The organism is Paraburkholderia sp. UCT2 (assembly GCF_014397665.1).
Lineage (GTDB): Bacteria > Pseudomonadota > Gammaproteobacteria > Burkholderiales > Burkholderiaceae > Paraburkholderia > Paraburkholderia tuberum.
Genome location: NZ_VZQO01000023.1, coordinates 1 through 57448 on the forward strand (window position 1 = coordinate 1; position 57448 = coordinate 57448).

Here is a 57448-nt window from a genome sequence, read left to right on the forward strand (position 1 = left end):
GCCGCCAGAAGGGCCGATCGCCGCGTCATGCTCCTTGCGAATACGTCGAGTATTCGTTGCGTCGCAATCCTTGCGCTCGGCCCTTCTGGCGGCCAGCGCAAGCCCGTTATTAGCGTGAACAGGCCCTGGGAACGAGGCGGTAACGACGGCGTATGTAAACGCAAAAGGCCGGTTCGACAGAACCGGCCTTTTTTATTGTGCGCATCCTCAGCGGTTACGCGCGCATCAAACCTGGGCGCCCGCGTTCGGATCGTCCGGATCGACGCGTTCCTTCTTGTCCTTGATCAGGTCTTCGCGCTTGACGCCGAACCACATGGCAAGAGCCGCGGCGACGAACACCGACGAGTAGATACCGAACAGAATACCGACCGTCAGCGCGAGCGCGAAGTAGTGCAGCGTCGGGCCGCCGAACAGGAACATCGACAGCACCATCATCTGCGTACAGCCGTGCGTGATGACGGTTCGCGACATCGTGCTGGTGATTGCGTGGTTGATCACTTCGATCACGGTCATCTTGCGTTCGCGGCGGAAGGTTTCGCGAATCCGGTCGAAGATAACGACCGACTCGTTGACCGAATAGCCGAGCACCGCGAGCACCGCGGCCAGCACCGACAGCGAGAACTCCCACTGGAAGAACGCGAAGAAGCCGAGAATGATGACGACGTCGTGCAGGTTGGCGATCACGCCGGCGATCGCGTACTTCCATTCGAAGCGGAACGACAGGTAGATCACGATGCCGGCCACCACGCAGGCGAGCGCGAGCAGACCGTCGGTGGCGAGCTCCTTGCCGACCTGTGGACCGACGAACTCGACGCGCTGCAACTGCACTTCCGGCGTGTCGGCCTTCAGCGCGCCCATCACCTGGTCGCTCTGCTGCGCGGACGTGTAGCCCGTCTTCAGCGGCAGACGGATCAGTACGTCGCGCGAGGTGCCGAAGTTCTGCACCTGCGCGTCGGCATAGCCGAGCTTGCCGAGCGTGTTACGCACCGGGTCGAGCGGCACCGCGCCCGGATACTGCACCTCGATCACGGTACCGCCGGTGAATTCCACCGACAGATGCAGCCCGCGATGCACGAGGAAGAACACGGCGGCGAGGAAGGTGATCAGCGAGATCGCGTTGAAGATCAACGCGCGCTGCATGAACGGAATGTCTTTACGGAAACGGAAAAATTCCATGGTCTTGTTCTCCGGGACTCAGCGGGATGAACCCGGTTTTTGCCGCGTCGAGTCATTCGACGTCGGCGTGCCCGGCGCATTGCGGCGACGCACGGTCGGCTTCGAGCGACCCTGCGCGCCGGCCGCGGCCGGTGCCTTCGAGCTTGCCTTCGCTTTCGCCTTCGCCGTGGCGATGGCCTGCGCGGTGTCAGTCGCGGCGTCGCTGCCGCCGAGGGTGTTGCCGGCATACGCGGCCGAGCCTGCCGCCGCCGCTTGCGGACGCCACACCTGGCCGATGGACAGCGACTTCAGCTTCTTCTTGCCGCCGTACCAGAAGTTGACCAGGCCGCGCGAGAAGAACACCGCCGAGAACATCGACGTCAGAATGCCGATACAGTGGACGATCGCGAAGCCGCGCACCGGACCGGAGCCGAACGCGAGCAGCGCGAGGCCGGCGATCAGCGTGGTCACGTTCGAGTCGAGAATCGTCGCCCATGCATGCGCGTAGCCGTTCTGGATGGCCAGTTGCGGCGGCGCGCCGTGGCGCAGTTCCTCGCGCACGCGCTCGTTGATCAGCACGTTAGAGTCGATCGCCATACCGAGCGCGAGCGCGATAGCGGCGATACCCGGCAGCGTGAGCGTGGCCTGCAGCATCGACAGCACCGCGACCAGCAGCAGCAGGTTCACGGACAGGCCGATCACTGAGATCACGCCGAACAGCATGTAGTACGCGCTCATGAACACGGCGATCGCCGCGAAGCCCCACACGACCGAGTGGAAGCCCTTCTTGATATTGTCGGCGCCGAGGCTCGGGCCGATCGTGCGTTCCTCGATGATTTCCATCGGCGCGGCGAGCGAACCGGCGCGCAGCAGCAGCGCGAGGTCGGCGGCCGCTTGCGGGGTCGGCTGGCCGGTGATCTGGAAGCGGTCGCCCAGTTCCGACTGAATCGTTGCGACGGTCAGCACTTCGCCCTTGCCGTGCTCGAACAGCACCATCGCCATTGGCTTGCCGATGTTGTCACGCGATACCGCGCGCACCGCGCGGCCGCCGGCCGAGTCGAGACGGATATTGACCGACGGACGCTGATGCTCGTCGAAGCCCGCCGACGCGTCGATGATGCGGTCGCCGGTGAAGATCACCTGCTTGCGCAGCAGCACCGGCGTCTGGTTGCCTTGCGTGAAGAGTTCATCGCCCGGCGGCACCGGGTCGTTCGGGTTCGGATGCGTGTTGACCGGGTCGGCGAGGCGCGCTTCGAGCGTCGCCGTACGGCCGATGATGTCCTTCGCCTTCGCGGTGTCCTGCACGCCCGGCAGCTCGACCACGATGCGGTCCGTGCCCTGTTGCTGGATCACCGGCTCGGCCACGCCGAGTTCGTTCACGCGGTTATGCAGCGTCGTGATGTTCTGCTTGAGCGCGGCGTCCTGCACCTCGCGCTGCACGGCCGGCGTAAAGGTGCCGACGAGCTGCACGCCGCCGTCCGCGCCGGTGTTCGGCTGCGACGCCCACTGCAGTTCGCTGACGCTGCGGCCGAGCAGCTTGAGTGCCGCGTCCGCCGTGGCCTGGTCGGCCAGATTCACCACCACCGACTGGTTCACGCGATTCACGCCGCCGTCGCGCACGTTGTTGTCGCGCAGCAGCGTGCGCACGTCCGAGGCGTCCGAGTCGAGCTTCTTGTTCAGCGCGCCGGCCATGTCGACCTGCAGCAGGAAGTGCACACCGCCGCGCAGGTCGAGACCGAGGTACATCGGCAGCGCGCGCAGCGCGGTCATCCAGGTCGGCGACGCGCTTTGCAGGTTCAGTGCGACGACGTACTGCGGATCGTTCGGGTCGCTATTGAGCGACTTCTGCAGCAGGTCTTTCACGCGCAACTGCGTGTCCGTGTTCGTCAGGCGCACGCGGATGTTCGCGTTGTTCTGCGAGTTGTCGAACGTGATTGCGGTCGGCTTGATGTGATTGGCCGCGAGCGCGGCTTCGATCGACGCTAGCGTGGCGGCGTCGAGTCTGACCGTGGCTTTGCCGCTCGACACCTGCACCGCCGGCGCTTCGCCGTACAGATTGGGCAGCGTGTACACGAGGCCGATGACCAGAGCCACCAGCATCACGGCGTATTTCCAGAGGGGGTAGCGATTCATGAGTGGTCCAACGGGAAGGTTGGCTTGGATGCGATGCGTCCGGCGATGAGCGCGGGCCGTTCAGCGAACTGCCTGAACCGCCGGCGAGGCCGCACCGGACGCGGGGAGTGCAGGCCTTACAGCGACTTGATCGTGCCCTTCGGGAGAATTGTCGTGACCGACGCCTTTTGCACGGTGACTTCCGTGCCTTCCGAGATTTCGATGCCGACGTAGGCTTCGCCCACCTTCGTCACCTTGCCGACGATGCCGCCGTTCGTCACGACTTCATCGCCCCTGGCCATCGCTGCGAGCATGTTGCGATGTTCCTTCTGACGCTTCATTTGCGGGCGAATCATGATGAAGTACAGCACGCCGAACATCAGGATCAGCGGCAGGAAGCTCATCAGGTTCGATTCGATACCACCTGCTGCTGCGCCTTGCGCGAAGGCATTGGAAATGAACGACACGTTGGTCTCTCCGTTATCAGTCAAACGATCAAAAAAATCAGCCGATTATTCTACCACCGGCCACACGCGCGCCGGCGCGGCGAATCGGCTTTGGGATCAACCGTTTAAAGGTCCGATTCGGGGCAAATTCAGCGGCCGGCGAAAGTCAATTGTAAGTTGTCCGCGTGCGGCATGCGCAATCCATGTGGCGGGCCGTCAGGACGACGGTTCGACGCCGCGCGCGCGGTCTTCGTGGAAACGCTTGCGGAACGCGTCGAACAGTTTCGCCTCGATCGCATCGCGCATTTCCTGCATCAGTTCCAGGTAGTAATGCAGGTTGTGGATCGTGTTCAGCTGCGCGCCGAGAATTTCGCCGACGCGATGCAGGTGGTGCAGATAGCCGCGCGTGAAGTTGCGGCAGGTGTAGCAGCCGCATTGCTCGTCGAGCGGGCGCAGCGAGTTCCTGTGCGTCGCGTTGCGGATCTTGATGTCGCCGAAACGCGTGAAGAGCCAGCCGTTGCGCGCGTTGCGCGTGGGCATCACGCAGTCGAACATGTCGACGCCGGCCGCGACGCCGGCCACCAGGTCTTCCGGCGTGCCGACGCCCATCAGGTAGTGCGGCTTGTCGGCCGGCAGCTTGGGGCCGATGTGGTTCAGGATCCGCATCATGTCTTCCTTCGGCTCGCCGACCGACAGACCGCCGATCGCGAGGCCGTGGAAGTTCTTCTCCGCGAGGCCGGCGAGCGACTCGTCGCGCAGATCCTCGAACATGCCGCCCTGCACGATGCCGAATAGTGCATTCGGATTGCCGAGGCGCTCGAATTCGTCGATCGAGCGTTGCGCCCAGCGCATCGACATGCGCATCGATTCGGCGGCTTCCTTGTGCGAGGTCGGGATGTTGTTGGTCGCGTACGGCGTGCATTCGTCGAACTGCATCACGATGTCCGAGTTCAGCACCTTCTGGATCTGCATCGACACTTCCGGCGACAGGAACAGCCGGTCGCCGTTGATCGGCGACGCGAACGTGACGCCGTCCTCGGTGATCTTGCGCAGATCGCCGAGCGAGAACACCTGGAAGCCGCCCGAGTCGGTCAGGATCGGCTTCTTCCAGCCCATGAAGCCGTGCAGGCCGCCGTGCGCCTCGATGGATTCGAGGCCGGGTCGCAGCCACAGGTGAAACGTATTGCCGAGGATGATCTGCGCGCGCATTTCGTCGAGCTCGCGCGGCTGGACCGCCTTCACGGTGCCGTAGGTGCCGACCGGCATGAAGATCGGCGTCTCCACCACGCCGTGATTGAGCGTGACGCGGCCGCGGCGCGCGAGGCCGTCGGTGCCGAGCAGTTCGAATTTGAGGCCGTTCTCGGGGCGCTCGTGGGCAGGCTGTTGCGAGGGATGACCAAGGGTCATGGGGATCACTCCTAGGCGACCGGAAAACAGTCCGGCGCAATCAATGAAAACCGCCACGAGGGATCGCGGCGGCTAGGAAAACTGCCAATACGCTGAAGCAGTGCTCGAACCGGCTCATGCATCGCGCCGTGTGAGCAGCATCGCGTCACCGTAGCTGAAAAAACGATAGCGCTCGTCGATCGCATGACGGTACGCGGCGCGAATCGTCTCGACGCCCGCGAACGCCGACACCAGCATCAGCAGCGTAGATTTCGGCAAATGGAAGTTCGTGACCAGCCGGTCGACCACGCGGAACCGGTAGCCCGGCGTGATGAAGATGTCGGTTTCCGCGCTCGCCGCGCCGAGCGGATGGCCGGCGGCTTCGGCGTCGCGCGCGGCGGCTTCGAGCGCGCGCATTGAGGTCGTGCCGACCGCGATCACGCGGTTGCCGCGCGCTTTGGTCGCGGCGATCTTGTCCGCGAGCGCTTGCGGCAGGTGATACCACTCGCTGTGCATCTTGTGCTCGGCGATGTTTTCGACGCGCACCGGCTGAAACGTGCCCGCGCCGACGTGCAGCGTCAGCGTCGCGCGGTCGATGCCGAGGGCGTCGAGGCGGGCGAGCAGCGTGTCGTCGAAGTGCAGGCCGGCGGTCGGCGCGGCGACCGCGCCCGGGTTCTGCGCGAATACGGTCTGATAGCGGGTTTCGTCGGTCGCGTCGGGGTCGTGCTCGATGTACGGCGGCAGCGGCAGACGGCCGTACTGCTCGATCAGCGTCAGGCAGTCGTCGGGGAAATGCAGCGTGTAGAACTGATCGACGCGCTCGCCGACGGTGACGTCGAACGCATCCGCGAGACGGATCGTCGTGCCCGCCTGCGGGCTCTTGCTCGCCCGGATCTGCGCGAGCGCGCTGCGCTCGCCAGTCAGGCGCTCGACCAGCACTTCGATCTTGCCGCCGCTCGACTTCTGGCCGAAGAAGCGCGCCTTCAGCACTTTGGTATCGTTGAAGACGAGCAGATCGCCCGGCGCGAGGCACTCGGGCAGTTCGGTGAAGCGGCGGTCGATCAGGCGCGCGGCGCCGTCGGCGGCGCCTGCGGCGTCCACGTCGAGCAGACGGCTTGCGCTGCGCTCGGGCAGCGCGACTTGCGCGATCAGCTCGGGCGGCAGATCGAAATCGAAATCGGAAAGCGTAAACATGCGAACGACTGGAAGCAGGTTGGGACTGATTTGGGACTGAATTGAGCCGAAGCCGGAGCCGGGCGGCTATGATGGCGGGACGCCGAAGCGGCCCGCGCGCTTTGTGCCGCATCCTGCCTACGCTGGACGCGCGAAGGGCGGCACGACTTCTTTTCGACAGCACCCGATATTGTACTTGCGAAGCAGCCTATGCCTTTGTCCGACCGCCGATCGTCCGTTGCCACCCTCGAAGCGGGCGCCGAACCGCGGCGCCGCGGTGCGCGGGCGGAGGCGGGGGAGCGGGATGCGGCGCAAGCGGGCGCACAAGGCGGCATGATGGCCGCTGGCCACGATGCCGGGCGCGACGGCGACAAGCCCGGCGGCCACGCGGGCGACCCGCCGGATCAATTCGCCGCCGACCACGCGAGCGACGACAAACCCGCCGCCAAAACCAAAGGCGCGGCAAAAGCCGCCGCCAAAGCCCCGGTCAAAACCGCCGACAAGCTCGCCAAACTCGGCCTCACACGCGACATCGACCTCGTGCTGCATCTGCCGATGCGCTACGAAGACGAAACCTCGCTGACGCCGATCGGTCACTTGCTGCCCGGCGGCATCGCGCAAACCGAAGGCATGGTGTTCGACAATGAGATCGCCTATCGCCCGCGCCGGCAGCTGCTCGTGAAGCTGCGCGACGCCGACGGCGACGAACTCGTGCTGCGCTTTCTGAATTTCTACGGCTCGCAGGTCAAGCAGATGGCGCCCGGCGCGCGCCTGCGCGTGCGCGGCGACGTGCGGGGCGGCTTCTTCGGCATGGAGATGGTGCATCCGACCGTGCGCGTCGTCGATGAAGACACGCCGCTGCCGCAGGCGCTGACGCCGGTCTATCCGAGCACGGCGGGCGTGTCGCAGGCGTATCTGCGCAAGGCGATCGACAACGCGCTCGCGCGCACGTCGCTGCCGGAGTTGCTGCCCGCGCCGGTCGCGCGCGCGTTTCTCGAACCGCTCGGCGTGCCGGCGCTGATGGACGCGGTGCGCACGCTGCATCATCCGGGCCCGCAGTCGGACGAAACGGCGCTGATCGACGGCACGCATCCGGCCTGGGTGCGCATCAAGTTCGAGGAGCTGCTCGCGCAGCAGATGTCGCTGAAGCGCGCGCACGACGAGCGGCGCACGCGCGCCGCGCCGGCCATGCCGCGCCGCAAGCTCGGCGACGAGTCGGCGCTGGTCGCGCGGCTGCTGAAGGCGCTGCCGTTTTCGCTGACGGCCGCGCAGCAGCGCGTCGGCGGCGAGATCGCGCTCGATCTGACTCAGCCGCATCCGATGCAGCGGCTGTTGCAGGGCGACGTCGGCAGCGGCAAGACGATCGTCGCGGCGCTGGCCGCCGCGCAGGCGATCGACGCCGGCTACCAGGCCGCGCTGATGGCGCCGACCGAAATTCTCACCGAGCAGCACGCGCGCAAATTGCGCGGCTGGCTCGAGCCGCTCGGCGTGAATGTCGCGTGGCTCGCGGGCAGTCTGAAGACGAAGGAGAAGCGCGCCGCGATCGAAGCGGCCGCGCTCGGCACCGCGCAGCTCGTGATCGGCACGCACGCGATCATCCAGGACGCGGTCGAGTTCGCGCGCCTCGGACTCGTGATCGTCGACGAGCAGCATCGCTTCGGCGTCGCGCAACGGCTCGCGTTGCGCGCGAAGGCGCAGGGCGCCGCCGACGGCGCGGCCGACTTCCAGCCGCATCAACTCATGATGTCCGCGACGCCGATTCCGCGCACACTCGCCATGACCTACTACGCGGACCTCGACGTCTCCACGATCGACGAACTGCCGCCCGGCCGCACCCCGATCCTCACGAAGCTCGTGTCCGACGCGCGCCGCGAAGAGGTGATCGGCCGCGTGCGCGAGGCGGCGTTGACGGGGCGCCAGGTGTACTGGGTGTGTCCGCTGATCGAGGAAAGCGAGACCCTGCAGTTGCAAACCGCGGTCGAGACCTACGAGACGCTGGTGGCCGCGCTGCCCGAGCTGAAGGTCGGGCTGGTGCACGGGCGCCTCGCGCCCGCCGAAAAGGCCACGGTGATGGACGCGTTCTCGCGCAACGAGATCCAGCTGCTGGTCGCGACCACGGTGATCGAAGTCGGCGTCGACGTGCCGAACGCATCGTTGATGGTGATCGAGCATGCGGAGCGCTTCGGTCTCGCGCAGCTGCATCAGTTGCGCGGACGCGTGGGGCGCGGCAGCGCCGCGTCGGTCTGCGTGCTGCTCTACACCGGACCGCTGTCGATGACCGCCCGCGCGCGCCTGCAAACGATGCGCGAAACCACCGACGGCTTCGAGATCGCCCGCCGCGACCTCGAAATCCGCGGGCCTGGCGAGTTCCTCGGCGCGCGCCAGTCAGGCGCCGCGATGCTGCGTTTCGCCGACCTGCAGAACGATCAGCACCTGATCGAGCCGGCGCGCGAAGCCGCCGCGACGCTGCTCGACCAATATCCGGACGTGGTCATTCAGCATCTGGCGCGCTGGCTCGGCGCGCGCGAGCAGTATCTGAAGGCCTGAGCGCCGTCCCCGCCGCAAGCACAACGGCTAAAAAGTTGGCGAACCGACCCTATAGGTGTATAACTAGAACCTATCGAATCCATCAGACTGATTGATCCCCGAATGACGCTCACCGAATTGAAATATATCGTGGCGGTGGCCCGCGAGCGGCACTTCGGCCGTGCCGCCGAAGCGTGTTTCGTCAGCCAGCCCACGCTGTCCGTCGCCATCAAGAAGCTCGAAGACGAGCTGAACGTGCAGATTTTCGAGCGCGGCACCAGCGAGGTCAGCGTGACGCCGATCGGCGAACAGATCGTTACGCAGGCGCAACGCGTGCTCGAGCAGACGCTCGCGATCAAGGAAATCGCCAAGCAGGGCAAGGACCCGCTGCTGGGTCCGCTGCGCCTCGGCGTGATCTACACGATCGGGCCGTACCTGCTGCCGACGCTCGTGAAGCAGATGATCCAGCGCGTGCCGCAAATGCCGCTGATGCTGCAGGAAAACTACACGCTGAAGCTGATCGAGCTGCTCAAGCAGGGCGAAATCGACGTGGCGATCATGGCGCTGCCGTTTCCCGAAACCGGGCTGATGCTGCGTCCGCTGTACGACGAGCCGTTCGTGGTCGCGCTGCCGTCCGGCCACGCATGGGAAAGCCGCCCGAAGATCGACCCCGACGACCTGAAGCAGGAAACCATGCTGCTGCTCGGCAGCGGCCACTGCTTCCGCGATCACGTGCTCGGCGTGTGTCCTGAACTGATGCGCTTTTCGCAGAACGCCGACGGCATCCAGAAGACCTTCGAGGGCTCGTCGCTCGAAACGATTCGTCATATGGTCGCAAGCGGCGTCGGCATTACCGTGCTGCCGCGCATGTCGGTGCACGAGGTCAAGCCACATGCGGGCGGTATCGACGCGGGCCTGCTCAGCTATGTCGCGTTCGACGAGCCGGTGCCCGATCGCCGCGTCGTGCTGGCATGGCGCAAGAGCTTCACGCGCATGCCCGCGATCGACGCGATCTGCGACGCAGTCGCCGCGTGCGACCTGCCGGGCGTCAAAAAGCTCGATCTGCCCGCCGCCGTCAACTGACTCGCCATCATCCGCAGCCGCGCCGGACACCGGTGCGGCCTGCCGCAAAAAGGGCGCAAGCCCTATCGAATAGATTAAATTAATCAAATACGAATATTCGATAGATGTTGCTATAGTTTCCTCCACGGATCGCCCGATCCCCTTATTCGATAAGGCTCAGCGCCCAGACTCCGAGTCGGGGCGCGAGACAAGCCAGGAGGAAAACACCATGCAAGCGCCTTCACAGCCCATCCACGCTTTTCCCGCGCAACCGGCCACGACGGCCGCCGCGCCGAGTATCCGTACGGTCGCCGTGTCGTTGCTGGCCGACCGGGTGCTGGCCGCCTGACGTGCCTACCCGTGACGGCGTCCGTCGCGCACGGATGCCGCATGCTTTCCCCCCGATTCGATAGAAACCACGCAGGAGTGCCCATGTCCGAACGTAAGCTCACCAATGCCGCCGGCGCGCCCGTCGCCGATAACCAGAACTCGATGACCGCCGGCCCGCGTGGCCCCGTGGTGCTGCAGGACGTCTGGCTGCTCGAAAAGCTCGCGCACTTCGATCGCGAAGTGATTCCCGAGCGGCGCGTTCACGCGAAGGGCTCGGGCGCGTTCGGCACGCTGACGGTGACGCACGACATTTCGCGCTACACGAAGGCGAAGGTGTTCGCGCAGGTCGGCCAGGAAACGCCGCTTTTCATGCGCTTTTCGACGGTGGCCGGCGAGCGTGGCGCGGCCGACGCCGAGCGCGACGTGCGCGGCTTCTCGATCAAGTTCTACACCGAGGAAGGCAACTGGGACGTGGTCGGCAACAACACGCCGGTGTTCTTCATTCGCGATCCGCTCAAGTTTCCGGACTTCATTCATACGCAGAAGCGTGATCCGTACACGAATCTGCGCAGCAACGTCGCCGCGTGGGACTTCTGGTCGAGTCATCCGGAGTCGCTGCATCAGGTGACGATTCTGATGAGCGATCGCGGCATTCCGAAGAACTACCGGCAGATGCACGGCTTCGGCTCGCACACGTACTCGTTCATTAACGCGAGCAACGAGCGTTTCTGGGTCAAGTTCCATTTCAAGTCGCTGCAAGGCATCGAGAACTTCACCGACGCCGATGCCGCGCAGGTAGTCGCCAATGACCGCGAAAGCGCGCAGCGCGATCTGGTGAACAGCATCGACGCGGGCAACTTTCCGAAGTGGCGCTTCGCAATTCAGGTGATGCCGGAAGCGGATGCGGCGAACTACCGCTTCAATCCGTTCGACATCACGAAGGTGTGGTCGCAGAAGGACTATCCGTTGATCGACGTCGGCACGCTCGAACTGAATCGCAACGCGGCGAACTATTTCGCGGACGTCGAGCAGGCGGCGTTCACGCCGGCGAACGTGGTGCCGGGCATCGGATTTTCGCCGGACCGTCTGTTGCAGGGGCGACTGTTCTCGTACGGCGATACGCAGCGTTACCGGCTCGGCATCAATCATCACCAGATTCCGGTGAATGCGCCGCGCGTGCCGAACCCGCATTCGTTTCATCGCGATGGCGCGATGCGCACCGACGGCAATCGCGGCGGCAACGTGAATTACGAGCCGAATCGCTTCGGCGACTTCGTGCAGGACGCGAACGCGTCCGAGCCGCCGCTCGCGGCGGGCGCGGTCGCGCGTTACGAGCATCGCGAGGACGACGACTACTACACGCAGCCGCGCATGCTGTTCGCGCTGTTCGACGACGCGCAACGTGAGCGTCTGTTCGGCAATATCGCGCGACATATCGACGGCGTGCCGCAGGAGATCGTCGCGCGTCAGATCGAGCATTTCCGCCGCGCCGATCCGGCTTACGCGGAAGGTGTGATCGCGGCGCTCGCCGCGTTGCGGGAAGGCAGGAACCGCTAGGCGTCATAGACGCGGCGGATGGCGAAGCAGTGGCAAAGCAATCGACGGCGCGGCGCATTGCTGCGGTCCGTCACGAGACGAACCCGGAGTACGATCATGATTCGGATGATGATGGCGAGCATTGGCGGTCGGGCCGCCGCGCCGAGCATGCAGGCGCAATGGCAGGCGTTGATATTTCGCAAGGCGCTGGGCTTTGCGATCGTCGCGAGCGGCTTTGCGGTAATCGCCGCGCAGGCGTTGCAACACGCGCTGGGAGGCTGAGCGCAGTACCGCCAGAATGGCTGCGCAGCAAGGCTCTCGGGCACGCGTTGCGCAAACCTTGCGGCATCCACGCTACACTGTCGTACGTTTTATTCGTGTTTTCGCTGACCGTCATCTGCCGACCGGTTCGTATCACTCTTCAAAGGAGTCATCATGGCCAAGAAAGAAGCCGCCGCAGCAGTACAGCACGTCAACATCGGGATCAGCGACAAGGATCGCAAGAAGATCGCCGAAGGGCTGTCGCGTCTGCTCGCCGACACCTACACGCTGTACCTGAAGACCCACAACTTCCACTGGAACGTCACGGGTCCGATGTTCAATACGCTGCACCTGATGTTCGAAACGCAGTACAACGAACTCGCGCTCGCGGTCGACTCGATCGCCGAACGCATCCGTGCATTGGGTGTGCATGCGCCGGGCAGCTACAAGGATTTCGCGAAGCTGTCGTCGATCCCCGAAGCGGACGGCGTGCCGGCCGCGGAAGACATGATCCGTCAGCTGGTCGAAGGTCAGGAAGCCGTGGTGCGCACCGCGCGCGCGATTTTCCCGTCGACGGAAGCCGCCAACGACGAGCCGACCGCCGACCTGCTCACGCAACGCATGCAGACACACGAAAAGACCGCATGGATGCTGCGCTCGCTGCTCGCCTGATTTGGCGCAGCTGAGCCGGTCGAGTCAAGTCCGATGCCGGCGCCGGCATCGCGCGCGCCGTGTAAAGAGCGCACAAGCCTCCCTGCACGGGAGGCTTTGTTTTTTGCGCCGCTGCCGCACGACGCACAGATTCGAGCGCGTGGCACTTCGATACGCGGCCGCGCGAATCCTGGGCCGCCGTGCGCTTCCCGTAAAATAGGCGCATCGTGTTCGCACTTCACCGAATTCGTCCCATGTTCGCCCGACTTCCCCTGTACCTGCGCCTCGTGCGCATGGACAAGCCGATCGGCAGCCTGCTGCTGCTGTGGCCGACGCTCAACGCACTGTGGATCGCGTCCGGCGGTCATCCGTCGTGGCAATTGCTGGTGATCTTCACGCTCGGCACGGTGCTGATGCGCTCGGCCGGCTGCGCGATCAACGACTACGCGGACCGCGATTTCGACCGTCACGTGAAGCGCACCGAGAACCGGCCGATCACGTCCGGCAAGATCAATGCGTGGGAAGCGGTCGGGCTGGCAACCGTGCTGTCGCTGGTCGCGTTTCTACTGATTCAGCCGCTCAATGCATTGACCAAGGAGTTGTCAGTGGTCGCGCTGTTCGTCGCCGGCACGTATCCGTTCATGAAGCGCTTCTTCGCGATTCCGCAGGCGTATCTGGGCATCGCGTTCGGCTTCGGTATTCCGATGGCGTTCGCCGCTGTGCAGGATCACGTGCCGCTGCTCGCGTGGGTGATGCTGGTCGCGAATATCTTCTGGGCCGTTGCGTACGACACCGAATACGCGATGGTCGATCGCGACGACGACATCAAGATCGGCATCCGGACGTCGGCGCTGACGTTCGGCCGTTTCGACGTGGCCGCGGTCATGCTGTGCTATGCGGTGACGCTCGGGATTTACGTCGGCATCGGCGTGACGCTCGGGTTTGGTCCGCTGTACTGGATCGGCTGGGCGGTCGCGGTGGGTTGCGCGATCTATCACTACACGCTGATCCGCCATCGCGAGCGCATGCCGTGCTTTGCCGCGTTCCGTCACAACAACTGGCTCGGCGGCGCGTTGTTCGCGGGGATCGCCGCGCATTACGTGGTGGCTTCGTTTTAATTCGCGTCAGCGCTTTTCTGGCTTCAGACCGCTGCGTTTCTACACGCCGTAGGCGCCTGTCCTGATGAGAAGAAGGACAGTCGCGCTACGGCGTGTCTGTTTCCGCTGCTTCTTTTCGACGCCGGTTCGCGTTACTGCTTGCCGAACTCGTCGCCCATCTCGCGCGCCCGCGCGTCGGCGGCCAGTGCGCCGCGCACGATCGCGTCCTTGATGCCGCTCGCTTCGAACGAGGCGAGCGCTGCCGCGGTCGTGCCGCCTTTGGATGTCACGCGCTCGCGCAGCACGCTCGGCGGCTCGTCGGAATTGGCCGCGAGTTGCGCGGCGCCCGTAAAGGTCGCGACCGCCAGCGCGCGGCCCTGCGCTTCGTCCATACCGAGCTGGCGCGCGGCTTCCTGCAGCGCTTCGATGAAATAGAAGACGTAGGCCGGCCCGCTGCCCGAGATCGCGGTGACCGCGTCGATCTTCGCTTCGTCGTCGAACCAGACGGTTTCGCCGACCGCGCCGAGCACCTGCGACGCGAGCGCGCGGCCCGCTTCGTCGACGCCGCCGCTGGCGACGAGACCCGTGACGCCCCTGCCGATCAGCGCCGGCGTATTCGGCATCACGCGCACGATGCGATTGTGGCCAGCGAGCCAGCGCGACATGTCGCCGATCCGAATGCCCGCGACGATGCTGACGACGAGTTGCGACGCGCGCAGATGCGGCGCCAGCGTCCCGGCGACGCTCTTCAGGATCTGCGGCTTCACCGCGAGCACGACCGCGTCGTAGTCGGCGAGCGTGACGTCGGCGGCCGCGCCGGTGCGGATGCCGAATTGCTGCTCGTTGCGCTGGCGCGCGTCTTCGTTCGGATCGACCGCGTACAGGTCCGCGGGCGCGACGCCCCGCTTGATGAGGCCGCCGATCAACGCCGCGGCCATGTTGCCGCCGCCGATAAACGCAATTTTCATGATGGTCCGGGTAGGTTCAGATGAGATGCGGTGAGGGCTTCGCGCAGCCAGGATCGCGCAAGGCCCGTGGAAATGCTCAGCGCGAATAATCGCGTGCGCCGAAGATCGCGGTGCCGACGCGCACGATCGTCGCGCCTTCGAGCACGGCTGCTTCGAGATCGGCCGACATGCCCATCGACAGCGTATCGAGCGCGAGCCCGTCGTTACGCAAGCGCTCGAGCAGCTCGCGCAATTGGCGATGCGGCGCGCGTTGTTCTGCGAGATCGCCGCCCGGTTCGGGAATCGACATCAATCCGCGCAGCTTCAGCTTCGGCAGCGCGGCGATCTGCTGCGCGATAGCGGCCGCCTCGGCGATGGTGACGCCACTCTTCGACGCTTCACCGCTGGCGTTGACCTGCAGGCACACGTTGAGCGGCGGCAGGTTGTCCGGGCGCTGCTCCGACAGCCGCTGCGCGATCTTCAGCCGATCGACCGAATGTACCCAGTCGAAATGTTCGGCGACGGGCCGCGTCTTGTTCGATTGCAGCGGCCCGATGAAATGCCATTCGAGCGACGCGCGCAGATCGGCAAGTGTCTGGATCTTGTCGAGCGCTTCCTGCACGTAATTCTCGCCGAATGCGCGCTGACCGGCCGCATGAGCGGCGCGCACGGCATCGGCGGGAAACGTCTTGGAGACCGCGAGCAGCACCACGGACTGCGCGTCGCGGTGGGCCGCTTGCGCGGCCCTGGCGATGCGCTCGTGCACGTCGGCGAGATTGTGAGGCAGATCGGACATGGAACGAACCGGTGTTCAGCGAAGACGATGCCCCGATTATACGGACAGCATGTGCTCGACCAATTCGATCCAGTGCGCGACGGGCGTCGACGTACCGCTTTGCAGATGCGCGATGCAACCGACGTTCGCCGACACGATCACCTGCGGCTCCTGCGCCTGCAAACGCTCGAGCTTCTGGTCGCGCAACGCGTACGACAGGCGCGGCTGCAGCAGCGAGTAGGTGCCGGCCGAGCCGCAGCACAGATGGCTGTCGGCGGGCAGGCGCACTTCGACGCCGAGCGCGCCAAGCAGTTGCTCGACCTTGCCGCGGATCTGCTGGCCATGCTGCAGCGTGCAGGGTGGATGAAATGCGACCGTGTGTACCGAGCGGCGGCGCGTGATGGCGACGAGCTGTTCTTCGAACTCGGGCAGGATCTCGGAGACGTCGCGCGTCAATTCGACGATGCGGCGCGCCTTCTCGGCATAGTTCGGATCGAGGCGCAGCAGGTGCGCGTATTCCTTGACCGTCGCGCCGCAGCCCGACGCGTTCATCACGATCGCTTCAACGCCCTGTTCGACGTAGGGCCACCATGCGTCGATATTCGCGCGCAGGTCGTCGAGCGCTTCGTCGTGGTAGCCGAGGTGCAGGCGGATCGCGCCGCAGCAGCCGGCGTCGGGCGCGATCAGCGTTTCGATGCCGAGCGCATCGAACACGCGCGCGGTCGCGATGTTGACGTTCGGCATCATCGACGGTTGCACGCAGCCCGCGAGCATCAGCACCTTGCGTTCGTGTTTTGCGCTCGGCCATTCGAGCGGGTGCTGGCGCGCGGGCACCTTGTCGCGCAGCTTCTTCGGCAGCAGGCCGCGCACGTGCTGACCCAGCCGCATCGCCGGCGTGAAGATCGCGCTGTTCGGCAGCACGCTCGCGAGCAGGCGCCGCATCAGCCGCTGATTGAGCGGACGCGTGACTTTCTCTTCGGTGAGCTTGCGGCCGATTTCGACGAGCCGCCCATATTGCACGCCCGACGGGCAGGTCGATTCGCAATTGCGGCAGGTCAGGCAGCGGTCGAGGTGAACCTGCGTGCTGCGCGTGACCGGCGCGCCTTCGACCATCTGCTTGATCAGATAGATGCGCCCGCGCGGGCCGTCGAGCTCGTCGCCAAGCAGCTGGTAGGTCGGGCAGGTGGCGGTGCAAAAACCGCAATGCACGCATTTGCGCAGGATGGCGTCCGCTTCGTTGCCATCGGGCGTATTACGAATGAAGTCCGCGAGGTTGGTTTGCATCGCGTCGCTCAGAAGTCGGAGTAGAGACGGCCGCGGTTGAAGATGCGGGCCGGGTCGAATGCATGTTTGAGGCCGCGATGGATTTTCATCAGCGGCGCGGGCAGCGGTGTGAAAACGCCGGCGCTGCGGTCGTAGCCGTGGCCGCTGCGGAAGATGGTCGCGTGGCCGCCGGCCTGTTTCGCGCTGATGCGCACGGTTTGCGCGTCGGTGTCGGTGATCCACCAGCGCTGGCCGCCGCCCCATTCCATCAGTTGCGCGCCGGGCAGTTGCAGCGGCTCGGTGATCGACGGTAGCGCGAGACGCCACAGCGCGGCCTTCGGCGGAATGCCCGCGAAAAACGAATCGGTCTGTTCGCGCAGGCCGGCCCAGAAGCGTTCAGCTTCGACCGCATCGACGACTTCGCCGCCGAGCCCGGTGCGCGCTGCCTTGACCGCGGCTTCCGCGCCGCCCAGGCGCACCGCGAGCGTGCCGTTGCGCCATGCGCTCGCGGTGATCGGCAGGGGCCGGCCGCCCCATTCGTTGAGCTTGCGTACCGCGTCGGTGCCGTTCATGTCGAACTTCAGCGTGGCTTCGACCTGCGGCCGCGGCAGCACTTTGACCGACAGCTCGAGGATCAGCCCGAGCGTGCCGAGCGAGCCCGCGAGCAGCCGCGACACGTCGTAACCCGCGACGTTCTTGACGACCTGGCCGCCGAAGTGCAGCACCTGCCCCTGGCCGTTCATCACGACGGCGCCGAGCACGAAGTCGCGCGCGGCGCCGACGGCCGGCCTGCGCGGCCCCGAAATGCCAGCGGCAATGCAGCCGCCGAAGGTGGCCTGCGGCCCGAAGTGCGGCGGCTCGAACGGCAGCATCTGGTTGTGCTCGGCGAGCGCGGCTTCGATTTCCAGCAGCGGTGTCCCCGCGCGCGCGGTGATCACGAGCTCGGCCGGATCGTACGCGATGATGCCGCGATAAGCGCGCGTGTCGAGGATCTCACCTTCCAGCGTCTGGCCATACCAGTCTTTGGTGCCGCCGCCGCGGATGCGCACCGCGCGTCCCTCGGCGCTGGCCGACCGCACGCGTTCGGACCATACGGCGACGATGTCGTCCTCTTCCATGGTGGCCTGCTCGTTGTGTTTGGTTTGATTGTACCGGGCGGCGGCTCGCTGGCAAGCCGGAGCGCACCCGCATGACGGGGCGCGGCATCGGTCTGGAGGAGAGGGCGCAAAGCGCCGCGCAAGCCGCGCCAGCATCGGCGCGGGCGCGGCGAACGGTGGATGCGCGCTGCAAACGCCAGCCGCTAGAAGCGCGGCAGCTCGGGATGAGGCAGCAGCCCGCCGCGCACGTGCATCTTGCCGTATTCGGCACAGCGCGCCCGCGTCGGGATGCCCTTGTCGGGGTTCAACAGGCCGGGCGCGTCGAATGCTCGCTTGACCGCGTGGAACGTGTCGCGCTCTTCGGGCGAGAACTGCACGCACATCGAATTGATCTTCTCGATGCCGACCCCATGCTCGCCCGTCACCGTGCCGCCCAGCTCGACGCAAGCTTCGAGGATGTCGCAACCGAACAACTCGGCGCGATGCCACTCGTCCTGGTCGTTGCCGTTGAACAGGATCAGCGGGTGCATGTTGCCGTCGCCGGCATGGAATACGTTGATGCAGCGCAACTGGTAGGTCTTCTCCATCTCCTCGATGCGCGCGAGCAGCGGCCCGATACTGCGGCGCGGCACGGTACCGTCCATGCAGTAGTAGTCCGGCGAAATGCGGCCGGCGGCCGGAAACGCGTTCTTGCGCCCGGACCAGAAGCGCAGGCGCTCGGCTTCCGTGCGTGAAATCTGGATACGGGTCGCGCCGTGCTCGCGCAGCACCGCGGTCATGCGCACGATCTCGGCCGCGACTTCCTCGGGCGTGCCGTCCGATTCGCACAGCAGGATCGCCGCCGCGTCGAGGTCGTAGCCGGCGTTGACGAACTCCTCGACCGCGCGCGTGGCGGGCTTGTCCATCATCTCGAGGCCGGCCGGAATGATGCCCGCCGCGATGATGCCCGCAACGGCGTCGCCGCCTTTGACGACGTCGTCGAAGCTGGCCATGATGACCTGCGCGGTTTGCGGCTTCGGGATCAGCTTGACGGTGACCTCGGTGACGATCGCGAACATGCCCTCGCTGCCAATCAGCACCGCGAGCAGATCGAGCCCCGGCGCGTCGGGCGCGAGCGAGCCGAATTCGACGATCTCGCCTTCCATCGTGACCGCGCGCACGCGCAGCACGTTGTGCACGGTGAGGCCGTACTTCAGGCAATGCACGCCGCCCGAATTCTCCGACACGTTGCCACCGATCGTGCAGGCAATCTGCGACGACGGATCCGGCGCATAGTAAAGACCATACGGCGCCGCGGCTTCGGAGATCGCCAGATTGCGCACGCCCGGCTGCACGGTCGCGATGCGCGCGTACGAGTCGACTTCGACGATCTTGCGAAAGCGCGCGAGCGATACCACCACGCCGTGCCGAATCGGCATCGCGCCGCCGGACAGCCCGGTGCCCGCGCCACGCGGCACGATGGGCACCTCGAGGCGATGGCAGATCTGCACGATGCGCTGCACCTGCGATTCGGTTTCCGGCAACACGACCGCGAGCGGCAAACGCCGGTACGCGGCGAGTCCGTCGCATTCGTACGCGACGGTGTCTTCTTCGCGATACAGCAGACAGTGGGTCGGCAACACGGCCATCAGCGCCTGCACGACTGCGCGCTGACGCTGCGCGAGGACTTCGGCCGACAGTTCAGCGGGTGCGTTCATGTGAGTTGTCTCCTCGTGGCTTGCGCCGGTCCGGCTTGCTGGTTCGAGCCGGCTGTTTCGTGCTGCCTGCTTCGCATCACTTGCGTGTTCAGCTTGGCGCGGTTGCCGCCGGGCGCGTCAGCGGTTTGCCGCGGCCGGCATGCGCAGTGTCGATCAGGCCGCCGCCCAGGAGAAAATCTTGCCCGGGTTCATCAGATTGCGAGGGTCTAGCGCGTGCTTGATGGAGCGCATCGTGTCGACCGCGACGTCGCCGTGCTCCTCGAGCAGAAAGCCCATCTTGTGCAGGCCGATGCCATGCTCGCCGGTGCAGGTGCCGTCCATCCGCAGCGCGCGCTGCACGATGCGATGGTTCAGGCGCTCGGCTTCCTCGAGTTCTTCGGGCTTGTCCGGGTCGATCAGGATCGCGACGTGGAAGTTTCCGTCGCCGACATGGCCGACGATCGGGCAGGGCAGCGGCGACGCCAACAGATCCTGCTCCGTTTCGACCACACACTCCGCGAGACGCGAGATCGGCACGCAGACGTCGGTGGTGACCGCGCGCGAGCCGGGCTTCAGTTGCAGCATCGCGAAATACGCGTTGTGACGCGCGTTCCACAGACGGCTGCGGTCTTCGGGGCGCGTCGCCCATTCGAAGCCTTCACCGGCATTCTGTGCGGCGATTTCCTGCACGAGTTCGGCCTGTTCCTTGACGCCGGCCTCGGTGCCGTGAAATTCGAAGAACAATGTGGGCGCCTCGCGCAGTGTCAGATTCGAATGGCGATTGATCGAGCGGATCGCAAGTGAATCGACGAACTCGACACGCGCGATCGGCACGCCGATCTGGATCGTCTCGATGACCGCGCGCACCGCATCGCCCATCGACGGGAACCTGCACACCGCGGCCGACACCGCCTCCGGCTGCGGATAGAGGCGCAGCGTGATTTCCGTTATCACGCCGAGCGTGCCTTCCGAGCCGACGAACAGGCGCGTGAGGTCGTACCCCGCCGACGATTTGCGCGCGCGCGAGCCGGTCTTGATCACGCGGCCATCGGCGAGCACGACCGTCAGGCCGAGCACGTTCTCGCGCATCGTGCCGTAGCGCACGGCGTTGGTACCCGACGCGCGGGTTGCCGACATCCCGCCGATGCTCGCGTCCGCGCCGGGGTCGATCGGGAAGAACAGACCGGTGTCGCGCAGCGCTTCGTTCAGTTGCTTGCGCGAGATGCCGGGCTCGACGGTGACGGTCAGGTCTTCGGCGTTGATCGACAACACCCGGTTCATTTCCGACAGATCGATCGACACGCCGCCTTGCACGGCAAGCAGATGTCCTTCGAGCGACGAGCCATTGCCGTACGGAATGATCGGCACGTCGTACTGGCCGCACAGCTTGACGGCGGTTTGCACGTCTTCGCTTGTACGCGCGAACACGACGGCGTCAGGCAGTTGCGGATCGAACGGTGATTCGTCGCGGCCGTGATGCGCACGCACGGCTTCGGCAACGGAAACCCGATCGCCGAAAGCGGCTTTGAGCTGGTTCAGCAATTCGGCGGGAAACGGCCGGCGTAGCGGCGCCGGCGGCACGGGATGGTTCACGCATGTCTCCTGTGTCGACCGGAGTTAGCGCTACGGCGCTTGCTCCGGTCCCATGAAAGTTTCTTTAGATAACGGTCTGTTTGCAGCAAGTGTTTCATTTTACGCCGTTCGCCCGCCGGGCAGCGCTGGGCCGGCTTCCGCTCATATAATGGCGGCGATTTCGCGATGCGTGCAATATGGACAAACCAGTTCGCAGCATCGTCACTAATACATGGGAGACGTCATGGGCAATCGCCTCAGCAAGATCGCCACTCGCACCGGCGACGACGGCACCACCGGTCTCGGCGACGGCCGCCGCGTGCGCAAGGACAGCGCGCGTATCGCCGCGATTGGCGACGTCGACGAACTCAATTCGAATCTCGGCGTGCTGTTGTGCGAGAACCTGCCCGAGAACGTACGCGCGGCGCTGGTCGCAATCCAGCACGACCTGTTCGATCTGGGCGGCGAGCTGTGCATTCCCGGTCACACGATGATTACCGAACAGCATCTCGCGCAGCTCGACGGCTGGCTCGCCGACTACAACGCCACGCTGCCGCCGCTGAAGGAATTCATTCTGCCGGGCGGTTCGCGCGCGGCCGCGCTCGCGCATGTGTGCCGTACCGTTTGCCGCCGCGCGGAGCGGGCGATCGTCGCGCTTGGCGAACACGAGGCGCTGAACGCGGCGCCACGTCAGTACGTGAACCGGCTGTCCGATCTGCTGTTCGTACTGGCGCGCGTGCTCAATCGCGCGGACGGCGGCACCGACGTGCTGTGGCAGCACGATCGCGGCGCGCCTTGAATGGCGACGCACATGTGCGCATGGACACGCACGGTGCTTCGCACGAGCCGAGGCTCAACCGACGGCGAGCGTGACCGGCTTGCCGATGCGGCTCAGCATTTCCACGAGCGTGTCGATCGTGAACTTGGTGGTTTTCTTGTTGACGACGTCGGACACGCGCGGGCGCGACACCATCAGGATTTCGGCCGCCTCGGCCTGCTTCAGATGATGCTGTTCGATCCACGTGGACAGCTCGGTCATCAGCTGTTCCTTGAGCAGCCGCGTGTCGTTGATCTGCTTTTGCGACGCCGCGTGAAGGCGCTTCGCTTCATCGGCGGAAAAACCGAGTTCGAGGAACACGTTCGCGCCGGCTCGCGTTACGTGACGAATGTTGGTGTCGATCGTCATGGCTGGGTGGTCCTGTAATGGGTGATGGCGCGGTAGCGCGTTTCGGCAATTCTTCTGTCGTGCGGTCCGAGCCTCTGCGTTTTCTTCTGAAAGCAATGCAGCACGTACAGCGCTTCGGCGTATTTGGTGACGTACATCACGCGAAAAATGCCGTCCTCGTCTCTGATGCGAATTTCGCGCGTTCCCGCGCCGATAGACTCGAACGGTTTCCAGTCGTCAGGGTCGAGTCCTGACTGAATCTTGTGAAGCTGAAACCCTGCGAGACGACGCGCTTCGTTGGGAAAAGCGAGCAAATCACGGTAGCTGGAGCCTAACCAGCGAATCTCTTTTTCCTGCTCCATCGCCACCTCATGTATAAAATCTTATACGCATTCTCCAGCCTGGTCAAGCGTGTAATCGACCAGGCAACGAGCTATGACGATATCGAGGCAGCAGGCTGAGTACCATTCGTCCGAATGGCCAATAAAAAACCCCGGTTCGAAATTGAACCGAGGTTTTTTCTACGGACGGCTGACAAGCCCCCGCCGTGGTGGCGGGGCAGGCGTTCAGTTGCCGCTGCCGCGCGCGACGCGCCGTTGCCTGACCGCTTCGGCAAGGCCTTCGAGCACCGCGACGCTCTCGTCCCAGCCGATACACGCATCGGTAATGCTCTGGCCGTATGTGAGCTCGCAGCCTTCCTGCAGATCCTGGCGACCCGCGACGAGGTGCGACTCCACCATCACGCCGACGATCCGCTCGTCACCCGCGGCGATCTGACGGCCGATGTCCGCGCACACCGGAATCTGGTTTTCGTGCTTCTTCGAACTGTTCGCGTGGCTCGCATCGATCATCAGACGCGCGGCGAGACCCGCCTTGCCGATGTCCGCGCAGGCCGCGTTGACGTTGTCGGCGTCGTAGTTCGGCGTTTTGCCGCCGCGCAGAATCACGTGGCAGTCCTCGTTGCCCGCGGTCGATACGATCGCCGAGTGGCCGCCCTTCGTGACCGACAGGAAATGGTGCGGCTGCGAGGCGGCCTTGATCGCGTCGACGGCGATCTTCACGTTGCCGTCCGTGCCGTTCTTGAAGCCGACCGGGCACGACAGTCCCGAAGCCAGCTCCCGGTGCACCTGCGATTCGGTCGTGCGCGCGCCGATGGCACCCCAGGAGATCAGATCCGCGATGTACTGCGGGCTGATCATGTCGAGGTACTCGGTGCCGGCCGGCAGGCCGAGTTCGTTGATGCGCAGAAGCAGCTCGCGCGCGGTGCGCAGACCTTCGTTGATCTTGAAGCTGTTGTCCATATGCGGGTCGTTGATGAGACCCTTCCAACCCACCGTCGTACGTGGCTTTTCGAAGTACACGCGCATCACGACTTCGAGTTCGCCGGCAAAGCGCTTGCGCTGCTCGATCAGACGCCCCGCGTATTCGATCGCGGCCTTCGGATCGTGAATCGAGCACGGGCCGATCACGACGATCAGACGATCGTCCATGCCGTGCAGAATGCGATGCATCGCGGTGCGCGAGTCGTAGATCACGTTGGAAACCGTCTCGTCGCAGGCAAATTCGCGGATCAGGTGAGCGGGCGGCGTGAGTTCCTTCAATTCGCGGATGCGGACATCATCGGTATTGTGCGGGGGCATGTTGTTCTCCTGAATCGGTTCGTAGCGTGTTCGCGCGGGCAACGGGGGCGATCAGTCAGTGATCAAACAGCGAGGCCAGAGCGGACGACGATCAAAAAATGGTCAACGACAAAATGTCAGTCAGGTATCGAAAAGCGTGAGACGAAAAAAAACCGCCAGGCTAGCTGGCGGTTTTTCGGGAATTCTCGGTGTCCTGCGTGCACTAACACCCCTCTCGATCCGCCAGCGGTCTGAGATACCAAAAAAAGTAAAAATAAAACTTGGCGGACATGGCGAAGTGAATGCGTCGCTGGTCAAAAAGGGTGAGTGAGTTTATAACCCGGTACAGGCTCGGCTGACAAGCTGGGGCGTCGAAAAATGCGGAAAACCCGCACACTTCGCGCCTTGCGTGCGCGAAGTGTGCATCCGTGACGAAATCAGGCTGTGCCGCCGACCGTCATCCGCTCGATGCGCAGCGTCGGTTGACCGACGCCCACCGGCACGCTCTGGCCTTCCTTGCCACACACGCCCACGCCCGAATCGAGCTTCATGTCGTTGCCGATCATCGTGACGTACTTCAGCGATTCCGGTCCGCTGCCGATCAGCGTCGCTCCCTTGACCGGATACGTGATCTTGCCGTTCTCGATCATGTACGCCTCGGAGGCCGAGAACACGAATTTGCCGTTCGTGATGTCGACCTGACCGCCGCCGAAGTTCACCGCATACAGGCCGTTCTTCACGGACGCGAGGATTTCTTGCGGGTCCTTGTCGCCGTTCAGCATGTACGTGTTGGTCATGCGCGGCATCGGCAGCGCCGCGTACGATTCGCGCCGTGCGTTGCCGGTGACCGGCATCTTCATCAGACGCGCGTTCAGCGTGTCCTGGATGTAGCCCTTCAGGATGCCGTCCTCGATCAGCGTCGTGCACTGGGTCGGATTACCTTCGTCGTCGATATTGAGCGAGCCGCGACGATTCGGCAGCGTGCCGTCGTCGACCACGGTGACGCCCTTCGCGGCGACCTGCTCGCCGATGCGTCCCGCGAATGCCGACGACCCTTTGCGGTTGAAGTCGCCCTCGAGCCCGTGGCCGATCGCCTCGTGCAGCAGCACGCCGGGCCAGCCCGGCCCGAGCACGACGGTCATCGCGCCGGCCGGCGCCGGACGCGCGTCGAGATTGACGAGAGCGGCGTGCACCGCGTCGTCGACATAGCGCGACAGCACTTCATCGGTGAAATAGCCGTAGTCGAAACGCCCGCCGCCGCCGCCGCTGCCGATTTCGCGGCGGCCGTTCTGCTCGGCGATCACCGTCACCGAGACACGCACGAGCGGCCGGATGTCGGCCGCGAAGCCGCCGTCGCTGCGCGCGACCAGCACCACGTCGTATTCGCCGGCGAGGCCCGCCATCACCTGCTGGATGCGCGGGTCGCGGCCGCGCGCCATCTGCTCGATGCGCTCGAGCAGCTTGACCTTGGCGGTGGCGTCGAGCGAATGCAGCGGGTCGGACGGCAGGTACAGATCGCGCCCGGCGATGCCGGTCAGCGACGACGCCACCTTGATCTTCTGCTTGCCGCCGCCTGCCTTGGCGATCGCGCGCGTGGCGATGGCCGCCTGGCGGATCGCTTCGGGCGACAGGTCGTCCGAGTAGGCGAACGCGGTGCGGTCGCCCGACACGGCGCGCACGCCGACACCCTGATCGATGCTGAAGCTGCCCGACTTTACGATGCCTTCCTCGAGACTCCACGCTTCGCTGCGGGTGGTCTGGAAGTACAGGTCCGCGTAGTCGACGCGGTGCGTGAAGATTTCGGCGAGCGTGCGCGTGAGCAGCGATTCGTCGAGACCATAGGGCGTGAGGAGGATGTCCTTGGCGGCGGCGAGATTACGGATACCGGGTTCGATGATGTTCATGCGAAGTATGTTCTGCTCGATACGAAGGGGTCGGGGAGCGCCTGCGTCGCTATATGCGTGGCAGGCGCCGCAGTTTCAATGTCGGTTTCAGGTCAGCACGCGATGACGCCATGCCGGCAGGCTCTGCCGCACTTCGTCGATGCGCGCGCGTTCGAGGTTGCCCGCGACCACGCCGGCGCCCTCGTCGCGCACCGCGACGATCTCGCCCCACGGGTCGATCAGCATGCTGTGGCCCCAGGTGCGGCGGCCGTTTTCATGTTTGCCGCCTTGCGCCGCGGCGAGCACGTAGCACTGGTTTTCGATCGCGCGAGTGCGCAGCAGCAGCTCCCAATGCGCGCGGCCGGTCGTGTAGGTAAACGCCGACGGCACCACGATCAGCGCGCAGTCGCCCATGCGCCGGTACAGCTCGGGAAAGCGCAGATCGTAGCAGACCGACAGGCCGACCCGGCCGAATGGCGCCTCGAAGCTTTGCACCGAGGTGCCGGGTCGAATCGTGCGCGCTTCGTCGAACGATTCTTCGCCCTTTTCGAAGCTGAACAGGTGGATCTTGTCGTAGCGCGCGGCCTCGTTGCCGTTCGGGTCGAACACCAGCGTCGTGTTCAGTACGCGCGACGGCTCCGGTGCGTTCAGCGGCAGGGTGCCGCCGATCACCCAGATCTGGTGGCGGCGCGCGGCGTCGGCGAGAAAGCGTTGGATCGGGCCGTCCTGATGTGGCTCGCGCACGGCGAGCTTGTCGGTGTCCTTGAAGCCCATGAAACAGAAATACTCGGGGAGCAGCACGAGTTGCGCGCCGTCGGCGGCGGCTTCGGCGATCAGGCGCTCTGCGTCGGCGAGATTGCGATCGCGATCCGGCGAGCTGACCATCTGCAGCGCGGCGACCCGGAAGGGGCTGGCTACAAGGCCGCTGGACGTTGCGGCGGATGCGGATGAAGTGACGTGTGTTTCGCTCATGAGCGTGTCGAAAGACTCCCGGCGGGCGGCGGTGTGAAGCGCGAGCGCCGCATGCATGGTTCTGGGCTGGCTCGGCCCCGTTGGCGCATTGAGTCGATAGAGCGGCACGAGCGGCCGCGTGGTTCGAGACGGCGGCGCCAGGGAAACCGGAGCTCAGTGCGCTTCCACGGTCGAAGCCGGAGCGTCAATCTTACCCCGTTCGCCCGTCACCCGCTCGACGTGCGGTTTCGACCACGAGCCGGTGATCGCGTAGTCGCGCGCGAAGACGTGCGACACCCCATGCGTGAACGCGATATCGGCGATCAGCGCGCCGAGGCCGATCAGCGGATTGATGACCGTCGCGGCGATCACCGCGGAGCCGGCGCTGACGGTCGGCACTACGTGCAGGTGCAGGTCCTGGCTCTTCTGCGCGATGTCGACCGAGCCCACCATCTCGGCGCGGGCCGGCGCGGTCACCATCCTGAAGTTGTCGGTGCGGGCGATGCCGTCATGAATCTGCGCGGTACCCGTCACGCTCGAGAACGGCAGGCCCTCGCCGATCACATCGCGGAAATTGAGTGTGGCGATGCGCGCGAGGCTTTGCAGGCTCAGCACGCCGAGCAGCGTCGCGACGCCCGGATCGACCTTCAGGATCTGACCGTGGCGTAGATCCAGCGCGAGGTTGCCGTTCAGCGTCGAATAGTCGATCGTGGTCGGGCCGCCCTGCCAAACGGCCTTGCCCTGAATCGAGCCGGTGCCGCCCCTGAGCGTCCTCGGCAGACCGAAGCGCTCGAGCATTGCGCCGGCATCCTTGATGTCGAGCTTGAAATCGAACACGGTGCGGCGCGGCATGGCTTCGTCGGCCGAGATGGGCAGTTCGGTCGAGGTACGCCAGTTCGCGGTCGCGGTCAGCGTCGCGGTGGGGTTCGTCACGTCGAGCTTGTCGAGCTGCCAGACCGGCACGCCGTTTTCTTCGAAGTTGTGCGCGTCGACCTCGAGCCGGCCGACGTTGCGATCGTGCACGATCAGCTCGTCGACGACCAGATCGATCGACGGCATGTTCAGCGCGGGCGCCGACATCGCCGGACCGAGCAGGTCCTTGTCCGCGACCGACGGAATCACGACGCGCGCGAAGCGCGCCTGCAGTTCGCCCGGCGATTCGCGGGTCGCTCCCGGCAGCCACGACACGTGGCCTGACACCTGATTCGACGCGATGTTCGCCTGCCACGTGCGATCCGCGTGCGACGCGCCGACGATCACGTTGTCCCAGTGACGCTTGAGCAGCGTAAGCATGTCGATGTGCAGCGCGAAGCGGTTCGGCAGGAACTGCGTGAGCATGGGATTCGGCACGGCCGTAGGCGCGGCCGCGGGTGTTGCCGCGCTGCTGGCGGTATTGCCGCCGTTCGCACCGCCGTTCACGCCATTCGCCCCGCCCGTGCTCACGCCCGCGCGCAGCTGCGCGGCGAGCGCGCGCCAGGCGTCGGCATCGATCTCCTTGATGTCCGCCGCGGCGACCACGCCCTCGGACGGCAGGTCGACCGGCCGGTTCACGCCGATCGCGCCGCGCACGACGGTCGGTGACGTACGCGGCTGCGCGTTCGGCCGATAGCGCAGCAGATACGCGGCGGCGACCGGCCCCAACGTCAGGTCGGCGCGTTCGAGGCCGGCTTCGCCCGGCACCGTCGACGGATTGACCGAGAAGTGCAGCGGCATCGGCGTGCCGGCAGTCTTTTTGAACGGCGCTGGAAAATCGAGCCCGAGGCCGCTCAGATCAGAGTTGGCGCTGACCTCCGGCAGGCGGCCCTTCGCGCCGGTGACGCGCAATGCATAAGGCGCGCTGCCGCTCATATGCGTGAGCACCTGTGCGGCCGGGCCATGCAGATGCAGTTCGCGCGCGGCATCGACGGCGATGTGGCCGTTGAGTGCGAGCGCGTACGTGCCGTCTTGCCGCAAGCCGCCGTTCGCACGCACGTCACCGCCGAGGAACTGGCCGGAGAGCCGCTCGACCTCGGCCGTGCGTTCGGTGAAGCGCACCCGGCCGTTCAGCTGCGACAGCGACGGCGCATTGCTCACGCTCAGGCGATTGTTCTGGAAGCCGAGCGCGCCTTCCACGCCGATATGCGGCTTCGGCGTACGCGGGATCGTCAGCTTCAGCGCGAGCGACGCGGGCCCTTGCGCGCGAATCTTTTCGGTCTGGTGCCGCGCCATGATGCCGAGCGAGCTGCCGTTCACGTAGTCGAGCATATCGGCGAGCGGGCCGCGGCCGTTGCCCTGGATGGTTAGGTTCGAGCCTTTGGTGCCGAGGTCGTCGATGCGGCCGTTCACGCCGGTCAGCGCGACGCGCTTGTAACGGCCGCGGTCGATGTCGAAGCGCAGCACGTTCTGCTTGAGCTCGAACACGCCGTCGATGCCGTCGAGCGGCGGCCAAACGTTTGGCGTGCCGTTGCGCATGTTGCGCGGCGGGAACGGCGTCGGATCGAACTTGCCGCCGGTGAACGGCGCGACGATGTGGAAGATGCCGGCGTCGGGGTCGCGCGCGTAGGGGAACTTGGTCAGGTCGCCGTGCACTTCGATCGTGGCGCCATGCGACACGCCAGCCTGCAAGCCGTGGCCGAGGTATATGCGCAGCTTTTCGCTGACCGCGGTCGGCAGATAGCGGGCGATGTGTGTCACCTGCGCGCGCTGGAAGTCGGCTTTCAGGTCGAGCGAGCCGCGGCCGTGGCCGGGATTGCTGTAGCTCGCAGTCGCGCTCGCCTCGACGTCAGGGTTCGATACGCTGAAATCGTTGAGCTTGAGCGCGAACGCGGGACGCGTGTTGCCCGGTGCCTTCGTGCCCATCGTCCAGTCGGCGCGGCCGTGCAGACGCGCAAGCGTGAGACGCGGATCGTCGAACACGCCCGGCAGCGTGATCGCCACATTGGTCGTATCGAAGTTCGCGTGGCCGCCTTTTTCATCGGCGTCGACGTTGCCCCACAGGTTTTCGATGCCGGGAACGCCGGCGCGCGGGTGGCCGCGCGGCGTCAGGCCCGGCCCCGGCTCCTGGGCGGCAAAGCTGATGCCCTGCAAATCGCCCTTGAAGCGATAACGCTCGATCGGTTCAACACCCGTCGGCCGATGGTCGCTGCCCACTTCTCCGGATTCCGGCTTGCCGCGCTCGAGCTCGATCACGTAGTTCGCGACGCGCCCGCGCGGATTGATGCGCACGAGTTCATTGAGAAAGTGCCGCGGCAGCGGCAGCGCGCGGCTGAATTCGGCGAGGATGCCGAGATCGACGCGATCGCCGCTGACGCTCAAAAGCTGCCCATGCTGCTGCGAGGCCATCCGGTAGCGGCTGTCGAGGGTCCGGAAGCGCAGGATGCGCGTGAGCGGCGTGCCGTCTTCGAGCGGCGGCTGGCCGAGCTCGGCACGCAGGTCCGACAGCTGCAGCCGGTACTCGCCTTCGTTTGCCTCGACGCGCCACAGAAAGTGGGTGATCGGCACGAGCAGCCTTGGCTGGGTCGGGCGCACGCGCAGCGCGACGTCGTAACCGCTCAACTGGCCGGTCGCCTGGGTCATGCGGCCTTCGCTGAAGTCGATCCAGATTGCATTGTCGATGCGGCCGGCGAACGTCTCGATCGGGAACTGGATGTAGCGCGCGAGCGTCGGCAGATCGACCGGGCCCGTCGACATGTACACCTGCCCGCTCCAGTTGATCGGCTTGCCGAGCGCCGAGAGCGGCGCGTGGCGGAAGTGCGTGCGGAAGTCGAGCGGGCCTTTCAGCACCTGGCCGTCGGGTGGCGCCTGCAGCGCCATGCGGTGGTCGCGGCCGTCATTGAGGATCGCGATGCGGATGTCGCGCAGCGCCAGTTCGGGTTCGTTGCGCGTCGCGTCGCGCCAGCGCAGCACGCCGCCGCGCACGACGATCGCCTGCTGACGCAACAACCAGGTGGACAGCGCGTCGTTGCCGCTGTGGCGCGTCGGCACCGGCACGCCCGCGACCGACAGCACGCCGTCCTCGCTGCGCGACACCAGCACGTCCGGCTGATCGACGATCAGGCTCGACAGCGCCAGATGAAACTCCCACAGCGAGCGCCAGGACACCGACGCGGTGGCGTGCGGAATCGTCAGCGCGGGTTGGCCGTCGTGATCGCGGATGACGAGATTCGTGACATCGAGCCCTGGCTGGAAGCCGCTCCAGTGCGGCGCGAGCCGGCCGATCGTGAATTGGGTGCGCAGCTTGTCGGAGACCGCGGCTTCGATGCGCGGCCGGAACATGTCGGCGCGCGGCAGCACCACGTAGCGCAAACCCAGAAACAGTCCGCCCGCGATGAAATAGAGGACGAGCGCGAGCGCGGCGAGCACGCGCAACGTCCGACGCAGCACGATGTGGTCGCTTCCGCTCACATGCCGGACCTGCGGTGGGGTTTGCGGGTCGGCGGATTCGTTTCGCTCGGACATGCTGCGGCGGCTGGGCGTATGGTAGTTTTGCGTGTTAACGACGAAATGTATCACACGGGAAAGCGTCGGCGGACCTCCTGCGAACCCTGTCCGACGGCCCGTGACGGCGATTGGCGAGGCCGTCCGGCAGGGGGGCCGGCACGCCTGTCGCCGCATGCCGATGGCACGACGGAACGACACGACAACGACCCCGGAACGACACCCGTACACCGTCAGAATACCGCCGGACAAATTCGATCAAGCAACGAGCGAGCCAGATTTTTGATGACTGACGCCACCCTCCTGAGTTCCAGCTATTCGCACTATGCCGCGCGCGCCGCCGCGGCCCGCCCGCAACTGGTCGCGCATGTCGGCGCGCTGGCCGACGAACCGCTGACGCGCGAGCGCATCGACGCGCGTCTCGACGAACTGTGCGCCGAGGCGGCGGGCCCAGCCGGTGCGCCGGTCAACGAAGATGCGCTGAAGCGCGCGCTGCGCCAGCTGCGCACCGAAGTATTCTGCGCGGTGATGGAGCGCGACCTGGCCGGCGAGGCCGATATCGCCGAAGTCACCGGCGCGATGACCGATCTCGCGGAAACGACGATCCAGCGCGCGCTGACGGTGCTGAGCGCCGAGCTCGAAGCGCTGTATGGCGAGCCGCGCGACCAGCAGGGCGAACGGCTCACGCTTGGCGTGGTCGGTATGGGCAAGCTCGGCGGGCGCGAACTGAACGTGTCGTCGGATATCGACCTGATCTTCGTCTATGAGGACGACGGCGAGACCGCCGGCGGCCAGCGCTCGCCGCTCGCGACCCAGGAGTTCTTCACGCGGCTCGGCAAGCGGCTGATCGGCGCGCTCGCCGAAGTCACCGCCGACGGCTACGTGTTTCGCGTCGATATGCGTCTGCGGCCGAACGGCGATTCGGGGCCGCTCGTATGCAGCCTCGGCATGCTCGAAGAGTATTTCTATGTGCAGGGCCGCGAGTGGGAGCGCTACGCGTGGATCAAGGGCCGGCTCGTGTCCGAGGGCGCGAGCGCCTCGGCGCAGCGGCTGCAGAAGCAGCTCGGGGCGATCGTCACGCCGTTCGTCTATCGACGCTATCTGGATTTCGGCGTGATCAGCGCGATTCGCGCGCTGCATCTGCAGATCCGCCAGGAGGCGCAGCGCCGCGCGTCGATGCGCCCCGACAAGGCCGACGACATCAAGCTCGGCCGTGGCGGCATCCGTGAAATCGAATTCAGCGCGCAGGTGTTCCAGCTGATCCGCGGCGGCCAGGACGCCGGCTTTCGCGTGCGGCCGACGCTCGCCGTGCTGCGCCACGCGGCCACGAATGGGTTGATGGATCCGTCGGTGTGCGTGAAGCTGTCGCAGGCGTATCGCTTTTTGCGGGAGCTCGAGCATCGTTTGCAATATCGCAACGACGCGCAGACCCACGCGATGCCCGTCGATGCCGAAGACCGCATGGCGCTCGCGCGCGCGATGGGCTGCGACGACTACCCGCAATTGATGACGAAGCTCGACGCGCATCGCGAGTTCGTCGAACAGCAGTTCGACCAGATTTTCGCCGACAAGGTGGGCGGCCGCGACGGTTGCGGCGCGCCCGAGGACGGCGCGGCCGCGTGGGTGTGGAGCAGCGCGCTCGCCGACGATAGCGCCGACGACGCACTGCGCGCGCGCCTCGTCGAACTGGGGGTGGCCGAGCCCGGTGATCTGCTCGCCCGGCTGCAGGCGGTGTGGCGCTCGTCGCGCTACACGGGCCTGAACGAGCGCAGCCGGCAGCGGTTCGACATCGTCGCGCAGCGCGCGCTCGAAGCCGCGCGCACGCTGGAGCCGGCCGGGCGGCGCGGCGATACGGTCGCGCGCCTGTTCGATCTGCTCGAAGCGGTGAGCCGGCGCGGCGCGTATCTGGCGCTTCTGACCGAGTATCCGCAGGCGCTGCACCAGGTGCTGTCGGTGCTGGGCGGCTCGCGCTGGGCGGCCGGCTATCTGATCCGCCATCCGCAGCTGCTCGACGAGCTGCTCGACGTCGAGGCGATCAACAGTCCGTTCGACTGGGCTGAATTCAAGCGTACGTTGCGTTTGCGGCTCGCCGCCGCCGATGGCGTCGAGCAGCAGATGGATCTGCTGCGTCACGCGCATCAGGCCGAGGTGTTCCGCATTCTGCTGATCGAGCTTGCCGGCAAGCTGTCCGTCGAGCACGTCAGCGACCGGCTGTCCGAGCTCGCCGACGCAGTGCTCGACGTGACGATCGAAGCCGTGTGGATGCAGTTGGCCAAACGTCATCGCGACGTGCCGCGCTTCGCGGTGATCGCCTACGGCAAGCTCGGCGGCAAGGAGCTCGGCTACGCGTCGGACCTCGACCTGATCTTCCTGTACGACGATCCCGGCGATGCCGCCGCCGACGTCTACGCAACCTACACACGGCGTCTGATCACATGGCTGACCACCGCGACCGGCGCCGGCACATTGTTCGACATCGACCTGCGGCTGCGACCCAACGGCGAGTCGGGCCTGCTCATCACCGACCTCGATGCGTTCCGTCGCTACCAGCTGCGCGAGGGCGACGCGGCGAATACCGCGTGGGTGTGGGAGCATCAGGCGCTGACGCGTGCGCGCTACTGCGCGGGCGATCCGGAGATCGGCGCGAAGTTCGAGGCGATCCGCGAACAGGTGCTGACGACGCCGCGCGAAGCGGCGCCGCTCGCGAAAGAGATCGTCGAGATGCGCGCGCGTGTCGAGGCGGGACATCCGAACCATACGCCGGCGCTGTTCGACCTGAAGCACGACCGCGGCGGCATGGTCGATATCGAGTTCACCGTGCAGTACTGGGTGCTGCTGCATGCGGCGCGCGATCCCGAGCTGATCCGCAATACCGGCAATATCGCGCTGCTGCGTGAGGTGTCGCGTTTCGGGCTAATGAGCGAAGCGGAAGCGGAGACGGTCGGCGCCGCCTATCGGCGCTATCGCAAGCTGCAGCACACGCTGCGGCTCGATGGGATGGAGAAGGCGCGGGTCGATCCGGCGCTGGTCGCGGCCGAGCGCGAGGCGGTGCTGGCGTTGTGGAAGAGGGTGTTTGGGTAAGGGCGCTCACGCACTTCGCGTAGCGCATCATGCGCGGCCGGGATCGGTGTGACGTCCCGGCCAAGCCGACTCAGCCGTGTGCGGCCGCCTATGCGCGGCGCAATTTCAGGCGGCCAGCATTTCCTTCGCGTGCTTGCGCGTGGTCGCCGTGATTTCGAGGCCGCCGAGCATGCGCGCGACTTCCTCGATGCGGCTCGCCTTGTCGAGCGAGCTCACGCTGCTGAGCGTGCCGCCGGTGCCGTTGCTCATCTTTGCGACCTGGAAATGATGATCGCCGCGCGCGGCGACCTGCGGCAGATGGGTCACGCACAGCACCTGGCGCGCCTCGCCGAGCTGATGCAATAGCCGTCCGACCACTTCGGCCACGCCGCCGCCGATGCCCGTATCCACTTCGTCGAAGATCAGGGTCGGTGTCGGGCTAGCCGCGCTCGCGATCACTGCGAGCGCGAGACTGATACGCGCGAGTTCGCCGCCCGACGCGACCTTCGCGAGCGGCCGCAGCGGCACGCCGGCATGACCGGCGACGCGGAACTCGATCTGCTCGAGCCCGTGCGCGCCGCCTTCGGGCAGCGGCACCAGCGCGACCTCGAAGCTGCCGCCTTTCATCGACAGTTCCTGCATGCCGGTCGTGACCGCCTCGCCGAGCGCCTTGCCTGCTTTCGCGCGTGCCTTCGACAGCTTTTTCGCCTCGGCGACGAACACTTCCTTCGCTTGCGCTTCGGCGGCGCGCAGGCCGTCGAGGTCGGCGGCGGCGTCGAGCGCGGCCAATTGCTTGCGCCGCTCGGCGTGTTCTTCCGGCAGCGTCTCAGGCCGCAGGCGGAACTTGCGCGCAGCCGAGTGCAGCGCGTCGAGGCGCTTTTCGACCTGCGCGAGCCGCTCCGGATCGAGCTCGAGCTTCTGCGCGTAGTGGCTCAGCGAATACGCGGCTTCCTGCAACTGGATTTCGGCCGGTTCGAGCGCGGCGAGCACGTCGTTCAGCGCCGGATCGATCTCCGCGAGGTCGCGCACCTTCGACACGATCGAGCCGAGATGCGTGATCATCGCGTCGTCCGATTCGGACAGCGCGCCGAGCGCTCCCTGCACGCCGTCGATCAGATTCGCGGAATGCGACAGCCGCCGATGCTCGGTGTTGACTTCTTCCCATTCGCCCGGCTGTGGCGCGAGCTTGTCGAGTTCGGTGAGTTGCCACGCGAGTCGCTCGCGTTCGAGTTGCAGCTCGCGATCGCGCGTTTGCGCGTGCTCGACGACCTGCGCCTTGTCGCGCCACGTGCGCCACGCGCGCGTGACGGCGGCGGCCAGGTCGGACAGGCCCGCGTGCGTGTCGAACAGCTCGCGCTGCGCGTCCGGGCGCATCAGCAACTGGTGCGCGTGCTGGCCGTGAATATCGACGAGCATCTCGCCGACCTCGCGCAGCTGCGCGAGCGTGGCCGCCGTACCGTTGATGAACGCGCGCGAGCGGCCGTTCGCGTCGACCACCCGCCGCAGCATCACGGTGCCGCCGTGCTGGCCGTCGTCGGCCGCGCCGAGCGCCTGGGTGTCGAGCCATTGATCGACCTGTGCGTGCGTCTCGAACTCCGCGGTGATGTCGGCGCGGCTCTCGCCGGTGCGCACGACGCTCGCCTCGGCGCGCGCGCCTAGTGCCAGCGCGAGCGCGTCGATCAGGATCGATTTGCCGGCGCCGGTTTCGCCCGAGAAAACGGTAAAGCCGCTGTCGAATTCGAGGTCGAGCGCGGCGACGATGACGAAGTCGCGTATCGAGAGGTGGCGAAGCATGGAGGTCGTCGGGTGAGCTTGGGATTCGGGTGGCGGCCGCGGCGGCGTGCGAAATCAAAGTGCCGCTTACGGCCTCGGGTCTTCTTCGTGCGACGGGTACTCGTGCCAGTGCAGCTTCTTGCGTAGCGTCGCATAGTAGCTGTAGCCGACCGGATGCAGCATCGGCACCGTGTGGCGCGAACGGCGCACCTCGATCGTGTCACCGAGCTCCAGCGACGTGAACGACTGCATGTCGAAATTGACGTTCACCTCGCGCCCGGAAACGATCTGGATGCTGACCTTCGATTCGTCCGGCAGCACGATCGGCCGGTTCGACAGCGCGTGCGGCGCGATCGGCACGAGCACGATGCCCTGTAGTTGCGGATGCAGGATCGGCCCCTGCGAGGACAGCGCGTACGCGGTCGAGCCGGTCGGCGTCGCGACGATCAGGCCGTCCGAGCGCTGGTTGTACATGAAGCGGCCGTCAACCGACACGCGCAACTCCGCCATGCCCGAGAAGCCGCTGCGGTTGACCACCACGTCGTTGAACGCGAGCGCGTGGTAGATCGGCGTGCCGTCGCGCACGATGCGCGCTTCGAGCAGCACGCGCTCCTCGCGCTCGAAATTGCCGGACAGCATCTGCGGCACGATCTCGCGCATGTCGGAGATCGGAATGTCCGTGATGAAGCCGAGCCGCCCGTGGTTGATGCCGATCAAGGGCGTGCGATACGGCGCGAGCTGGCGGCCGATGCCGAGCATCGTGCCGTCGCCGCCGAGCACCACGGCGACGTCGGCGCGCGCGCCGATCTCGGCGAGACGCAGCGCCGGATAGTCGGTCACGCCGATTTCGGCGGCGGTGTCTGCTTCGAACACGACTTCCAGGCCGAGCTTCGCGATGCAGGCGGCGAGCGCGGTCAGCGGCTCGCCGATGCCTGGCGTATTGCTGCGCCCGACGAGCGCGACGGTCTTGAACTGGCTGGTCACTTGCATGCCGGCATTACACCATAGGTAGGGCCTGAAAAGAACCGCAGACCAACCCGGTTGTGGGGCGGCGCACGCAGGGCGTCTGCGTATGTCGCGATTATCGTTAGAATGGTGAAGACCCGATGACATGCGAGCCCGCCGACGGCGGTGCATTCGCCGGGAGCGGGCGCCGCGGGCGCTCTCGGCTGCGATGCCAATGAGCTAAAATTTTTCGTCATGCTAGATCCTCGCGCACAAACCCTCCTCAAAACGCTGATTGAGCGCTACATCGCCGAAGGTCAGCCGGTCGGCTCGCGCACGCTGTCACGTTATTCGGGCCTCGAACTGAGTCCGGCCACGATCCGCAACGTGATGTCGGACCTCGAGGATCTGGGGCTCGTGATCAGTCCGCATACGTCGGCAGGGCGCATTCCGACGCCACGCGGCTACCGCCTGTTCGTCGACACGATGCTGACCGTCGAATCCGCCGCCGACGAGGAGGCGGTGACGCGCACCGTCAAGACCACGCTGCAGGTGGGCGAGCCGCAGAAGATCGTCGCCGCGGCGGCGAGCGTGCTGTCAAATCTGTCGCAGTTCGCCGGCGTCGTGCTCACGCCGCGTCGCAGTCACGTGTTCAAGCAGATCGAATTCATGCGCCTGTCCGACCAGCGCATTCTGCTGATCATCGTGACGCCCGAAGGCGACGTGCAAAACCGCATCCTCGCCACCCAGCGCGACTTTTCGCCTTCGCAGCTGGTGGAAGCCTCCAATTACATCAACGCGCACTTCGCGGGCCTCTCGTTCGACGAGGTGCGCCGCCGCCTGCGCGAGGAAATCGACGAGCTGCGTGGCGACATGACCTCGCTGATGCACGCGGCCGTCACCGCCAGCACCGACGAATCCGACACCGGCGAGACCGTGTTGATCTCGGGCGAGCGCAATTTGCTCGAAGTCGCCGATCTTTCGTCGGACATGGCGCGCCTGCGCAAGCTGTTCGATGTGTTCGACCAGAAGACCAGCCTCCTTCAGTTGCTCGACGTGTCGAGTCACGCGGCGGGCGTGCAAATATTCATTGGCGGCGAATCGAATCTGGTACCGATCGAGGAAATGAGCGTCGTCACCGCGCCGTACGAGGTGAACGGCAAGATCGTCGGCACGCTCGGTGTGATCGGACCGACCCGCATGGCCTACAGCCGCGTGATTCCGATCGTGGACATAACCGCGCGGCTGTTGTCCATGACGCTCAGCCAGCAGTAGTCCTCGGGCTCCGCGGAACTGTCGTCATCGCGGTCCGTGGCGACCATGATGCGCGAACGCGCGGTGTCTGCCAATCGTCCGAATGGCCAGGGGTCTCTGGCGGCGCCGGGCAGAACCCGCGCCGCTATAATGAATCTCCATTGAATCGATTCGCCGCAAAATGCGGTGACTTCTGCTACCTATGCGCTTCGACCTCGAGCGGCCTTCACAGAACGCCACGTCGCATCGCGTCGCCGTGTTGCTGATCAATCTCGGCACGCCCGACGCGCCGACGCCGCGCGCGGTGCGCCGCTACCTCGCGCAGTTCCTGTCCGATCCTCGCGTGGTCGAAATTCCGGCGCTGCTGTGGCAGCTCATTCTGCGTCTGCTGATTCTGCCGTTTCGCGGCCGCAGCTCTGCGAAGAAGTATGCGGCGGTGTGGATGCCCGAGGGCTCACCGCTGCGCGTCCACACCGAAAAGCAGGTCGAGGGCCTGCGCCATCTGCTGCAACTGAACGACTACACGGTGCTGGTCGACTACGCGATGCGCTACGGCACGCCCGGCATTCCGGCAATGCTGAACCAGCTGAAGCTCGCGGGCGCCGAGCGCGTGTTGCTGATGCCGATGTATCCGCAGTATTCGGCGTCGACCACTGCGACCGCGTTCGACGAAGCCTTTTCCGCGCTCAAGCGCATGCGCAACCAGCCGGAAATCCGCACCGTGCGCCAGTACGCCGATCACCCGGCGTACATCGCGGCGCTCGCCGCACAGGTGCACCACTACTGGCATCTGCACGGCCGCCCCGATTTCGCGGCGGGCGACAAGCTCGTGCTCAGTTTCCACGGCGTGCCCAAGCGCACGCTCGACCTCGGCGACCCGTACCACGAGCAATGCCAGCAGACCGGCGCGCTGCTGATGCAGGCGCTCGATTTGACGTCGGTCGAATGCCGCATCACGTTCCAGTCGCGCTTCGGCAATGCCGAATGGCTGCAGCCCTACACGGCGCCGACGTTGAAGGAACTCGGCGCGGCAGGCGTGCGGCGTGCTGACGTGTTTTGCCCGGGTTTCACCGCCGACTGCCTCGAAACGATCGAGGAAATCGGCATGGAAGTGCGCGGCGAATTTCTGCAGGCGGGTGGCAAGGAGTTTCACCGGATCGCCTGTCTGAACGCGTCGCAGCCGTGGGTTGCCGCGCTTGGCGAAATCGTTGCGCAGCATCTGCAGGGCTGGCCCGCGCAGGCGGTGCCGGTGCCGCACACGACAGGAGCTTGAATACGCAGATGAACTACCGCATTTCAACCGAACCGGGCGCGAAACTGCGCATCGACAAATGGCTGTGGGCCGCGCGCTTCTTCAAGACGCGTTCGCTGGCCGCGGAGGCGGTCGACAAGGGGCGGGTGCGTATCGGCGGCGTCGCCGTGAAGCCGGCGAAGGACGTGCGTGTCGGCGATCTGGTCGAAATCGAGATCGAGCGCTACGTGTGGCAGGTGGAGGTGCTGGGCGTATGCGACGTACGCGGTCCGGCGAGCGTGGCGCAGACGCTTTATGTGGAAACCGCGCAGAGCAAGGCGAAGCGGCAGGTCGAGCAGGAACGGCGTAAGGTCTACCACGAGCCGGCCGCCGCGCTGCACGGCCGACCGACCAAACGCGACCGGCGCACTATCGACAGATTTTCAGGTGGGGATTGAGAAACTGCTCCACGGTGGCGTGTGCGCCGCCGTACTCGGTGGTGTGGTCGTTGACCGCACCGGACATGCAGATGGTCGTGGTGCCCGCGATCAGTACCAGTGCGACCACGCCGATTGCAAAGGTCAGTTTCACGGTACTCCCCTTGATGGGCTGAAACAGGCTATCGGAACGACTGTCAGGTGTCGGTAAGGCTTACGTCAGATTAGGGTTAACGTGGCGTTGCCGCTCCATGACTGGAGAATAGGTCAGTTGCGGGCTGCACTCAATCTCTATCTGATTGCGCCATGTTGAGGCTTGTTACGGCGCATTTCGCCTGCACGTCGGTGGTGCGAAAAAACCCTCGACCCGCTTGAAACGGCTTTTTCAGGCCCCATCTGGGGTCCGGTCTGGCGGATCGGCGCGAAGACGCGTGTCGCGATTTTGCAAAGCATGAATCGTACTGTGTCGGAACGGCTTGCACCGCCTTTGGCTTTTACTTTTTAACGACTTTCAGCGACATGGAAAACACGCAAGAGAACCCGACGAGCCAGAATCCCACGCCCGCCGACGAAGCCGCGCGCCAGGCCGCCGAGGCAGCCGGGGCCGCTGCTCAACAGCCGGACACCGGCGCCCCCGCGGAACCGGCCCAGGGTGCCGCCGAGCAGGCGCTGGCCGACGCTCAGGCGAAGATCGCCGAGTTGCAGGAAAGCTTCCTGCGCGCGAAGGCCGAAACCGAAAATGTGCGCCGTCGCGCTCAGGAAGACGTCGCCAAGGCGCACAAGTTTGCGATCGAGAGCTTCGCCGAACATCTGCTGCCGGTGGTCGACAGTCTCGAGGCGGCCGTCGCCCATTCGTCCGACGACTTGCAGAAGGTCCGCGAAGGCGTCGAGCTCACGCTGCGGCAGTTGAGCGGCGCGCTCGAGAAGGGTCGCGTCGTGGCGATCAATCCGGTCGGCGAAAAGTTCGACCCGCATCGCCATCAGGCCATTTCGATGGTGCCGGCCGACCAGGAGCCGAACACCGTCGTCGCGGTGCTGCAAAAAGGCTTTGTGATCGCGGATCGCGTGCTGCGTCCCGCGCTCGTGACCGTCGCGGCGCCGAAGTAATCACGTCGACACTCGCTCCGGGCGTTTGCGCCGGTGGCGTCTGCTGCGTCGCTTCGCATCGCTACGTGCCGCAAAGGTCCCATCGATTCAGGCGCTTCCGGCGAACCACGCCGGGGGCGCCGCGCAGACTGACGGAGCGGGCTCGCAGCGAAGATTCAGGCGCCTCGCCCCGTGATTGAAAAAAATTAAAGACCGCATCGCAAAAGAGGTCTTGAAAACGATGTGGCCGCACTCATTTTGAGTGCAGGTATGAATTGAGAGCGGATCGTCCCGCCGCCAGATGGGCCAACCGGGCGCTTTCCGCAGCGATCAAAGTCAGGAGATTTGCAAAAATGGGCAAAATCATCGGTATCGACCTCGGCACGACCAACTCGTGCGTGGCGATCATGGAAGGCAACTCGGTCAAGGTCATCGAGAATTCGGAAGGCGCGCGCACCACGCCGTCGATCATCGCTTACATGGATGACAGCGAGATCCTGGTCGGCGCGCCGGCCAAGCGTCAGTCGGTCACGAACCCGAAGAACACGCTGTTCGCGGTCAAGCGCCTGATCGGCCGCCGCTTCGAAGAGAAGGAAGTGCAGAAGGACATCGGCCTGATGCCCTACAAGATCATCAAGGCCGACAACGGTGACGCGTGGGTCGAAGTGCGCGACCAGAAGCTCGCGCCGCCGCAAATCTCCGCCGAAGTCCTGCGCAAGATGAAGAAGACCGCTGAGGACTACCTTGGCGAGACCGTCACGGAAGCCGTGATCACGGTGCCGGCGTACTTCAACGACAGCCAGCGTCAGGCAACCAAGGACGCCGGCCGCATCGCCGGTCTGGAAGTCAAGCGGATCATCAACGAACCGACCGCCGCGGCTCTCGCGTTCGGTCTGGACAAGGCCGAAAAGGGCGATCGCAAGATCGCGGTGTACGACCTGGGCGGCGGTACGTTCGACGTGTCGATCATCGAAATCGCGGACGTCGACGGTGAAATGCAGTTCGAAGTGCTGTCCACGAACGGCGATACGTTCCTCGGCGGCGAAGACTTCGACCAGCGCATCATCGACTACATCATCGGCGAGTTCAAGAAGGAGCAGGGCGTCGATCTGTCGAAAGACGTGCTCGCGCTGCAGCGCCTGAAGGAATCGGCTGAAAAGGCCAAGATCGAGCTGTCGTCGAGCCAGCAGACCGAAATCAACCTGCCGTACATCACGGCGGACGCATCAGGTCCGAAGCACCTGAACCTGAAGATCACGCGCGCCAAGCTGGAAGCGCTGGTCGAAGACCTGATCGAACGCACCATCGAGCCGTGCCGCGTCGCGATCAAGGACGCGGGCGTGAAGGTCGGCGAAGTCGACGACGTGATCCTGGTCGGCGGTATGACCCGTATGCCGAAGGTGCAGGAAAAGGTGAAGGAGTTCTTCGGCAAGGATCCGCGCCGCGACGTGAACCCGGACGAAGCCGTGGCCGTTGGTGCCGCGATCCAGGGCCAGGTTCTGTCGGGCGACCGCAAGGACGTGCTGCTGCTCGACGTGACCCCGTTGTCGCTCGGCATCGAAACGCTCGGCGGCGTGATGACGAAGATGATCAACAAGAACACGACGATCCCGACCAAGCACGCGCAGGTCTACTCGACGGCTGATGATAATCAAGGCGCCGTGACGATCAAGGTGTTCCAGGGCGAACGCGAAATGGCAGCGGGCAACAAGCTGCTCGGCGAGTTCAACCTCGAAGGCATTCCGCCGGCACCGCGCGGCGTGCCGCAGATCGAAGTGAGCTTCGACATCGACGCGAACGGCATTCTGCACGTCGGCGCGAAGGACAAGGCGACCGGCAAGGAGAACCGCATCACGATCAAGGCGAACTCGGGTCTGTCCGAAGCCGAAATCGAGAAGATGGTGAAGGACGCCGAAGCGAACGCGGAAGAAGATCACAAGCTGCGTGAGCTGGCCGACGCCCGCAACCAGGGTGACGCCCTCGTCCACAGCACGAAGAAGGCGCTGACCGAGTACGGCGACAAGCTCGAAGCTGGCGAGAAGGACAAGATCGAAGCCGCGTTGAAGGACCTCGAAGACGCGCTGAAGAGCAACTCGAGCGACAAAGCCGCGATCGAAGCGAAGATCGAAGCGGTGGCCACGGCCTCGCAGAAGATGGGCGAGAAGATGTACGCCGACATGCAGGCTGCGCAAGGTGCCGAAGCGGCGGCGGGCGCGGCGGGCGGTGCCGGTGCATCGGCGGGTGCGAGCCAGCAGGCCGACGATGTGGTCGACGCTGACTTCAAGGAAGTGAAGAAAGACTAAAGCCAGGTCGGCATCCGACCGTAAAGCCGTGCACAGCAATGTGCGCGGCCCGGCTGCACGAGAACGGCGCCCCCGGGGCGCCCAAAGTGCAAGAGCGGTTTTCGCGCCTGGCGAGCCTTTTTGGGGCTCTCCGGGCACGTTCGTTTTATGGAGGGCGTTGTTTTGAACCGTGCCCTGGCGCGGCGCAGACAGCGGCCGGACGAGTCGTGAGACTCCACAGCATTCACAAGGAGCTACCGCGTCGCTTTGCGCGGCGGCGTTGAACCGATATGGCGAAACGGGATTACTACGAGGTTCTGGGCGTCGCAAAGAACGCGAGCGACGACGAAATCAAGAAGGCTTATCGCAAGCTCGCGATGAAGCACCACCCCGACCGCAATCCGGGTCACAAGGATGCGGAAGAGCATTTCAAGGAAGTGAAGGAAGCCTATGAAATGCTGTCGGATTCGCAAAAGCGCGCCGCGTACGATCAGTACGGTCACGCGGGCGTCGATCCGAACATGGGTGGGGCCGGCGCGCAAGGTTTCGGCGGCTTTGCCGATGCATTCGGCGACATCTTCGGCGACATCTTCGGCCAGGCGGCCGGCGGCGGCGCACGCGGAGGCGGCCGCGCGGGCCCGCAGGTGTATCGCGGCGCCGATCTGCGCTACAGCATGGAAATCACGCTCGAGCAGGCCGCACACGGCTACGACACGCAGATTCGTGTGCCGAGCTGGGTTTCGTGCGAAGTCTGCCATGGCTCGGGCGCGAAGCCGGGCACCAAGCCGGAAACCTGCCCGACCTGTAGCGGCTCGGGTTCGGTGCGCATGTCGCAGGGCTTCTTCAGCATCCAGCAGACTTGCCCGAAGTGCCACGGCACCGGTACCTACATCCCCGAGCCGTGCAATCACTGCCACGGCGCGGGTAAGGTGAAGGAAACCAAGACGCTCGAAGTGAAGATCCCGGCCGGTATCGACGACGGCATGCGCATCCGCTCGGCCGGCAACGGCGAACCGGGCATCAACGGCGGTCCGTCGGGCGATCTGTACGTCGAGATTCATATCAAGCAGCACTCGGTGTTCGAGCGTGACGGCGACGATCTGCATTGCCAGATGCCGATCCCGTTCACTACCGCGGCGCTCGGCGGCGATATCGAGGTGCCGACGCTCGCCGGTCGCGCCAGCTTCACGGTGCCGGAAGGCACGCAGTCCGGCAAGACGTTCCGTTTGCGCGGCAAGGGCATCAAGGGGCTGCGTTCGAGCATCGCCGGCGATCTGTACGTACACGTGCAGGTTGAAACGCCGGTCAAGCTCACCGAAGCGCAGCGCGATCTGCTCAAGCAGTTCGAAAAGGCGCTCGTGGAAGGCGGTTCGCGGCATAGTCCGCAAAGCAAGAGCTGGTTCGATCGCGTAAAGAGCTTTTTCGATTGATTTGATTCGGCGGTCAGTATGACGGTGGACAGTCGCGGCGCGGCGTTCGCGCTGCTCGACGATTGCGGTGCAACGGCGGCGCTTCCGTCGAGCCGCTTGTACACGGGTTTCGTGCGCGAGCGGGTCTGCACGGAGGCGGCGCAGCTCGAAGCCGTGTGCGACAGCGTCGCGGCGGATACCCGGAGCGGTTTGCACGCCGTCGTGCTCGCCGATTATGAATTTGGCCGCGCGCTGATGGGTTTCGATGCGCGCCGGTCTTCTGAAACGCAGCGTGGCAATGCCACGCTGCGTTTTTTATTGTTCGAACGTTGTGCGAAGCTTTCGCGCGACGAGGTCGACGCGTGGCTGACGGCGCGGGACAACGGCGCTTTCGAGCCGTCGGTCGCGGGCACCGCGAACGTACGCGAGAGCGTCGATCGCGCCGAGTTCGACGCGGCGATCGACGCGATTCACGCCGCCCTGTGCGCGGGCGATTCCTATCAGGTCAACTACACGTACCGCCTCGGCTTCGACGTGTTCGGCTCGCCGCTTGCGTTCTATCGGCGGTTGCGCGCGCGCCAGCCCGTGTCGTTCGGCGCGCTGATCGCGTTGCCGGACGATGCGTGGGTGCTGTCGTGTTCGCCCGAACTATTCGTCGAAAAGCACGGCCCGACGTTGCGCGCGCGGCCGATGAAGGGCACGGCGCCGCGCTCGCAAGATCCTGCCGTCGACCGGGGTAACGCCGAGTTCCTCGCGACCGATCCGAAGAACCGCGCCGAGAACGTCATGATCGTCGATCTGTTGCGCAACGATCTGTCGCGAGTCGCGCGGATCGGCTCGGTCAGCGTGCCGGCGTTGTTTTCGGTCGAGCCGTATGCGTCGGTGTGGCAGATGACGTCGACTGTCGAGGCGACGTTGCTCGATGGCACCTCCTTCGCGACGATCCTGCGCGCGCTGTTTCCCTGCGGCTCGATTACCGGTGCGCCGAAGCATCGCACGATGCAGTTGATCGACGAACTGGAAAGCACGCCGCGCGGGCTCTATACCGGCGCGATCGGCTGGCTCGATGCGCCGGGCGATGATCACGATTGCGGCGACTTTTGCATGTCGGTCGCGATTCGCACGTTGACGTTGACTGCGTCGACCGCGCAAGCCGGCGGCACGGATGGTCTGCGCGGCAGCATGGGCATCGGCGCGGGCATCGTGCTCGACAGCGTGGCCGCCGACGAGCACGAGGAGTGTCGATTGAAAGCACGTTTTCTGATGGGCGCCGAGCCGGGTTTCGAACTGTTCGAAACGATGTACGCGACGCGGGAAGACGGCGTGCGGCACGTCGAGCGGCATCTGCGGCGCTTGTCGTCGAGCGCCGCGACGCTTGGCTTCGGGTTCGACGAAGCGCGCATTCGTGGGGAGATTTCAGCGCGGTGCGCCACGCTCCCGGCGCAGATGCCGCATCGAATGCGGCTTGCCTTGAGCAAGAGCGGGGTGACCCAGATCTCGGCCGCGATACTTGCGCCGTTGGCGGATGCGATCGTTGGTGTTCTGCTCGGCCCCGAAGCGCAGTTCGCGCCGACCCGCGCCGCCGATCCGCTGCTGCGCCACAAGACCACGCGCCGGGCAGACTACGACCGCGGCTGGCGCGAAGCCGAAGCGAAGGGCGCCTTCGATACGCTGTTTTTCAACGAACGGGGCGAACTGACCGAAGGCGGCAGGTCGAACGTGTTCGTGAAGCTCGCGGGACAATGGTGGACGCCGCCGCTCGCGTCAGGCGTGCTGCCAGGTGTAATGCGAAGCGTGTTGCTCGACGACGCGTCGGGCTTGCGGGCCGGTGAAAAAGTGCTGACGCGGGCGGATGTGCTGAACGCCGAAGCGCTGCTCGTGTGCAACGCGTTGCGCGGCGCGGTGCCGGCACGGCTTGTTGGTTAGAGCACTGAAAAATACGGGAATGCCGCGCGCTCGCGCGGCAATGAAGCATCAGAACGTGTGCTCGGCGCCGGGAAACGTGCCGTCCTTTACCGCCCGCACATACGCCTCGACGGCGGCCTGAATATTCGGCTGTCCCTGCATGAAATCCTTCACGAAGCGCGGTCGCTTGCCAGGAAAAATCCCGAGCATGTCGTGCAGCACCAGCACCTGACCCGAGCAGCCGAGGCCCGCGCCGATACCAATCGTCGGAATGCGCAGCTGCTGCGTGACCTCGCCCGCGAGTTGCGACGGGATCGCTTCCATCACGATCAATTGCGCGCCGGCTTCCTGCACGGCGAGCGAATCGCGCAGCAACTGGCTCGCGCCCGCTTCGGTCTTGGCCTGCACCTTGAAGCCGCCGAACGCATGCACCGACTGCGGCGTGAGACCCACATGCGCGCACACCGGAATCGAGCGCTCGACCAGAAACCGCACCGTGTCGGCGAGCCATTCGCCGCCTTCGAGCTTGACCATCTGCGCGCCCGCGCGCATCAGTTCGACCGAGCTCCTGAATGCGTCTTCGCGCGTGCCGTAGGTGCCGAACGGCAGGTCCGCGACGATCAGCGCCGACGGCCGCGCGCGCGCGACGCTCGCCGTGTGATACGCGATATCGGCAAGCGACACCGGCAGCGTGGTCGCCTGGCCTTGCAGGACGTTGCCGAGCGAGTCGCCGATCAGCAGCACGTCGACGCCCGCGCGATCGAGCAGCGCGGCGAAGCTCGCGTCGTAACAGGTGAGCATGGCGATCTTTTCGCCAGCGTCGCGCATTGCCTGCAGTTTCGGCACGGTGATCGCGCTCCGGCTCGCTTCCTGCAAATAAGTCATGGTCAATCCAGTGAAAAAAATGAACTAGCCGCGCCGCTTACAGCGACGTGCCTTTGACAAAGAATTCCTTGCGGCCGCGCATCGTCTCGATGCGTTCGGCGAGCAGCGCAAGGTCCGCGTCGGAGTCGAGCGGATTCAGGTGTTCGGCGTTGACCGTCAGCACGGGCGTGCGGTCGTAGTGGTAGAAGAATTCGTTGTACGCGTCGCACAGCGCGCGCAGATAGGCATCGGAAATCTGCAGCTCCATCGGCACCGCGCGCTTCTGGATGCGCGCGAACAGCACCTCTGGGCTCGCCTGCAGATAAACGACGAAGTCCGGCTCCGGCGCGCTGACGTCGAGCCGCACGGCAAGCGCGCGGTACAACTGCCACTCGTCTTCCTGCAAGGTCAGACGCGCGAAGATGTCGTTTCGCTGCGTGATGAAGTCGGCGATCAGCGGCGTGCCGCTCGCCTGCGCGGCGCTGACTTCCTGCGCCTGCTGCGCGCGTTGCAGTGCGAAGTGCAACTGCACCGGTAGCGCATAGCGCGTGGTGTCGCGATAGAAGCGTTCAAGAAACGGATTGTCTTGCGAGCGTTCGAACAGTTCGTGCATCGACCAGCGTTGCGCGAGGCGCCGAGCGAGTGAGGTTTTGCCGACGCCGATCGGCCCTTCGATCGCGATATAGCCGAACGGCGGGCGCAGCTGCGGCGCGGTGACCGTGAGCGGCGGCGAACTCATTCGCAGCGGCCTTTCTCGGCGGAATTGCCGGTCAGCGCATTGAGCATCGGGCACTGGCAGGGCGACTTTACTTTCTCGATGCGCTGATCGCTGACGCTGTCGAGCAGCGCGGCGGCCCGGCCATGCAGCGGAATGACGATCGCCGCGTCGATCTCGACGAGCGGCACCAGCGCAAACGCGCGCTCGACGAGGCGTGGGTGCGGCACGATCAGATCGGCTTCGTCGATCGATTGATCGCCATACAGCAGGATGTCGAGATCGAGCGTGCGCGGCGCATTGCGGAACGGCCGCTCACGGCCGAACTGATGCTCGATCTTGTGGCACAGCGCGAGCAGATGCCGCACGGGGAGCGTCGTTTCCAGCTTCACGACGCAGTTGAAATAGTCGTCGCCGCCCGCGTCGATCGGGGCAGTACGATACAGGCTCGATTTGGCGAGCACGGTGATGGTGTGCTGTTGTGCGAGGCACACCACCGCGTCTTTCAGGGTCTGGCGCGCGTCCCCGAGATTCGCGCCGAGGCCAAGATAAGCAACCGTCATGGCATATCTTCCTGCAACTATCGTTTTGACGGCTTTTCCGCGAACGCCGCGTCAGTCTTCGTGCGAGCCTTCGAGGCCCGCGTCGTTGTCCGTGCGTTCGGCGGACGAGCCGCCCTCCACTCCGTCACCTGATTTGCGGCTTCTGGCGCCACCGCGCCGCCGTCGTTTTCTTGGGCTCCGGTCCTTCCCGCCTTGCGTGAGCAAGGTCTCGCGCGCGGCGACGTCTCCTTCGATGAACTCCGTCCACCATGCACCGACCGACTCGTCGAGTTCGCCCGATGCGCAGCGCAACAGGAGGAAATCATACCCCGCTCTAAATCTTTGGTGTTCGAGCAGCTTCAGCGCGCTGCGCCCCGAGCGTTTTTCGAGGCGCAGCTGCAGGCCCCAGATCTCGCGCATGTCGGCCGAGAAGCGCTTGTGGATCGCGAGCTTTTCGGTCTGCATGTCGAGCACTTCGTCCATCGCGCGATGCAGCGCGGGCACCGGATACTCGCCCTCGGCCTCGAACTTCTGCCAGCGCTGCTGCACGTCGTGCCACAACAGCGTCGCGAACAGGAAGCCCGGCGACACCGGCTTGCCGGCGAGCACGCGTGCATCTGTGCTAGAGAGTGCCAGAGAAATGAATTTTTCGCCGGTCGGCTGCTCGAGCACGACGTCGAGCAGCGGCAACAGCCCGTGATGCAGGCCTTCCTGGCGCAGCCGCGTCAGGCACGCGAGCGCGTGACCCGACAGCATCAGCTTCAGCATTTCGTCGAACAGACGCGCGGCGGGCACGTTGTCGATCAGATCGGCCATCTTCTCGATCGGCGCGCGCGTGGCGTCGTCGATGTCGAAGTCGAGCTTGGCGGCGAAGCGCACGACGCGCAGCATGCGCACCGGATCCTCGCGATAGCGCGTGGCCGGGTCGCCGATCATGCGCAACAGGCGCGCGCGCATATCGGCCATGCCGTTGTGGTAGTCCAGTACGGTTTGCGTGGCCGGATCGTAGTACATCGCGTTGATCGTGAAGTCGCGGCGCGTGGCGTCCTCGTGCTGCTCGCCCCACACGTTGTCGCGCAGCACGCGGCCGCTCGCATCGACCGCGTGGGTGCGGCGGTCGAGCTCGTCGCGCTTCAGACGCTTCGGCGGCGGCGCGTCGGCCGCGGGCGGATCGACCAGCGCGCGGAACGTCGAGGTTTCGATGATTTCCTGGCCGAACTGCACGTGCACGATCTGGAAGCGCCGGCCGATGATGCGCGCGCGGCGGAACAGCTTCTGCACCTGTTCGGGAGTCGCGTCGGTCGCGACGTCGAAGTCTTTCGGCTTGACGCCGAGCAGCAGGTCGCGCACCGCGCCGCCGACGATGAACGCACGGAAGCCCGCCTGTTGCAGGCCCTCGGTCACGCGGATCGCATTGCGCGAGATCAGCGTGGGGTCGATGCCGTGCACGTCGTGCGGAATGATGACGGGTACGTCCGGCTCGCGCGGCACTTGCGCGGCAGCAGCGGCACCTGCGGACTTGCGGCGCGGCCGCGCGGCCGTGGCGGAAGCGGTCGTGCCGGATACGGACTTGCCGCGCGCCGGCGGCTTGCCATTGGCATTGCCGTCGACGCTGGCGGCGGCGGAGAGCGTGTCGTCAGCGGTCGCCGTGTCCTGGCCGAATAGCTTGCGGATGAGTTTCTTGATCACGAGGGTTGGAAGAGTTCGAGGATGCGCCAGCCTTTGGCTTGCGCATGGGCGCGCAACGTGTCGTCCGGATTGGTCGCGATGGGATCGGTGACTTTTTCGAGCAGCGGGATGTCGTTGTGCGAATCGCTATAGAAATAGCTGTGCTCGAAGTCGCTCCAGCTCTTGCCGAGCGACGCGAGCCACATTTCGGTGCGCACGATCTTGCCTTCCTTGTAGCTCGGCGTGCCGGTGGGGCGACCGGTGTAGGCGCCGTGCGGCTCCCCGCCGACGGTCTCCGCCTCGCACGCGATCAGCGTGTCGACGCCGAACGCCTGCGCGATCGGCCGCGTGATGAACTCGTTGGTCGCGGTGACGACGCAGCACAGGTCGCCCGCTTCACGATGCTGTTTCACGAGTTCGAGCGCCGCCGGCTGGATGGCCGGCGTGATGACCTCGTGCATGTACTGCGCGTGAAAGTCAGCGAGCTGCGCGCGTGTGTACTTCGCGAGCGGCGTCAGCATGGCGATCAGATAAGCGTGAATGTCGAGCTTGCCGGCCTTGTAGTCGGCGTAAAAGCGATCGTTTTCACGGGCGAAATTTTCGGCGTCGACCATGCCTTTTTTCACCATGAAGCGGCCCCATTCGTGGTCGCTGTCGGTGGGAATGAGCGTGTGGTCGAGATCGAAGAGTGCAAGGTTAGCCATGGGCGCCTATTTTACTTGAAGCGGAAAGAGCGGCGTGTGAACCCGGCGCGGCGGCGGGGTCGGGCGACGCGAGCATCGTGCGCAACAGCGGCAGCGTGACCGCGCGTTTCTGTTCGAGCGAGAAGCGGTCGAGCGCGTCGAGCAGCGCCATCAGGCTCGGCATGTCGCGGCGAAAGTGCGTGAGCAGGTAGGCCGGCACGTCGTCGGCGAGCATGATGCCGCGCTCGCGCGCCGCGCGTTTCAACACCGCGGCCTTCGCGTCGTCGGGCAACGGCGCAAGGTGAAACACCAGTCCCCAGCCGAGGCGCGTGCGCAAATCTTCGCGCACCGTCATGCCGATCGGCGCCGCGTTGCCCGCGGCGACGAGCGCGCTGGTCGGATGCGCGCGCACTTCGTTGAACAGGTTGAACACGGCGATCTGCTGCGCGGCCGACAGCGCGTCGCAGTCGTCGATTGCATAGATTGCGACGCGCGGATCGAAGCCGAAGGCGGCGAGGCTGCTTTGCGGCCCGGCGAAGCGCGCATGCCCCGGCGGCGCTTCGTGCACGAGCGCCTGCAGCAGGTGCGTGCGGCCGCTGCCGGCTTCGCCCCAGATGTAGAAGGTGCGATCGGCGACCGGTCCGGAGGCGAGCGCGTCGTCGAGCTCACGCAGGCGCGTGACCAGCTCGGCGTTCGCGCCGGCGAAGAAATTGTCGAATGTCGATGGCGGCGGGGTGCCGAGATCGAGCGTCAGTTGACGAAGCACAGTAGGTTAATGCCGAAAATGAGGCTCAGGCCGCGAGTGGCCCGGACCTCGGGGCCTGGAAGGTTGCCAGGCGCTCAGTTGTCGTGAAGCGTGCTCGCCGGGTCGTGAGGCCGCGCGTCGCGAAGCACGGCTGGCGCAATTGCGCGGGTCGGCGGCGCCGGAATCGGGGTGTCGTGTTGCAATGTCGTTTCCAGGATATCGTCGGAACGCGTGAATTCCAGCCAGGCGGCCAGCATCGGGTAAAATCGCATTTTACCGACCTTCGAGCTTTTCCCCATGAATCAACCGAAATCCGCCGAGCCTTCAACCGATTCGGCCCAAGGTTTGTCGTATCGCGACGCCGGCGTGGACATCGATGCGGGTGACGCCCTCGTCGACGCCATCAAGCCCTTTGCCAAGAAAACCCTGCGCGACGGCGTGCTGGGCGGCATCGGTGGATTCGGCGCGTTGTTCGAAGTGCCGAAGAAGTACAAGGAACCGGTGCTCGTGTCCGGCACCGACGGCGTCGGCACCAAGCTGCGTCTCGCGTTCCAGCTGAACAAGCACGACACGGTCGGCCAGGATCTGGTCGCGATGAGCGTCAACGACATCCTCGTGCAGGGCGCCGAGCCGCTGTTCTTCCTCGACTATTTCGCCTGCGGCAAGCTCGACGTCGGCACAGCGGCGACCGTCGTGAAGGGCATTGCGCACGGCTGCGAGCTGTCGGGTTGCGCGTTGATCGGCGGCGAAACCGCGGAAATGCCGGGCATGTACCCGGACGGCGAATACGACCTGGCTGGTTTCGCGGTCGGCGCGGTGGAAAAGAGCAAGATCATCGACGGCAGCAAGATCGCTTCGGGCGACGTGGTGCTCGGGCTCGCGTCGAGCGGTATCCATTCGAACGGCTTTTCGCTCGTGCGCAAGATCATCGAGCGCGCCAATCCCGATCTGAACGCGGACTTCGACGGCCGCACGCTCGCCGACGCGCTGATGGCGCCGACGCGCATCTACGTGAAGCCGCTGCTCGCGCTGATGCAGCAGGTCGAGGTCAAGGGTATGGCGCACATCACGGGCGGCGGCCTGGTCGAGAACATTCCGCGCGTGCTGCGCGAAGGCCTGACCGCGGAGCTCGACCATCGCGCGTGGCCGCTGCCGCCGCTGTTCTCGTGGCTGCAGAAGCACGGCGGCGTCGCCGATGCGGAAATGCACCGCGTGTTCAACTGCGGTATCGGTATGGCGGTGATCGTGTCGGCCGCGGATGCCGATGCGGCGATCGGTCTGCTGTCCGCGGCGGGCGAGCAGGTCTGGAAGATCGGCACGGTCCGTGAAAGCGCAGCGGGTGAAGCGCAGACGGTCGTGGTCTAAAGGTTGACGAGGGCGGCGTGCCGCAATGGTGCGCCGCGCGGGCTTCGAATCCTTTGCTTCACATTTCCCGCTTCAAATTCCTGCTTTACGTCCCTCCGATTCCGCCACGCTGATCGGCGCCTCAAACCAGCGTTTCGATCAACTCCACCACCCGCGCCGTCGCGTGCGGATCGCAGCAATCCACCACCTGTCTTTCCGGCATGCTGCGCAGCCACGTGAGCTGCCGCTTGCAGAGTTGCCGCGTCGCGAAGACGCCCTTGTCGCGCATGGTCCGATAGTCGACCGCGCCATCGAGGTATTCCCACACCTGCCGATACCCGACGCAGCGCATCGACGGCATCTCGGGCAGCAGGTCGCCGCGCGCACGCAGCTTCACCACTTCATCGACGAAACCGTGCGCGAGCATCGAATCGAAGCGCTGCTCGATGCGCGCGTGCAGCACGCCACGCTCGGACGGCTCCAGCGCGACCGGCACGAAGCTTGCCAATGCGGCGTCGTCGGTGCGCGCGGGCGCGGCGAGCAGCGTCGACATCGGCTGGCCGGTCAGCATGAACACTTCCAGCGCGCGCTGGATGCGTTGCGAATCGTTCGGCGCGAGACGCGCGGCCGTGACCGGATCGAGCGCGGCGAGCCGCGCGTGAAGCGCCGGCCAGCCGTCGCGGGCGGCGTCGGCGTCGAGCCTCGCGCGTACTTCGGCATCGGCGGCGGGCAGGTCGTTGAGGCCCTGCGTGAGCGCCTTGTAGTAAAGCATCGTGCCGCCGACCAGCAGCGGCAGCCGCCCGCGCGCACGAATTTCTCCGACGAGCCGCAGCGTATCGGCGCGAAACTGCGCGGCCGAGTACGAGTCGGCCGGATCGACGATATCGATCAGATGATGCGGCGCGACCGCGCGTTCTTCCGCGGTCGGCTTCGCGGTGCCGATGTCCATCTCGCGATAGACGAGCGCCGAGTCGACGCTGATGATTTCGACCGGCCGCCGCGCGGCGAGCGCGAGCGCGGCGGCGGTCTTGCCGGACGCGGTCGGGCCGAGCAGGCACGGGATGGGGGTAGGGTGTGACGTCATGGGCAAGCGGGCGCGCGGCGCAACGGTGTGATCGAAACGCAGCGTCGTTACTGCCCGCGCATGAACAGCCGATCGAGATCGGCCAGCGTCAGCTGATACCAGGTCGGACGCCCGTGGTTGCACTGATCGGCGCGCTCGGTCGCTTCCATCTGGCGCAACAGCGCGTTCATTTCGTCGAGCGTCAGACGCCGGTTCGCGCGCACCGCGTGATGGCACGCGAGCGTGCCGAGCAGTTCGTGCTGACGCTCGGTCAGCACGCGTGAGCCGCCGAATGCATGCAGGTCGGACAGCACCGCGCGCGCCAGCGCTTGCAGGTCGGCGTCCTTCAGCAACGCGGGGACCGCGCGGATCGCGAGCGTGGTCGGCGACAGCACCGCGAGGTCGAAGCCGAGCGCATCGAGCGTATCGCGCTCTTCCTCGACCGTGCCGATTTCGACCGGATCGGCCTGCATCGTCTGCGGGATCAGCAGCGGCTGCACGGCGATCGCGCGGTCGGCGAGCGCGCTCTTGAACTGCTCGTACAGGATGCGCTCGTGTGCCGCATGCATGTCGACGATCACGAGCCCTTGGCGGTTCTGCGCGAGCACGTAGATGCCGTGGATCTGGCCGAGCGCGAAGCCGAGCGGCTGGTCGTCGGTGGCGTCGAATGCGGGGGCAGCCGGGCGCGGCGCGAACGGCGCTGCGTCGTATGGCGACGTCGCGTCGGTTGCGGAGTCGCGCGCTTCGAACAGCGACGCGCCTTCGACCCGGCCGGCAAGCGGATCCTTGCGGCCGAACAGCGCGTCGTAACCGGCGAGCGGTTGCGCGACCGGCAGCGTGCCTTGCGTCATGCGTGCCTGGCGCATCCACGTGTTGCCAGGCTGCGAGGCGCCCGGGGCGCCGAAGCTGCTGAAGCCGCTGCCGCCGCCAAGGCCGCCGCGGCTTCCCGCGCCGAAGCCCGCGCCGCTCGAAAGACCGGCGCCCGCGCCAATGCCGTCGGCTACGCCGCTTGTGACACCCGGCGGCGTCGAACCAGATGAAGCCGGTCCACCGGCCGACGGTTCCAGGTGCGCCGCATGCCCGCCCGCCGTCGTTTCAGGCGACGCGCCCGCGTGCCGAGCGAGCGCGCGCTGCACCGCATGGAACACGAACTGGTGGATCGAGCGCGAATCGCGGAAACGCACCTCGATTTTCGACGGATGTACGTTCACGTCGACGCCTTCGGGCGGCAGATCGAGGAACAGCACGTACGACGGATAACGCTCACCGTGCAGCACGTCTTCATACGCGGCGCGCACCGCGTGCGTGAGCAGCTTGTCACGCACGAAGCGGCCGTTGACGAAGAAATACTGTTGATCGGCGCGACCGCGGCTCGCGGTCGGCAGACCGGCGCAGCCGTAGATCGCAAGCGGACCGGCGGATTCGCCGAGCGGCAGATGGGCGGTCGCGAACGTCTCGCCGAGAATCTTCGCAACCCGCGCGGGCGGCTCGCTCGCGTTCCAGTGCTCGACGGCCTTGCCGTTGTGCAGCACCGAGATCGCGACGTCCGGCCGCGCGAGCGCGGCGCGGCGGATCTGTTCAAGACAATGGCCGAGTTCGGTCTGTTCGCTTTTCAGGAATTTGCGGCGTGCTGGGGTGTTGAAGTACAGCTCGCGGACTTCGATCGTCGTGCCCTGGGTGCCGGCGGCGGGACTCAGCACGCCGGTTTCCGCGTCGATGCGCACCGCGTGCGGCACATCTGCGGTGCGGCTCGTGATGCTCATCTGCGCGACCGACGCGATCGACGCCAGCGCTTCGCCGCGGAACCCGAGCGTCGCGACCGCTTCGAGCTCGGCAAGCGAGCGGATCTTGCTGGTCGCATGGCGCGTCAGGGCGAGCACGAGTTCGTTCTCGGGGATGCCGCAGCCGTCGTCGGTGATCGAGATGCGTTTGACGCCGCCTTCGTCGAGCAGGATGCGCAGCGTCTGCGCGCCCGCGTCGAGCGCATTCTCGAGCAGTTCCTTGACTACCGACGCCGGCCGCTCGACCACTTCGCCGGCGGCGATCTGGCTGATCAATTGATCGGGGAGCGGCTGGATGGCGCGCAACGGACGCGGCACGGGCGCCGCGCGGGAGGCGTCGGAAGGTGCGGCCGCGGCCGCGGTGCCCGCAGGCGTTTCGGAGAATTCGGACATGGCGAAATTATAGCGACTTGGCGCACGCCGCCCGCGCAGACGCCCAACCAGCAGATTTTCATTCGACCCGAGGCACTTTCGGTATCATGTCGCGGTCAATTCGCAGCGGTCGGCCCGCCGCTCGCTGCGCCTGTTGCAGGGTCGCGCGGTGGCCGTTTTCCCGCTACGCATACACTGGTTTAAAAGGACGTTCCTTGGATACGCTGCTACATTTCGCCAATCTTGTCCTGCACATCGACAAGTTTCTCGGAGACTTCATTCACGTGTACGGTGCCTGGGTCTACGCGGTGCTGTTCGCGATCGTGTTCGCTGAAACGGGGCTCGTGGTCCTGCCGTTTCTGCCGGGCGATTCGCTGCTGTTCATCGGCGGCGCGTTCTGCGCGACCGGGCAGATGCATCTCGGACTGCTGATCCTGTTGCTGCTGGTGGCGGCGGTCTCGGGCAATACGACCAACTATCTGATCGGCCGCGCGATCGGACCGCGCGTGTTCAATACGCACATTCCGGTGCTCGAGCGTTTTCTCGATCGCGCCGCGCTGCAGAAGACGCATAACTTCTATGAGAAACACGGCGGCAAGACGATCGTGCTCGCGCGTTTCATCCCGGTCGTGCGGACGTTTGCGCCGTTCGTCGCGGGCGCGTCGTCGATGACGTGGAGCCGCTTCCAGATGTTCAACGTCGTCGGCGCGCTGTTGTGGGTGCTGCTGCTGACACTGCTCGGTTATTTCTTCGGCAACATCCCGTTCATCCGTCAGTATCTGAACGTGATCGTGCTGGTCGGTATCGGCGCGGCGATCGTACCGATCGTGCTCGGCGCGCTGTGGAAGATGCTGCGTAAGAATGGCGCGAACGCGAGTACGCGTTGATGACGAGTTGTTTGCGGTATTTCGGGCCTTGAAAACACGAAAGGCGTCGCGAATCTCGCGACGCCTTTTTTCATGCCGCCATGCCGACGACCCGTGTCGGGTGCGCGCGGAGGTTCGATCAGATCAATCGCGCGTGATCGCTCGCGGTGCGAGTGGCGTTTCCGGCGTCGGATAGCCGGCTTCCTTGAAGGTCTGAACGATCGCGCGATTGGTGTCGAAGTAGACCTGCCAGTAGTTCTGGTTGGACGAGTAAGGGCGCACGCACAGCAGCGGTCCTTCTGGCGTGAAGCTCAAGACCTCGAT

At 65.5% G+C, this 57448-nt stretch carries 47 protein-coding genes (1 of these 47 cut by a window edge); 17 read left to right on the forward strand and 30 right to left on the reverse strand.

Annotation, left to right across the window (positions count from 1 at the left end):
• Positions 1-225: 225 nt before the first annotated feature.
• From secF to queA, 5 genes are all read right to left on the reverse strand, one after another.
• Positions 226-1176: a protein translocase subunit SecF gene (gene secF, locus F6X39_RS19805; RefSeq protein WP_090803074.1), complete on the reverse strand. Its 951-nt coding sequence runs from the start codon at positions 1174-1176 to the stop codon at positions 226-228.
• Between the two features lie 18 nt (positions 1177-1194).
• Complete coding sequence (secD, locus tag F6X39_RS19810; protein ID WP_187617822.1) at positions 1195-3288, reverse strand: protein translocase subunit SecD; 2094 nt, start codon at positions 3286-3288, stop codon at positions 1195-1197.
• Between the two features lie 116 nt (positions 3289-3404).
• On the reverse strand, positions 3405-3734 hold the full coding sequence (gene yajC, locus F6X39_RS19815; protein ID WP_184034524.1) for a preprotein translocase subunit YajC: 330 nt from the start codon (positions 3732-3734) through the stop codon (positions 3405-3407).
• 195 nt (positions 3735-3929) lie between these two features.
• Complete coding sequence (gene tgt, locus F6X39_RS19820) at positions 3930-5120, reverse strand: tRNA guanosine(34) transglycosylase Tgt (RefSeq protein WP_187617823.1); 1191 nt, start codon at positions 5118-5120, stop codon at positions 3930-3932.
• Positions 5121-5234: 114 nt separating this feature from the next.
• The gene (queA, locus tag F6X39_RS19825; protein ID WP_184034518.1) at positions 5235-6293 is read right to left on the reverse strand and encodes a tRNA preQ1(34) S-adenosylmethionine ribosyltransferase-isomerase QueA; all 1059 of its coding nucleotides are present in this window, start codon (positions 6291-6293) and stop codon (positions 5235-5237) included.
• A 189-nt stretch (positions 6294-6482) separates the two neighbouring features.
• Here queA and recG point away from each other — a divergent pair, with 189 nt between their 5' ends.
• The 6 genes from recG to ubiA all read left to right on the forward strand — a co-directional run bounded on the left by recG (position 6483) and on the right by ubiA (position 13756).
• A complete protein-coding gene (gene recG, locus F6X39_RS19830; RefSeq protein ID WP_187617824.1) occupies positions 6483-8819 on the forward strand; it encodes an ATP-dependent DNA helicase RecG in 2337 nt (778 codons plus the stop codon).
• 102 nt (positions 8820-8921) lie between these two features.
• On the forward strand, positions 8922-9881 hold the full coding sequence (locus tag F6X39_RS19835; protein WP_184067250.1) for a LysR substrate-binding domain-containing protein: 960 nt from the start codon (positions 8922-8924) through the stop codon (positions 9879-9881).
• 411 nt (positions 9882-10292) lie between these two features.
• Positions 10293-11747, forward strand: coding sequence for a catalase (locus tag F6X39_RS19840; RefSeq protein WP_090803086.1), 1455 nt, complete (start codon positions 10293-10295; stop codon positions 11745-11747).
• A gap of 96 nt (positions 11748-11843) precedes the next feature.
• A complete protein-coding gene (locus tag F6X39_RS19845) occupies positions 11844-12008 on the forward strand; it encodes a hypothetical protein (RefSeq protein ID WP_187617825.1) in 165 nt (54 codons plus the stop codon).
• 153 nt (positions 12009-12161) lie between these two features.
• Positions 12162-12659 carry a Dps family protein gene (locus tag F6X39_RS19850; protein WP_184034504.1) on the forward strand — a complete coding sequence of 166 codons (498 nt, stop codon included), beginning with the start codon at positions 12162-12164 and terminating at the stop codon, positions 12657-12659.
• 233 nt (positions 12660-12892) lie between these two features.
• Entirely contained in the window at positions 12893-13756 is an 864-nt protein-coding gene (ubiA, locus tag F6X39_RS19855; RefSeq protein ID WP_187617826.1) for a 4-hydroxybenzoate octaprenyltransferase, read from the forward strand.
• Between the two features lie 131 nt (positions 13757-13887).
• On the opposite strand, the gene proC is transcribed toward ubiA, so the two are convergent.
• The 6 genes from proC to F6X39_RS19885 all read right to left on the reverse strand — a co-directional run bounded on the left by proC (position 13888) and on the right by F6X39_RS19885 (position 21086).
• On the reverse strand, positions 13888-14703 hold the full coding sequence (gene proC / locus F6X39_RS19860; protein ID WP_187617827.1) for a pyrroline-5-carboxylate reductase: 816 nt from the start codon (positions 14701-14703) through the stop codon (positions 13888-13890).
• A gap of 76 nt (positions 14704-14779) precedes the next feature.
• Positions 14780-15478, reverse strand: coding sequence for a YggS family pyridoxal phosphate-dependent enzyme (locus F6X39_RS19865; protein WP_187617828.1), 699 nt, complete (start codon positions 15476-15478; stop codon positions 14780-14782).
• Between the two features lie 36 nt (positions 15479-15514).
• On the reverse strand, positions 15515-16741 hold the full coding sequence (gene glcF / locus F6X39_RS19870; RefSeq protein WP_187617829.1) for a glycolate oxidase subunit GlcF: 1227 nt from the start codon (positions 16739-16741) through the stop codon (positions 15515-15517).
• 8 nt (positions 16742-16749) lie between these two features.
• Entirely contained in the window at positions 16750-17838 is a 1089-nt protein-coding gene (glcE, locus tag F6X39_RS19875; protein WP_184067268.1) for a glycolate oxidase subunit GlcE, read from the reverse strand.
• Positions 17839-18020: 182 nt separating this feature from the next.
• Positions 18021-19514 carry an FAD-linked oxidase C-terminal domain-containing protein gene (locus tag F6X39_RS19880; RefSeq protein WP_187617830.1) on the reverse strand — a complete coding sequence of 498 codons (1494 nt, stop codon included), beginning with the start codon at positions 19512-19514 and terminating at the stop codon, positions 18021-18023.
• 153 nt (positions 19515-19667) lie between these two features.
• Positions 19668-21086, reverse strand: a complete 1419-nt coding sequence (locus F6X39_RS19885; RefSeq protein WP_187617831.1) for an FAD-linked oxidase C-terminal domain-containing protein — start codon at positions 21084-21086, stop codon at positions 19668-19670.
• 223 nt (positions 21087-21309) lie between these two features.
• Between F6X39_RS19885 and F6X39_RS19890 the strand changes: the two genes are divergently transcribed.
• Complete coding sequence (locus F6X39_RS19890; protein WP_090803100.1) at positions 21310-21864, forward strand: cob(I)yrinic acid a,c-diamide adenosyltransferase; 555 nt, start codon at positions 21310-21312, stop codon at positions 21862-21864.
• Positions 21865-21918: 54 nt separating this feature from the next.
• Here the strand turns inward: F6X39_RS19890 and F6X39_RS19895 are convergent, their stop codons facing one another.
• The 6 genes from F6X39_RS19895 to F6X39_RS19920 all read right to left on the reverse strand — a co-directional run bounded on the left by F6X39_RS19895 (position 21919) and on the right by F6X39_RS19920 (position 31120).
• Complete coding sequence (locus tag F6X39_RS19895; protein WP_090803102.1) at positions 21919-22251, reverse strand: helix-turn-helix domain-containing protein; 333 nt, start codon at positions 22249-22251, stop codon at positions 21919-21921.
• On the reverse strand, positions 22248-22592 hold the full coding sequence (locus F6X39_RS19900) for a type II toxin-antitoxin system RelE/ParE family toxin (protein WP_184055553.1): 345 nt from the start codon (positions 22590-22592) through the stop codon (positions 22248-22250). The genes F6X39_RS19895 and F6X39_RS19900 overlap by 4 nt, the downstream gene beginning before the upstream one ends.
• A 204-nt stretch (positions 22593-22796) precedes the next feature.
• Positions 22797-23870: a 3-deoxy-7-phosphoheptulonate synthase AroG gene (aroG, locus tag F6X39_RS19905; protein WP_090805593.1), complete on the reverse strand. Its 1074-nt coding sequence runs from the start codon at positions 23868-23870 to the stop codon at positions 22797-22799.
• 416 nt (positions 23871-24286) lie between these two features.
• Positions 24287-25753 carry a metalloprotease TldD gene (tldD, locus tag F6X39_RS19910; RefSeq protein ID WP_018419472.1) on the reverse strand — a complete coding sequence of 489 codons (1467 nt, stop codon included), beginning with the start codon at positions 25751-25753 and terminating at the stop codon, positions 24287-24289.
• A gap of 87 nt (positions 25754-25840) precedes the next feature.
• A complete protein-coding gene (locus F6X39_RS19915; RefSeq protein ID WP_187617832.1) occupies positions 25841-26704 on the reverse strand; it encodes a carbon-nitrogen hydrolase family protein in 864 nt (287 codons plus the stop codon).
• A gap of 153 nt (positions 26705-26857) precedes the next feature.
• On the reverse strand, positions 26858-31120 hold the full coding sequence (locus F6X39_RS19920) for a YhdP family protein (RefSeq protein ID WP_187617833.1): 4263 nt from the start codon (positions 31118-31120) through the stop codon (positions 26858-26860).
• A gap of 18 nt (positions 31121-31138) precedes the next feature.
• On the opposite strand from F6X39_RS19920, the gene glnE reads away from it, so the two are divergent.
• Positions 31139-34180, forward strand: coding sequence for a bifunctional [glutamate--ammonia ligase]-adenylyl-L-tyrosine phosphorylase/[glutamate--ammonia-ligase] adenylyltransferase (gene glnE, locus F6X39_RS19925; protein WP_410450209.1), 3042 nt, complete (start codon positions 31139-31141; stop codon positions 34178-34180).
• A gap of 105 nt (positions 34181-34285) precedes the next feature.
• Here the strand turns inward: glnE and recN are convergent, their stop codons facing one another.
• Positions 34286-35953: a DNA repair protein RecN gene (gene recN / locus F6X39_RS19930; RefSeq protein WP_184034466.1), complete on the reverse strand. Its 1668-nt coding sequence runs from the start codon at positions 35951-35953 to the stop codon at positions 34286-34288.
• A gap of 66 nt (positions 35954-36019) precedes the next feature.
• A complete protein-coding gene (locus F6X39_RS19935) occupies positions 36020-36922 on the reverse strand; it encodes an NAD kinase (protein WP_184055543.1) in 903 nt (300 codons plus the stop codon).
• Positions 36923-37132: 210 nt separating this feature from the next.
• On the opposite strand from F6X39_RS19935, the gene hrcA reads away from it, so the two are divergent.
• The 3 genes from hrcA to F6X39_RS19950 all read left to right on the forward strand — a co-directional run bounded on the left by hrcA (position 37133) and on the right by F6X39_RS19950 (position 39820).
• Positions 37133-38152 carry a heat-inducible transcriptional repressor HrcA gene (gene hrcA / locus F6X39_RS19940; protein ID WP_184062291.1) on the forward strand — a complete coding sequence of 340 codons (1020 nt, stop codon included), beginning with the start codon at positions 37133-37135 and terminating at the stop codon, positions 38150-38152.
• A gap of 181 nt (positions 38153-38333) precedes the next feature.
• The gene (hemH, locus tag F6X39_RS19945) at positions 38334-39404 is read left to right on the forward strand and encodes a ferrochelatase (protein WP_187617835.1); all 1071 of its coding nucleotides are present in this window, start codon (positions 38334-38336) and stop codon (positions 39402-39404) included.
• 8 nt (positions 39405-39412) lie between these two features.
• Positions 39413-39820 (forward strand): RNA-binding S4 domain-containing protein, encoded by a 408-nt coding sequence (locus F6X39_RS19950; protein ID WP_018419480.1) that lies wholly within the window; start codon positions 39413-39415, stop codon positions 39818-39820.
• Here the strand turns inward: F6X39_RS19950 and F6X39_RS19955 are convergent.
• Positions 39792-39953, reverse strand: a complete 162-nt coding sequence (locus F6X39_RS19955; RefSeq protein WP_167368620.1) for a hypothetical protein — start codon at positions 39951-39953, stop codon at positions 39792-39794. The genes F6X39_RS19950 and F6X39_RS19955 overlap by 29 nt on opposite strands.
• A 365-nt stretch (positions 39954-40318) precedes the next feature.
• Here F6X39_RS19955 and grpE point away from each other — a divergent pair, with 365 nt between their 5' ends.
• The 4 genes from grpE (at position 40319) to pabB (ending at position 46502) form a co-directional block, all read left to right on the forward strand.
• Positions 40319-40906 carry a nucleotide exchange factor GrpE gene (gene grpE, locus F6X39_RS19960; RefSeq protein WP_090803117.1) on the forward strand — a complete coding sequence of 196 codons (588 nt, stop codon included), beginning with the start codon at positions 40319-40321 and terminating at the stop codon, positions 40904-40906.
• A 332-nt stretch (positions 40907-41238) separates the two neighbouring features.
• A complete protein-coding gene (gene dnaK, locus F6X39_RS19965; RefSeq protein ID WP_184067307.1) occupies positions 41239-43188 on the forward strand; it encodes a molecular chaperone DnaK in 1950 nt (649 codons plus the stop codon).
• Positions 43189-43457: 269 nt separating this feature from the next.
• Entirely contained in the window at positions 43458-44597 is a 1140-nt protein-coding gene (dnaJ, locus tag F6X39_RS19970; RefSeq protein ID WP_018419484.1) for a molecular chaperone DnaJ, read from the forward strand.
• Positions 44598-44615: 18 nt separating this feature from the next.
• Positions 44616-46502 carry an aminodeoxychorismate synthase component I gene (pabB, locus tag F6X39_RS19975; RefSeq protein ID WP_187617836.1) on the forward strand — a complete coding sequence of 629 codons (1887 nt, stop codon included), beginning with the start codon at positions 44616-44618 and terminating at the stop codon, positions 46500-46502.
• A gap of 48 nt (positions 46503-46550) precedes the next feature.
• Here the strand turns inward: pabB and panB are convergent, their stop codons facing one another.
• The 7 genes from panB to F6X39_RS20010 form a co-directional block, all read right to left on the reverse strand.
• Positions 46551-47366, reverse strand: coding sequence for a 3-methyl-2-oxobutanoate hydroxymethyltransferase (panB, locus tag F6X39_RS19980; protein WP_184034424.1), 816 nt, complete (start codon positions 47364-47366; stop codon positions 46551-46553).
• 37 nt (positions 47367-47403) lie between these two features.
• Positions 47404-48084: a deoxynucleoside kinase gene (locus F6X39_RS19985; RefSeq protein WP_187617837.1), complete on the reverse strand. Its 681-nt coding sequence runs from the start codon at positions 48082-48084 to the stop codon at positions 47404-47406.
• A complete protein-coding gene (gene folK, locus F6X39_RS19990; RefSeq protein ID WP_090803125.1) occupies positions 48081-48623 on the reverse strand; it encodes a 2-amino-4-hydroxy-6-hydroxymethyldihydropteridine diphosphokinase in 543 nt (180 codons plus the stop codon). Before folK ends, F6X39_RS19985 begins: the two co-directional genes overlap by 4 nt.
• A gap of 51 nt (positions 48624-48674) precedes the next feature.
• Positions 48675-50291, reverse strand: a complete 1617-nt coding sequence (gene pcnB / locus F6X39_RS19995) for a polynucleotide adenylyltransferase PcnB (RefSeq protein WP_187617838.1) — start codon at positions 50289-50291, stop codon at positions 48675-48677.
• Positions 50288-50974, reverse strand: coding sequence for an HAD family hydrolase (locus F6X39_RS20000; protein ID WP_187617839.1), 687 nt, complete (start codon positions 50972-50974; stop codon positions 50288-50290). Before F6X39_RS20000 ends, pcnB begins: the two co-directional genes overlap by 4 nt.
• The gene (hda, locus tag F6X39_RS20005; protein WP_187617840.1) at positions 50967-51719 is read right to left on the reverse strand and encodes a DnaA regulatory inactivator Hda; all 753 of its coding nucleotides are present in this window, start codon (positions 51717-51719) and stop codon (positions 50967-50969) included. The genes F6X39_RS20000 and hda overlap by 8 nt, the downstream gene beginning before the upstream one ends.
• 74 nt (positions 51720-51793) lie before the next feature.
• Entirely contained in the window at positions 51794-51997 is a 204-nt protein-coding gene (locus F6X39_RS20010) for a hypothetical protein (RefSeq protein WP_184062286.1), read from the reverse strand.
• Between F6X39_RS20010 and purM the strand changes: the two genes are divergently transcribed.
• The gene (gene purM / locus F6X39_RS20015) at positions 51996-53063 is read left to right on the forward strand and encodes a phosphoribosylformylglycinamidine cyclo-ligase (protein ID WP_187617841.1); all 1068 of its coding nucleotides are present in this window, start codon (positions 51996-51998) and stop codon (positions 53061-53063) included. The genes F6X39_RS20010 and purM overlap by 2 nt on opposite strands.
• Positions 53064-53184: 121 nt before the next feature.
• Here purM and miaA read toward each other — a convergent pair whose 3' ends face one another.
• A complete protein-coding gene (gene miaA, locus F6X39_RS20020) occupies positions 53185-54126 on the reverse strand; it encodes a tRNA (adenosine(37)-N6)-dimethylallyltransferase MiaA (RefSeq protein ID WP_187617842.1) in 942 nt (313 codons plus the stop codon).
• Between the two features lie 47 nt (positions 54127-54173).
• A complete protein-coding gene (mutL, locus tag F6X39_RS20025; RefSeq protein WP_187617843.1) occupies positions 54174-56279 on the reverse strand; it encodes a DNA mismatch repair endonuclease MutL in 2106 nt (701 codons plus the stop codon).
• A 194-nt stretch (positions 56280-56473) separates the two neighbouring features.
• Between mutL and F6X39_RS20030 the strand changes: the two genes are divergently transcribed.
• Positions 56474-57145, forward strand: a complete 672-nt coding sequence (locus F6X39_RS20030) for a VTT domain-containing protein (RefSeq protein ID WP_187617844.1) — start codon at positions 56474-56476, stop codon at positions 57143-57145.
• A gap of 123 nt (positions 57146-57268) precedes the next feature.
• Here F6X39_RS20030 and F6X39_RS20035 read toward each other — a convergent pair whose 3' ends face one another.
• Positions 57269-57448, reverse strand: partial view of a mechanosensitive ion channel family protein gene (locus tag F6X39_RS20035; protein ID WP_184034400.1) — the 3' portion only. It continues 639 nt past the right edge of the window; 180 of the gene's 819 nt are visible here — the last part of the coding sequence; the start codon falls outside the window, past its right edge — the gene reads right to left on this strand; the stop codon is at positions 57269-57271.

What these genes read in the sequence shown, in the direction of transcription:
- secF (WP_090803074.1), bottom strand. Translation starts at nt 1,176, where the DNA reads ATGGAATTTTTCCGTTTCCGTAAAGACATTCCGTTCATGCAGCGCGCG.
- secD (WP_187617822.1), bottom strand. Translation starts at nt 3,288, where the DNA reads ATGAATCGCTACCCCCTCTGGAAATACGCCGTGATGCTGGTGGCTCTG.
- tgt (WP_187617823.1), bottom strand. Translation starts at nt 5,120, where the DNA reads ATGACCCTTGGTCATCCCTCGCAACAGCCTGCCCACGAGCGCCCCGAG.
- queA (WP_184034518.1), bottom strand. Translation starts at nt 6,293, where the DNA reads ATGTTTACGCTTTCCGATTTCGATTTCGATCTGCCGCCCGAGCTGATC.
- recG (WP_187617824.1), top strand. Translation starts at nt 6,483, where the DNA reads ATGCCTTTGTCCGACCGCCGATCGTCCGTTGCCACCCTCGAAGCGGGC.
- F6X39_RS19835 (WP_184067250.1), top strand. Translation starts at nt 8,922, where the DNA reads ATGACGCTCACCGAATTGAAATATATCGTGGCGGTGGCCCGCGAGCGG.
- F6X39_RS19840 (WP_090803086.1), top strand. Translation starts at nt 10,293, where the DNA reads ATGTCCGAACGTAAGCTCACCAATGCCGCCGGCGCGCCCGTCGCCGAT.
- F6X39_RS19845 (WP_187617825.1), top strand. Translation starts at nt 11,844, where the DNA reads ATGATTCGGATGATGATGGCGAGCATTGGCGGTCGGGCCGCCGCGCCG.
- F6X39_RS19850 (WP_184034504.1), top strand. Translation starts at nt 12,162, where the DNA reads ATGGCCAAGAAAGAAGCCGCCGCAGCAGTACAGCACGTCAACATCGGG.
- ubiA (WP_187617826.1), top strand. Translation starts at nt 12,893, where the DNA reads ATGTTCGCCCGACTTCCCCTGTACCTGCGCCTCGTGCGCATGGACAAG.
- proC (WP_187617827.1), bottom strand. Translation starts at nt 14,703, where the DNA reads ATGAAAATTGCGTTTATCGGCGGCGGCAACATGGCCGCGGCGTTGATC.
- F6X39_RS19865 (WP_187617828.1), bottom strand. Translation starts at nt 15,478, where the DNA reads ATGTCCGATCTGCCTCACAATCTCGCCGACGTGCACGAGCGCATCGCC.
- glcF (WP_187617829.1), bottom strand. Translation starts at nt 16,741, where the DNA reads ATGCAAACCAACCTCGCGGACTTCATTCGTAATACGCCCGATGGCAAC.
- glcE (WP_184067268.1), bottom strand. Translation starts at nt 17,838, where the DNA reads ATGGAAGAGGACGACATCGTCGCCGTATGGTCCGAACGCGTGCGGTCG.
- F6X39_RS19880 (WP_187617830.1), bottom strand. Translation starts at nt 19,514, where the DNA reads ATGAACGCACCCGCTGAACTGTCGGCCGAAGTCCTCGCGCAGCGTCAG.
- F6X39_RS19890 (WP_090803100.1), top strand. Translation starts at nt 21,310, where the DNA reads ATGGGCAATCGCCTCAGCAAGATCGCCACTCGCACCGGCGACGACGGC.
- F6X39_RS19895 (WP_090803102.1), bottom strand. Translation starts at nt 22,251, where the DNA reads ATGACGATCGACACCAACATTCGTCACGTAACGCGAGCCGGCGCGAAC.
- F6X39_RS19900 (WP_184055553.1), bottom strand. Translation starts at nt 22,592, where the DNA reads ATGGAGCAGGAAAAAGAGATTCGCTGGTTAGGCTCCAGCTACCGTGAT.
- aroG (WP_090805593.1), bottom strand. Translation starts at nt 23,870, where the DNA reads ATGCCCCCGCACAATACCGATGATGTCCGCATCCGCGAATTGAAGGAA.
- tldD (WP_018419472.1), bottom strand. Translation starts at nt 25,753, where the DNA reads ATGAACATCATCGAACCCGGTATCCGTAATCTCGCCGCCGCCAAGGAC.
- F6X39_RS19915 (WP_187617832.1), bottom strand. Translation starts at nt 26,704, where the DNA reads ATGAGCGAAACACACGTCACTTCATCCGCATCCGCCGCAACGTCCAGC.
- F6X39_RS19920 (WP_187617833.1), bottom strand. Translation starts at nt 31,120, where the DNA reads ATGTCCGAGCGAAACGAATCCGCCGACCCGCAAACCCCACCGCAGGTC.
- glnE (WP_410450209.1), top strand. Translation starts at nt 31,139, where the DNA reads ATGGTAGTTTTGCGTGTTAACGACGAAATGTATCACACGGGAAAGCGT.
- recN (WP_184034466.1), bottom strand. Translation starts at nt 35,953, where the DNA reads ATGCTTCGCCACCTCTCGATACGCGACTTCGTCATCGTCGCCGCGCTC.
- F6X39_RS19935 (WP_184055543.1), bottom strand. Translation starts at nt 36,922, where the DNA reads ATGCAAGTGACCAGCCAGTTCAAGACCGTCGCGCTCGTCGGGCGCAGC.
- hrcA (WP_184062291.1), top strand. Translation starts at nt 37,133, where the DNA reads ATGCTAGATCCTCGCGCACAAACCCTCCTCAAAACGCTGATTGAGCGC.
- hemH (WP_187617835.1), top strand. Translation starts at nt 38,334, where the DNA reads ATGCGCTTCGACCTCGAGCGGCCTTCACAGAACGCCACGTCGCATCGC.
- F6X39_RS19950 (WP_018419480.1), top strand. Translation starts at nt 39,413, where the DNA reads ATGAACTACCGCATTTCAACCGAACCGGGCGCGAAACTGCGCATCGAC.
- grpE (WP_090803117.1), top strand. Translation starts at nt 40,319, where the DNA reads ATGGAAAACACGCAAGAGAACCCGACGAGCCAGAATCCCACGCCCGCC.
- dnaK (WP_184067307.1), top strand. Translation starts at nt 41,239, where the DNA reads ATGGGCAAAATCATCGGTATCGACCTCGGCACGACCAACTCGTGCGTG.
- dnaJ (WP_018419484.1), top strand. Translation starts at nt 43,458, where the DNA reads ATGGCGAAACGGGATTACTACGAGGTTCTGGGCGTCGCAAAGAACGCG.
- pabB (WP_187617836.1), top strand. Translation starts at nt 44,616, where the DNA reads ATGACGGTGGACAGTCGCGGCGCGGCGTTCGCGCTGCTCGACGATTGC.
- panB (WP_184034424.1), bottom strand. Translation starts at nt 47,366, where the DNA reads ATGACTTATTTGCAGGAAGCGAGCCGGAGCGCGATCACCGTGCCGAAA.
- F6X39_RS19985 (WP_187617837.1), bottom strand. Translation starts at nt 48,084, where the DNA reads ATGAGTTCGCCGCCGCTCACGGTCACCGCGCCGCAGCTGCGCCCGCCG.
- folK (WP_090803125.1), bottom strand. Translation starts at nt 48,623, where the DNA reads ATGACGGTTGCTTATCTTGGCCTCGGCGCGAATCTCGGGGACGCGCGC.
- F6X39_RS20000 (WP_187617839.1), bottom strand. Translation starts at nt 50,974, where the DNA reads ATGGCTAACCTTGCACTCTTCGATCTCGACCACACGCTCATTCCCACC.
- purM (WP_187617841.1), top strand. Translation starts at nt 51,996, where the DNA reads ATGAATCAACCGAAATCCGCCGAGCCTTCAACCGATTCGGCCCAAGGT.
- F6X39_RS20010 (WP_184062286.1), bottom strand. Translation starts at nt 51,997, where the DNA reads ATGGGGAAAAGCTCGAAGGTCGGTAAAATGCGATTTTACCCGATGCTG.
- miaA (WP_187617842.1), bottom strand. Translation starts at nt 54,126, where the DNA reads ATGACGTCACACCCTACCCCCATCCCGTGCCTGCTCGGCCCGACCGCG.
- mutL (WP_187617843.1), bottom strand. Translation starts at nt 56,279, where the DNA reads ATGTCCGAATTCTCCGAAACGCCTGCGGGCACCGCGGCCGCGGCCGCA.